The 55,911-nt window shown below is 61.0% G+C and carries 51 protein-coding genes and 2 tRNA genes (2 of these 53 cut by a window edge); 23 read left to right on the top strand and 30 right to left on the bottom strand.

What is annotated here, in order from left to right; all coding sequences use genetic code 11:
- Both ptsI and crr read left to right on the top strand, forming a co-directional pair.
- Positions 1–297, top strand: the end of a protein-coding gene (gene ptsI, locus ACB034_RS04220) for a phosphoenolpyruvate-protein phosphotransferase PtsI (protein ID WP_042027718.1). Its footprint begins 1,431 nt before the window's first position; the window shows 297 of its 1,728 coding nt (coding positions 1,432–1,728); the start codon falls outside the window, past its left edge; it ends in the stop codon at positions 295–297.
- 43 nt (positions 298–340) lie between these two features.
- A complete protein-coding gene (crr, locus tag ACB034_RS04215; RefSeq protein WP_026456550.1) occupies positions 341–850 on the top strand; it encodes a PTS glucose transporter subunit IIA in 510 nt (169 codons plus the stop codon).
- Between the two features lie 456 nt (positions 851–1,306).
- Here crr and mscK read toward each other — a convergent pair whose 3' ends face one another.
- Complete coding sequence (gene mscK, locus ACB034_RS04210) at positions 1,307–4,630, bottom strand: mechanosensitive channel MscK (RefSeq protein WP_342012941.1); 3,324 nt, start codon at positions 4,628–4,630, stop codon at positions 1,307–1,309.
- 148 nt (positions 4,631–4,778) lie between these two features.
- Positions 4,779–6,191, bottom strand: coding sequence for a pyruvate kinase PykF (gene pykF / locus ACB034_RS04205; RefSeq protein ID WP_042027715.1), 1,413 nt, complete (start codon positions 6,189–6,191; stop codon positions 4,779–4,781).
- Positions 6,192–6,908: 717 nt separating this feature from the next.
- On the opposite strand from pykF, the gene ACB034_RS04200 reads away from it, so the two are divergent.
- Positions 6,909–7,673, top strand: coding sequence for a class III extradiol ring-cleavage dioxygenase (locus ACB034_RS04200; protein ID WP_371172171.1), 765 nt, complete (start codon positions 6,909–6,911; stop codon positions 7,671–7,673).
- A 92-nt stretch (positions 7,674–7,765) separates the two neighbouring features.
- Here the strand turns inward: ACB034_RS04200 and ACB034_RS04195 are convergent, their stop codons facing one another.
- From ACB034_RS04195 to ACB034_RS04185, 3 genes are all read right to left on the bottom strand, one after another.
- Positions 7,766–11,518 (bottom strand): AAA family ATPase, encoded by a 3,753-nt coding sequence (locus tag ACB034_RS04195; RefSeq protein WP_371172170.1) that lies wholly within the window; start codon positions 11,516–11,518, stop codon positions 7,766–7,768.
- Entirely contained in the window at positions 11,515–12,741 is a 1,227-nt protein-coding gene (locus tag ACB034_RS04190) for an exonuclease SbcCD subunit D C-terminal domain-containing protein (protein WP_371172169.1), read from the bottom strand. Before ACB034_RS04190 ends, ACB034_RS04195 begins: the two co-directional genes overlap by 4 nt.
- Before the next feature lie 103 nt (positions 12,742–12,844).
- Entirely contained in the window at positions 12,845–13,273 is a 429-nt protein-coding gene (locus ACB034_RS04185; protein WP_026456882.1) for a GNAT family N-acetyltransferase, read from the bottom strand.
- Between the two features lie 179 nt (positions 13,274–13,452).
- Here ACB034_RS04185 and rdgC point away from each other — a divergent pair, with 179 nt between their 5' ends.
- Positions 13,453–14,364 (top strand): recombination-associated protein RdgC, encoded by a 912-nt coding sequence (gene rdgC, locus ACB034_RS04180; RefSeq protein WP_026456883.1) that lies wholly within the window; start codon positions 13,453–13,455, stop codon positions 14,362–14,364.
- 172 nt (positions 14,365–14,536) lie between these two features.
- Positions 14,537–16,318, top strand: a complete 1,782-nt coding sequence (locus ACB034_RS04175) for a gamma-glutamyltransferase family protein (protein WP_371172168.1) — start codon at positions 14,537–14,539, stop codon at positions 16,316–16,318.
- A gap of 198 nt (positions 16,319–16,516) precedes the next feature.
- Here ACB034_RS04175 and ACB034_RS04170 read toward each other — a convergent pair whose 3' ends face one another.
- Both ACB034_RS04170 and ACB034_RS04165 read right to left on the bottom strand, forming a co-directional pair.
- The gene (locus ACB034_RS04170; RefSeq protein WP_371172167.1) at positions 16,517–16,987 is read right to left on the bottom strand and encodes an FKBP-type peptidyl-prolyl cis-trans isomerase; all 471 of its coding nucleotides are present in this window, start codon (positions 16,985–16,987) and stop codon (positions 16,517–16,519) included.
- 142 nt (positions 16,988–17,129) lie between these two features.
- Positions 17,130–18,278: a sodium:phosphate symporter gene (locus tag ACB034_RS04165; RefSeq protein ID WP_042027705.1), complete on the bottom strand. Its 1,149-nt coding sequence runs from the start codon at positions 18,276–18,278 to the stop codon at positions 17,130–17,132.
- A gap of 290 nt (positions 18,279–18,568) precedes the next feature.
- Here ACB034_RS04165 and ACB034_RS04160 point away from each other — a divergent pair, with 290 nt between their 5' ends.
- The gene (locus ACB034_RS04160; protein WP_124239869.1) at positions 18,569–18,901 is read left to right on the top strand and encodes a hypothetical protein; all 333 of its coding nucleotides are present in this window, start codon (positions 18,569–18,571) and stop codon (positions 18,899–18,901) included.
- A 207-nt stretch (positions 18,902–19,108) separates the two neighbouring features.
- Positions 19,109–19,663: a hypothetical protein gene (locus tag ACB034_RS04155; RefSeq protein ID WP_371172166.1), complete on the top strand. Its 555-nt coding sequence runs from the start codon at positions 19,109–19,111 to the stop codon at positions 19,661–19,663.
- 91 nt (positions 19,664–19,754) lie between these two features.
- Here the strand turns inward: ACB034_RS04155 and ACB034_RS04150 are convergent, their stop codons facing one another.
- On the bottom strand, positions 19,755–21,104 hold the full coding sequence (locus tag ACB034_RS04150) for an APC family permease (RefSeq protein WP_042027699.1): 1,350 nt from the start codon (positions 21,102–21,104) through the stop codon (positions 19,755–19,757).
- A 35-nt stretch (positions 21,105–21,139) separates the two neighbouring features.
- Between ACB034_RS04150 and ACB034_RS04145 the strand changes: the two genes are divergently transcribed.
- Positions 21,140–21,412, top strand: coding sequence for a hypothetical protein (locus ACB034_RS04145; RefSeq protein ID WP_371172165.1), 273 nt, complete (start codon positions 21,140–21,142; stop codon positions 21,410–21,412).
- 455 nt (positions 21,413–21,867) lie between these two features.
- On the opposite strand, the gene ACB034_RS04140 is transcribed toward ACB034_RS04145, so the two are convergent.
- The 3 genes from ACB034_RS04140 to ACB034_RS04130 form a co-directional block, all read right to left on the bottom strand.
- Positions 21,868–23,217: an APC family permease gene (locus ACB034_RS04140; protein WP_026457272.1), complete on the bottom strand. Its 1,350-nt coding sequence runs from the start codon at positions 23,215–23,217 to the stop codon at positions 21,868–21,870.
- Between the two features lie 366 nt (positions 23,218–23,583).
- Complete coding sequence (gene gabT, locus ACB034_RS04135) at positions 23,584–24,879, bottom strand: 4-aminobutyrate--2-oxoglutarate transaminase (RefSeq protein WP_371172164.1); 1,296 nt, start codon at positions 24,877–24,879, stop codon at positions 23,584–23,586.
- A 204-nt stretch (positions 24,880–25,083) separates the two neighbouring features.
- The gene (locus ACB034_RS04130; protein ID WP_371172163.1) at positions 25,084–26,547 is read right to left on the bottom strand and encodes an NAD-dependent succinate-semialdehyde dehydrogenase; all 1,464 of its coding nucleotides are present in this window, start codon (positions 26,545–26,547) and stop codon (positions 25,084–25,086) included.
- Between the two features lie 353 nt (positions 26,548–26,900).
- On the opposite strand from ACB034_RS04130, the gene puuR reads away from it, so the two are divergent.
- Positions 26,901–27,458 (top strand): HTH-type transcriptional regulator PuuR, encoded by a 558-nt coding sequence (gene puuR, locus ACB034_RS04125; protein ID WP_042072978.1) that lies wholly within the window; start codon positions 26,901–26,903, stop codon positions 27,456–27,458.
- A gap of 50 nt (positions 27,459–27,508) precedes the next feature.
- A complete protein-coding gene (locus tag ACB034_RS04120) occupies positions 27,509–28,786 on the top strand; it encodes an NAD(P)/FAD-dependent oxidoreductase (RefSeq protein WP_371172162.1) in 1,278 nt (425 codons plus the stop codon).
- A 139-nt stretch (positions 28,787–28,925) separates the two neighbouring features.
- Here the strand turns inward: ACB034_RS04120 and ACB034_RS04115 are convergent, their stop codons facing one another.
- The 5 genes from ACB034_RS04115 to ACB034_RS04095 all read right to left on the bottom strand — a co-directional run bounded on the left by ACB034_RS04115 (position 28,926) and on the right by ACB034_RS04095 (position 33,344).
- A complete protein-coding gene (locus ACB034_RS04115) occupies positions 28,926–30,122 on the bottom strand; it encodes a transporter (protein ID WP_371172161.1) in 1,197 nt (398 codons plus the stop codon).
- Between the two features lie 59 nt (positions 30,123–30,181).
- Positions 30,182–30,841, bottom strand: a complete 660-nt coding sequence (locus ACB034_RS04110) for a hypothetical protein (RefSeq protein WP_371172160.1) — start codon at positions 30,839–30,841, stop codon at positions 30,182–30,184.
- Positions 30,842–30,848: 7 nt separating this feature from the next.
- Positions 30,849–31,526, bottom strand: coding sequence for a C39 family peptidase (locus ACB034_RS04105; protein WP_268856366.1), 678 nt, complete (start codon positions 31,524–31,526; stop codon positions 30,849–30,851).
- A 54-nt stretch (positions 31,527–31,580) separates the two neighbouring features.
- Positions 31,581–32,678 (bottom strand): hypothetical protein, encoded by a 1,098-nt coding sequence (locus ACB034_RS04100; protein ID WP_342017271.1) that lies wholly within the window; start codon positions 32,676–32,678, stop codon positions 31,581–31,583.
- Positions 32,679–32,765: 87 nt separating this feature from the next.
- Positions 32,766–33,344 (bottom strand): hypothetical protein, encoded by a 579-nt coding sequence (locus ACB034_RS04095; protein ID WP_234924542.1) that lies wholly within the window; start codon positions 33,342–33,344, stop codon positions 32,766–32,768.
- Positions 33,345–33,710: 366 nt separating this feature from the next.
- Here ACB034_RS04095 and ACB034_RS04090 point away from each other — a divergent pair, with 366 nt between their 5' ends.
- Positions 33,711–35,018 carry a sigma 54-interacting transcriptional regulator gene (locus ACB034_RS04090; protein ID WP_371172159.1) on the top strand — a complete coding sequence of 436 codons (1,308 nt, stop codon included), beginning with the start codon at positions 33,711–33,713 and terminating at the stop codon, positions 35,016–35,018.
- A gap of 160 nt (positions 35,019–35,178) precedes the next feature.
- On the opposite strand, the gene ACB034_RS04085 is transcribed toward ACB034_RS04090, so the two are convergent.
- The 6 genes from ACB034_RS04085 to ACB034_RS04060 form a co-directional block, all read right to left on the bottom strand.
- Positions 35,179–35,523 (bottom strand): hypothetical protein, encoded by a 345-nt coding sequence (locus ACB034_RS04085; protein ID WP_124238226.1) that lies wholly within the window; start codon positions 35,521–35,523, stop codon positions 35,179–35,181.
- A 95-nt stretch (positions 35,524–35,618) separates the two neighbouring features.
- Positions 35,619–36,047: an N-acetyltransferase gene (locus ACB034_RS04080; RefSeq protein WP_371172158.1), complete on the bottom strand. Its 429-nt coding sequence runs from the start codon at positions 36,045–36,047 to the stop codon at positions 35,619–35,621.
- Between the two features lie 98 nt (positions 36,048–36,145).
- Positions 36,146–36,427 carry a putative quinol monooxygenase gene (locus ACB034_RS04075; RefSeq protein WP_371172157.1) on the bottom strand — a complete coding sequence of 94 codons (282 nt, stop codon included), beginning with the start codon at positions 36,425–36,427 and terminating at the stop codon, positions 36,146–36,148.
- Positions 36,428–37,147: 720 nt separating this feature from the next.
- A complete protein-coding gene (locus tag ACB034_RS04070) occupies positions 37,148–37,636 on the bottom strand; it encodes a TIGR00645 family protein (protein ID WP_371172156.1) in 489 nt (162 codons plus the stop codon).
- Between the two features lie 180 nt (positions 37,637–37,816).
- The gene (locus ACB034_RS04065; RefSeq protein WP_371172155.1) at positions 37,817–39,202 is read right to left on the bottom strand and encodes an ATP-binding protein; all 1,386 of its coding nucleotides are present in this window, start codon (positions 39,200–39,202) and stop codon (positions 37,817–37,819) included.
- Positions 39,202–39,876 carry a response regulator gene (locus ACB034_RS04060; protein ID WP_042028195.1) on the bottom strand — a complete coding sequence of 225 codons (675 nt, stop codon included), beginning with the start codon at positions 39,874–39,876 and terminating at the stop codon, positions 39,202–39,204. Before ACB034_RS04060 ends, ACB034_RS04065 begins: the two co-directional genes overlap by 1 nt.
- A 399-nt stretch (positions 39,877–40,275) precedes the next feature.
- On the opposite strand from ACB034_RS04060, the gene ACB034_RS04055 reads away from it, so the two are divergent.
- Positions 40,276–40,755: a polymer-forming cytoskeletal protein gene (locus tag ACB034_RS04055; RefSeq protein ID WP_224212236.1), complete on the top strand. Its 480-nt coding sequence runs from the start codon at positions 40,276–40,278 to the stop codon at positions 40,753–40,755.
- 63 nt (positions 40,756–40,818) lie between these two features.
- Here ACB034_RS04055 and ACB034_RS04050 read toward each other — a convergent pair whose 3' ends face one another.
- Together ACB034_RS04050 and tsaA are read right to left on the bottom strand one after the other, a co-directional pair.
- Positions 40,819–41,367, bottom strand: a complete 549-nt coding sequence (locus ACB034_RS04050) for a cytochrome b (RefSeq protein WP_371172154.1) — start codon at positions 41,365–41,367, stop codon at positions 40,819–40,821.
- Positions 41,368–41,578: 211 nt separating this feature from the next.
- The gene (gene tsaA / locus ACB034_RS04045; protein ID WP_042072960.1) at positions 41,579–42,283 is read right to left on the bottom strand and encodes a tRNA (N6-threonylcarbamoyladenosine(37)-N6)-methyltransferase TrmO; all 705 of its coding nucleotides are present in this window, start codon (positions 42,281–42,283) and stop codon (positions 41,579–41,581) included.
- A gap of 269 nt (positions 42,284–42,552) precedes the next feature.
- Here tsaA and ACB034_RS04040 point away from each other — a divergent pair, with 269 nt between their 5' ends.
- Positions 42,553–43,539, top strand: coding sequence for an NAD-dependent epimerase/dehydratase family protein (locus ACB034_RS04040; RefSeq protein WP_042072957.1), 987 nt, complete (start codon positions 42,553–42,555; stop codon positions 43,537–43,539).
- Between the two features lie 93 nt (positions 43,540–43,632).
- On the opposite strand, the gene ACB034_RS04035 is transcribed toward ACB034_RS04040, so the two are convergent.
- The 4 genes from ACB034_RS04035 to cydD form a co-directional block, all read right to left on the bottom strand.
- The gene (locus tag ACB034_RS04035; RefSeq protein ID WP_042027672.1) at positions 43,633–44,022 is read right to left on the bottom strand and encodes a DUF488 domain-containing protein; all 390 of its coding nucleotides are present in this window, start codon (positions 44,020–44,022) and stop codon (positions 43,633–43,635) included.
- Between the two features lie 3 nt (positions 44,023–44,025).
- Positions 44,026–44,394 carry an Rcs stress response system protein RcsF gene (gene rcsF, locus ACB034_RS04030; RefSeq protein ID WP_026456265.1) on the bottom strand — a complete coding sequence of 123 codons (369 nt, stop codon included), beginning with the start codon at positions 44,392–44,394 and terminating at the stop codon, positions 44,026–44,028.
- Positions 44,395–44,491: 97 nt separating this feature from the next.
- Positions 44,492–46,237, bottom strand: a complete 1,746-nt coding sequence (gene cydC / locus ACB034_RS04025; protein ID WP_042072956.1) for a cysteine/glutathione ABC transporter ATP-binding protein/permease CydC — start codon at positions 46,235–46,237, stop codon at positions 44,492–44,494.
- A complete protein-coding gene (gene cydD / locus ACB034_RS04020; RefSeq protein ID WP_371143597.1) occupies positions 46,230–47,999 on the bottom strand; it encodes a cysteine/glutathione ABC transporter permease/ATP-binding protein CydD in 1,770 nt (589 codons plus the stop codon). The genes cydC and cydD overlap by 8 nt, the downstream gene beginning before the upstream one ends.
- A gap of 201 nt (positions 48,000–48,200) precedes the next feature.
- Between cydD and ACB034_RS04015 the strand changes: the two genes are divergently transcribed.
- A tRNA-Gly gene (locus ACB034_RS04015) sits at positions 48,201–48,274 on the top strand.
- Positions 48,275–48,366: 92 nt separating this feature from the next.
- Positions 48,367–48,441: transfer RNA gene (locus tag ACB034_RS04010), tRNA-Gly, on the top strand.
- A gap of 191 nt (positions 48,442–48,632) precedes the next feature.
- On the opposite strand, the gene arcA is transcribed toward ACB034_RS04010, so the two are convergent.
- The gene (gene arcA, locus ACB034_RS04005; protein WP_026456262.1) at positions 48,633–49,352 is read right to left on the bottom strand and encodes a two-component system response regulator ArcA; all 720 of its coding nucleotides are present in this window, start codon (positions 49,350–49,352) and stop codon (positions 48,633–48,635) included.
- A 397-nt stretch (positions 49,353–49,749) separates the two neighbouring features.
- On the opposite strand from arcA, the gene ACB034_RS04000 reads away from it, so the two are divergent.
- Positions 49,750–50,151 (top strand): DUF3293 domain-containing protein, encoded by a 402-nt coding sequence (locus ACB034_RS04000; protein WP_371172361.1) that lies wholly within the window; start codon positions 49,750–49,752, stop codon positions 50,149–50,151.
- A 39-nt stretch (positions 50,152–50,190) separates the two neighbouring features.
- Positions 50,191–50,670, top strand: coding sequence for a putative 4-hydroxy-4-methyl-2-oxoglutarate aldolase (locus ACB034_RS03995; protein ID WP_371172153.1), 480 nt, complete (start codon positions 50,191–50,193; stop codon positions 50,668–50,670).
- A 3-nt stretch (positions 50,671–50,673) separates the two neighbouring features.
- Here ACB034_RS03995 and ACB034_RS03990 read toward each other — a convergent pair whose 3' ends face one another.
- A complete protein-coding gene (locus tag ACB034_RS03990; RefSeq protein WP_268856355.1) occupies positions 50,674–51,153 on the bottom strand; it encodes a hypothetical protein in 480 nt (159 codons plus the stop codon).
- Positions 51,154–51,311: 158 nt separating this feature from the next.
- Here ACB034_RS03990 and ACB034_RS03985 point away from each other — a divergent pair, with 158 nt between their 5' ends.
- The 6 genes from ACB034_RS03985 to arsC form a co-directional block, all read left to right on the top strand.
- Positions 51,312–51,707 carry an META domain-containing protein gene (locus ACB034_RS03985; protein ID WP_042027662.1) on the top strand — a complete coding sequence of 132 codons (396 nt, stop codon included), beginning with the start codon at positions 51,312–51,314 and terminating at the stop codon, positions 51,705–51,707.
- A 183-nt stretch (positions 51,708–51,890) separates the two neighbouring features.
- Positions 51,891–52,259 carry a helix-turn-helix transcriptional regulator gene (locus ACB034_RS03980; RefSeq protein ID WP_042027661.1) on the top strand — a complete coding sequence of 123 codons (369 nt, stop codon included), beginning with the start codon at positions 51,891–51,893 and terminating at the stop codon, positions 52,257–52,259.
- A 4-nt stretch (positions 52,260–52,263) separates the two neighbouring features.
- Complete coding sequence (arsD, locus tag ACB034_RS03975) at positions 52,264–52,632, top strand: arsenite efflux transporter metallochaperone ArsD (protein ID WP_371172152.1); 369 nt, start codon at positions 52,264–52,266, stop codon at positions 52,630–52,632.
- A gap of 46 nt (positions 52,633–52,678) precedes the next feature.
- Complete coding sequence (arsA, locus tag ACB034_RS03970) at positions 52,679–54,442, top strand: arsenical pump-driving ATPase (protein ID WP_371172151.1); 1,764 nt, start codon at positions 52,679–52,681, stop codon at positions 54,440–54,442.
- Between the two features lie 101 nt (positions 54,443–54,543).
- Positions 54,544–55,608, top strand: a complete 1,065-nt coding sequence (gene arsB / locus ACB034_RS03965) for an ACR3 family arsenite efflux transporter (protein WP_371172150.1) — start codon at positions 54,544–54,546, stop codon at positions 55,606–55,608.
- 63 nt (positions 55,609–55,671) lie between these two features.
- Positions 55,672–55,911, top strand: partial view of a glutaredoxin-dependent arsenate reductase gene (arsC, locus tag ACB034_RS03960; protein ID WP_371172149.1) — the 5' portion only. Its footprint extends 186 nt past the window's final position; 240 of the gene's 426 nt are visible here — the first part of the coding sequence; its start codon is at positions 55,672–55,674; the stop codon falls past the right edge of the window.

Here is a 55,911-nt window from a genome sequence, read left to right as displayed (position 1 = left end):
TCACCCTCCGTCCTGACCCTGATCAAGATGGTTATCGATGCGTCCCACGCCGAAGGCAAGTGGACCGGTATGTGTGGTGAACTGGCTGGTGACGAGCGTGCCACCCTGCTGCTGCTGGGTATGGGTCTGGATGAGTTCTCCATGAGCGCCATCTCTGTACCGCGTATCAAGAAGCTTATCCGCAACACCAACTTCGAAGATGTGAAGGCGATGGCTGACCAAGCACTGAGCTTCGCCACTGCCGCAGAAATCGAAGCCTGTGTAGATAACTTTATTAAGCAGAAGGCAGTCTGCTAAGATCGGCTGCAAACAGCGACAAATCATCTCTAGGAGCTTTACTATGGGTCTGTTTGATAAACTGAAGAAACTGGTTTCCGACGATAGCTCTGATACCGGTGGCATCGAAATCTTTGCTCCGCTGTCAGGCGAAATCGTGCCGATCGAAGATGTGCCCGATGTTGTCTTCGCTGAGAAAATTGTGGGTGACGGTATCGCCATCAAGCCGGCTGGCAACAAGATGGTTGCTCCGTGCGACGGTACCATCGGCAAGATTTTCGAGACCAACCATGCGTTCTCTCTGGAATCCGACTCTGGTATCGAGCTGTTCGTTCACTTCGGTATCGACACCGTTGAGCTGAAAGGTGAAGGCTTCACCCGTATCGCTCAGGAAGGTCAACAGGTCAAGCGTGGCGACACCATCATCGAGTTCGATCTGGCCGTTCTGGAAGCGAAAGCCAAATCTACCCTGACTCCGGTGGTCATCTCCAACATGGACGAGATCAAAGAGCTGGTGAAGATGACTGGTGCCGTTGTTGTGGGTGAGACCCCGGTTATCCGCATCAAGAAATAATGCAGCGCTGGCCTGTGCCAGTTACTGCAGCAAAAAACCGAAGCCTTGTGCTTCGGTTTTTTTATGGCCGCTGTTCTATGGTGCAAGCCGCTTTCAGCACAGGAGAAGTGCGTTATTTCATCAGCCCGGTCATGAGTGCGAAACAGGAGGTCGCACTGATAACTGTTCTACGTTCTACGTTCTACGTTCTACGTTCTACGTGAGCGCTCAGCGGCCTATGGTCTACGGTTGGCAACGGCCATCATATCCATAAGCGGCTGGAAGGCGTAGGCACCCTGATAGGGTGAGCAGAAGGCTAGCAAGGGAGGCGGTGCATCTGGCTGGCTCATATGGGTTGTCTCCTTGCGCAGAACACTGGGAAGGGGTCTTGTCGTGGCCCTCCTCTGCCTTAGCAGGCATAAAAAAGCCGCTCACAGGGTGAGCGGCTTTTGTCATCGGCACGGCCGGCAAGAATTATCAGGCTGGCTGCTGGCCGGGCTCTGCAGGCGGCAGGCTGGAGTGGGACTCCAGCTTCTGCTCCTCTCCCTGCATGTTCTTGATGTAGACATCCATCTGGTTGAAGGCGATCTCGATGCCGTTCTCGCGGAACAGGGCATCGATCTTGCGGTTCAGCTCGTCAATGGCCGGGTTGCGATCACCCAGTTCGCTCACGAAGAAGCGCAGCTCGTGATCCAGAGTGCTGGCGCCAAAGGTGAGGAAGAAGACGATGGGTTCCGGATCCTTGAGCACCCGGCTGTTCTCCATGGCCGCCTGCATCAGCAGGGTACGGGTCAGCTCGAGATCGGAGCCATAGGCCACCCCGACCCTTACGATGACGCGGGTAATGGTGTCGCTCAGGGACCAGTTGATCAGCCGTTCGGTCATTAACTGCTGGTTGGGGATGATCACTTCCTTGCGGTCGAAGTCGGTCAGGGTGGTAGCACGAATGCGGATCCTGGAGACGGTGCCGGAGAAGCTGCCGATGGTGACGGTGTCACCGATCCGTACCGGACGCTCGAACAGGATGATGATGCCGGAGACGAAGTTGGAGAGGATCTCCTTCATGCCAAAACCGATACCGACTGACAGGCCACCCGCTACCCACTGCAGCTTGTCCCACTGGACGCCCATCATGGAGAGAGCGGTCAGCGAGCCGACCCCGATCAGCACATAGTTGAGCATGGTGGTGATGGCGTAAGCGGTGCCCTGGGCTAGGTTCAGCTTGGAGAGCACCAGCACCTCCAGCAGACCCGGCAGGTTGCGGGCCAGCGACCAGGCTCCCCCCAGCAGGAGGAAACCGATCAGCACGTCGCTCAGGCTTATGGGGAAGAGCACTGCATTGGCGCCAGTCCCTTCACTGCGATGCCACAACACCATGCTGTCGAGGTAGGCGAAGACCGCCACCAGATCGGACCAGAGCCAGTAGAAGGCGACGCCAAAGATCAGTAGCAGCACGGTGCGAGTCAGACGCAGGGACTGCTGGCTGACCTCTTCCAGATCCATGGGCTGCTCTTCGATGGATTCTCCCCCTTCCGCATCCTCCTGGGCCTTGTGCTCCCGCTTGGCCACGGCACGGCGGTAGGCCAGGCGGCGGGCCGCCAGCTCGAGGCCACGCAGGGCGGTGCGATAGACCAGGCTCCAGAGGATGAGCATGTAGAAGGATTCGATCAGGCGACCGGTCAGTTTCAATGCCGTGTAGTAGTAGCCCAGACCGACCAGTATGATCAGGGCCACGGGGGCCAGCGCCAGAGCCATAGCGACGATGGACTTCTGCATGCTCGTCTCGCCCTTCATGCGGGCGCGGGAGATGGGGAAGACCAGATAGGCGGTCAGGCCCAGTAGCGCCAGAGTGAGCGCCTGGCCGATCACGTCGTTGCCAAGGGTGGAGGGTTCAACTACCGCCTTGGTCGACAGCATGATGAGGGGCAGCAGCGGCAGCCATAGATAGTGCATGCTGTTGCGCTTGGCCTGCAGCTCGGCTTTCGGTATGCGGAAGTGGCTTTCGGCGATGCCGCCCGGACGCATCACGGAGAGGTAGACGCTGAACACCAGATAACCCAGTGCGAGGTTCAGGGTGATCTGGAAGATAAGCTTGGGAGTGAGCAGACCACAGTAGGTCAGCAGCAGGCCGATGGCGAGGATGAACAGGCTGCCCGGCAGGCGCTCCAGCACGGTATATAAGAGGGCCGCCGGGGTATGCCACTGGCTGTCCTGGCGGAAGCGGCCCAGATCCTTGGCGATCTTCTTCTGGCGCTCGATCAGGGTCGGGCGCTTCCAGATCAGCAGACCGGCGACCAGCATCAGGGGAAGGGAAAGCAGCGAGATGGGCAGCACCATTTCCCCCCAACCCTTCCAGTCAGGTTTCAGCACCCAGTCGGAGGCCTGTTTGAAGGCCTGGGCCGGCCAGCTGATGAACCACTTGCCGTCGATGGGCTTGTTGCTGCTTACCCAGAAGATATGTTGCTGCAAGGTAAACTCGACCGAGGCATAGACCCGGCTCAGCTGCTGCTGGGTCAGCTGCAGGCTGATGGCATTGGTGAGCTGGCTGTCGAGCTGGCGGTTGAGCTGATCCAGCAGATTGATGCGGGTATCGAGCAGCTTGGAGAGGCTGGCCCTGTCTTCGGCAGTGACGGGATCAGGGCTCTGGGCGATGAGGTTGTCCAGATACTGGTTCTTCTGGAACAGCTGGTCGCGTTGCTGGCTCAGCTCGAACTGGGCCAGATGCAGGTCGGCAATCTGCTCTTCCAGGTTCTTGACGGCGACGGTCGGTGCCGCCTCCAGCTGCTGGTAGAGCTGATAGAGAATGCGCGAGAGCAGCAGATTGCCCTTGAGCATCTGCACCTGTTCATTGAGGTTGCGTTCGGTCTGGGTGCCGCGCTCCAGCCAGCTCTTGGCCTGCAGATTCTTCTGCACCAGCGAGTTGAGGTTGGTGGTGGCGCTGATCAGTTGCTGGCTGAGCTGGTGGTTGATCTCCTGCTCTCTTTGTACCAGCGGACTGTCTTCGGTGGCCACCAACTCGCCAGTCTGCTCGGCGGTTTTCTCGGTGTCACCCAGGCGCTTGGCGCTGCTCTGCTCCTGCAGCAGTTGCAGCTTTTGCTCTTCGCTGGCGAGACGGGCGCTCTGGTAGTCGCGCTGCTTGATCGCGAGATCCTGCATGCTGGTACGGTTGTCCAGCTCCTTCTGCAGATTGGCCAGCTGCAACTCGAGCAGTGCCAGCTCGGTATTGAGCTTCATCTTCTCGGCACTGCTGACACCCTCGCCGGTATTGAGGCGGCTGCGGATCTCCTGGCTGCGCAGGTAGACCCGGCTCATGCTGGTCTGGGCGCGCTCCGGCAGGGTCTGCAGATTGGTGAGCTGGCTGGCGATGGCACCGAGGGCTTCCTGGGCGTTTTGCATGTTCGCCAGCACATCGGGCTGGCGGCTCTCCAGCTCGTTCAGACTCATGCTGGCGTATTCGCTCTTGATCTGCTCCGCACTCTTGCCCTCGTTCAGGGCGTTGAGTTTGGCGCCGATGTCGCGGATCTCGGCCGGAAGTGCCCGGATCCGCTGAGCCTGGGCCTTGGCCTTCGCCTCTTCCTTGTCGATGCTGTCGAGCAGGCTGAGGGTGTCGGTCAGAAATTTCTGATCGGCTTGTTGCGAGACGGTGAGGGTCTCGGATTTACCCAGGCTGTCCAGGGCACGCTGGACGCTGGCGCGCTGGGGAACCTCTTGTGCCATGGCCTGCGCAGTGCAGAGGCTGGCGAGTAGACAGAGCAGCGGCAACAGGGTGGCCGAGGCTCTTTTCAATCGTATTGAGAGCATAAAACTTCCGGGTTATTACTCGATGTACGGGGGATATCCCGCTTAAATTAAAACCGCGTGGATTCTATCATCGGGTTTGTCAGGGAAGCAGGGGGAGGGATAAAAAAAACGGCGCCCGCAGGCGCCGTTTTCAGCAGTTCGGTACGGATTACAGTACGTGAACAGAAGCGGTGTTGGTGGTGCCGCTCGGTACCAGAGCACCGGAAACCATGACAACCACGTCACCCTTCTGACCCATGCCGCTCTCCAGCGCCACTTCTTTACCGATGCGATAGAAATCGTCGGTAGAGGCGATGCTGTCAACCACGTGAGTCATGACACCCTTGGTCAGTACCAGCTGGGCAGCAGTCTTCTTGTTGGTGGTGATGGCCAGGATCCAGGCTTTCGGGAAGTACTTGCGGATGGCCTTGGCGGATTTGCCGCCTTCGGTGGCAACCACGATCAGCGGGGCATCCAGCTTCTCGGTGGTCTCTACCGCACCCTTGCACACGGCTTCGGTGATGCGCAGCTTGTTGCTGTCGTTGGACGCAGACAGGTTGGACGGCATCACGGCATCGGTACGCTCGCAGATGGTGGCCATGATGGTCACGGCTTCCAGCGGGTATTTACCCTTGGCGGATTCACCGGACAGCATGACCGCATCGGTACCGTCCAGGATGGCGTTGGCCACGTCGCCGGCTTCGGCGCGGGTCGGACGCGGGTTCTTGATCATGGAGTCCAGCATCTGGGTCGCAGTGATGACCACTTTGCGGGCCTTGTTGCACTTGGCGATGATCATCTTCTGGGCGAAGATCACCTCTTCAACCGGGATCTCTACACCCATGTCGCCGCGAGCGACCATGATGCCGTCGGAGACAGCCAGGATGTCGTCGAAGTTGTCCAGGCCTTCCTGGTTTTCGATCTTGGAGATGATCTGGATGTTCTCGCCACCGTGGGCCTTCAGGTGCTCACGGATTTCCAGTACGTCTTCTTTCTTGCGGATGAAAGAAGCAGCAACGAAATCAACACCCTGCTCGCAACCGAAGATCAGGTCGCGCTTGTCTTTCTCGGCCAGGGCCGGCAGCTTGATGGAGACGCCCGGCAGGTTGACGCCCTTGTTCTCGCCCAGGTCACCGTTGTTCAGCACTTTACAGACAACTTCGCGCTCGGTGATTTCGATGACGTCCAGACCGATCAGGCCATCGTCAACCAGGATGCGGTTGCCGACGCGCAGGTCGTTGGCGAAACCCGGATAGGTCACGGCGACCTTGTCCTTGTTGCCAACCACGGTCTGGTCGGTGGTGAAGGTGAAGGTCTGGCCGGCGACCAAGGCGACATCGTTGCCACCTTCCAGCTTCATGGTGCGGATTTCGGGACCCTTGGTGTCCAGCAGGATGGCGGCTTGCTTGCCGGTTTCGGCCATCACGGCACGCAGGTTGCTGATACGGGTACCGTGCTCTTCGTAGTCACCGTGGGAGAAGTTCAGGCGCATGACGTTCATGCCGGCATCCAGCATCTTGGCCAGCATTTCTTTGGATTCGGTCTTGGGACCGATGGTGCAGACAATTTTGGTCTTTTTCATGTCAGTCTTCATGGTTAAGGAGTTTCCGCCGAGCAATATACACCAGTTTTTGGATTCTTTTTATGATCCAGAAACAACGTTTTGACTAGATAACGTTTTCTTTTCAGGGATAACGTTTTCCTGATTGTCACTTTTCAGGGTATACACCTACTGGTCTGAGCTGACAGGGGACAAGTGTTTCCATCTGTGTCTTGGCGGCCGATTCAGGAGCAAATGTTGTAAAATGACAACTTGCTCAGTGTCACCGTCCTGTCACCCGCATGGGCAAGAATGTTAGTTCATTCGTCGGCATCTGAAGGGTTTCAGGATGAAAAACAGTGGATGGGCGGGGCCCGGGCTGTTTCTGCTGGGGGCCAGCTTGCTGGTGATGCCAACGCGCTTTTGGCCAGACAATCAAGGCTGGCTAAGCGGAGTGCCACGGCACGAAAGTGCGCTGACACTGGGCTGGCGGGAATGGCAGGATCAGCAAGTGGCCACCAGGCTGGCCAGCCGTCTCCTAGTTGCGGGGGAGAGGGGTACCGATAAACGAAATGCTCACTTGCCCGCAGAGCGGCAAGAGTGAAGCAGGGTTTTAGCTCTCGATGATTATCAATAATTGGTAAACAGTGCTTATCCATTTCACCTGATTGTTAACCTGAAAGGGTGGGCAGATAATGTACTCCAACGGCGTTATTCCTTGTGAATGGCGCCACCCGATACCTTGTTGGAGTGACTGTCATGTCCCTTGCCCCTGTCTGGTTTATCTCCCACGGCGCCCCGGATCTGGTGCTGCGGGATCGCCCCGCCACTCGTTTCCTGAGCACCCTGCGACTGGAGGGGCTCAAGGGGCTGGTGGTCATCTCCGCCCACTGGTTCAGCCGCGAGCTGGAGCTCAACGTCGAGCCGGCTCCGGCCCTGATGTACGATTTCTACGGCTTCCCCGAGCCGCTCTACCATATGCGCTGGCCCGCCAGCAGCCCGACCTGGCTGCAGCAGGCAGTGGGTGACGAGCTGGCGGTGGCCGGATGGCAGGTCAGTACCGTGCGGCGGGAGCTGGACCACGGGGTCTGGTCACCCATGTCGCTGATCGACCCGGACAGCGAGATCCCGTTGGTGCAGATATCCATCCCCGTGAACTTCACCCCGGCGCAGCTGTGGCAGCTCGGGGAAGCGCTGGGCCGGCTGCGCGAGCAGGGGATCGGCATCCTTGCCTCCGGCGCCATCACCCACAACCTGAGGGTGCTCGGACCGGATCACTCCGCCACGGCCCCCTGGGCCCGGGAGTTTGTCCGCTGGCTCGAGCAGATGATGGCGCAAGGGGACAAGCAGGCGCTGCTCGACTATCGCCGGCTGGCCCCCGGGGCGGTGGAGTCCCATCCCCACGACGATCACCTGCGCCCCCTGTTTGTGGCGCTGGGTGCCGCCAGTGGGGCGAGCCCTGTCCGGCTGCACGAAAGCTGGGATCTGGGCAGTCTCTATATGGGGGCTTACCGCTTCGACTAAGGCGCTCGCTGTGGGCATGAACGACAAGGCCCCGCCATTGGCGGGGTCTTTTGCTATGCAATCCCGGTACCGATGGGACCAAGCGGTGCCAGTCAGGGCACGATCACCCGGCTTTCTCCGCCGCCGAGAGCCTCGACTCTCACCTGCACCCCGATCCGCTCCACCAGGGTCTGTACATGGGAGATGACCCCGATCTGGCGACCGGCCGCCTGCAGGGAGTCGAGGCTGGCCAGCGCCAGATCCAGGCTGTCCGGATCCAGGGTGCCGAACCCCTCGTCGATGAAGAGCGACTCGACCTGGGTCTGGCGCGACGACAGGCTGGAGAGGGCCAGCGCCAGGGCCAGCGACACCAGGAAGCTCTCGCCACCGGAGAGGGAGTCCACCGAGCGCACCTCGTCCCCCATGTCGAGATCCACCACCTGGAGTGCGAGATCGGTGCCGGGCACCCGCTCCAGCCGGTAGCGGGGGGAGAGCTCGCCGAGCTGGGCGTTGGCCTCCAGCAGGAGGCGCTCAAGCGTGAGGCTCTGGGCGAAGGTGCGGAACTTGGCACCGTTGGCCTGGCCGATGAGATCGCACAGTTGCTGCCAGTGATCCGCCACCGCCTGCTGGCTCGCCAACTCCTCTTGCAGGCTGCCCGCCTTGAGGGCGGCGGCCTCCGCCTGGGCCAGGGTGCTGCGGCACTCGAACAGCTGCTCGTCGAGGGTGCGACACTGGTTCTCCTGCGCTGCCAGCCGCTCGCCGAGTGCCTGCTCGGAGAGGGAGGCCAGCTCGGGGTGATGTTCCTGATAACGCTCCCGCTTGCTCTGCTCCTGTGCCAGCGCTCGTTGCCGTTCGGTGAGGCGGGTACGGGCCTCGGCCAGGGCATCGTCCAGTGACTGCAGGGCGGCGCGGCGGGCCTTGAGCTCCTCCTGGCCGATAGCCAGCAGACGGCGCAGATCATATTCGGCGATGCCGAGGGTAGTGGCGTGAGCGGCCCAGCGTCCCAACACCTCGCGTTTGCGGCGGCTGCTCACCTGCTTTTCCTGCTCCACATGGGCGAGGCGGGTCTTGAGCTCGGTCAGTCGCTCCCGCAGGGTGCGCCCGGCGCCGGCTACTTCGTCGAGCTGGCTGGCGGCCAGCTGCAACCGCGCCTGCCAGCGAGCCTCGACCTGGGGGATCCCTTCACCTTCCAGGCAGGCCGCACGGCTCGCCAGCAATCCCTGGCGCTGCTGTTCGTGCTCCTTATAGTCACGCTCCAGCTTGTGCAGCCGCTCGCGCTGGGTCTGCAGGCGGGCCTCCTGGGCACTCAGGGTCGGGGTGAGGCTGGCAATCTCGCCGGCCAGTCGCTCCCACTCGCTCTGGCCGTGCAGATAGGCCTCGCAGGTCTGCTGCCACTCGCGCCACTGCTGACTGCCTAGCCACTGGCGCCAGGGTTGGCCCCCCATCTGCTCGTCGAGCCGGTTGGCCCCCTGTTCGAGGCGCAGGCGCAGGGTGCTCTCCTGCTCGCCCATCGCCTTCACCTCCCCTTCCCAGGCGATGCGCTGGCGGTCGGCCTCCTGCCACTGCTGATCAAATTGTTGATGGCGGGTGGCCAGCTGGCTGAGTTGCTGGCGGATGCCCTGCAACTGCTGCTGCCCCTGCTGGGCCTGACGCAGGGTCTGCTGGCTCTGGGCCAGCCCCTCTTCCAGCGCCTGGCCACGACCGAGTAGGGTGTCCAGCAGGTGCTCCCATTCGGCAGGGCTCTGGCGCAGTGGCAAGGGGTGGCCGAGCAGCGCCTCCCCACCGAGCTGTTGCCAGTGCTGGGTCAGCTGCTCGGATCTCGCCGCCAGCTCGGGCAGATGCTGGCGACGCACCGCGAGCTGGCGGGTCAGCTCCTGGCGCTCCCCTTCGCCCTGCATGTGCTGGTGATTGAGCCGTTCCCACTCCAGCTCCAGGCTGCGAGCTCGCTCCGCCAGCTGACCCAGGATCCCTGCCACCTGGGGCTGACTCTGGCTGTAGGGGTGCTCCTCGGCGCCGCAAAGGGGGCAGGGGGTGCCATCGCTCAGCACGTGGCGATACTGCTCGAAGCTCGCCACGGCGCGGGCCTGCTCCAGGGCGTGGCGCGCCTCGTCACGTTGCACCGCCAGCCGCTCCAGGGCGGGGGCCAGCTCCTGGCCCTGGCTGGCGAGCCGGGTCAGAGCTTGTTCCTGCTGGGCTATCTCTTGTTGCAGGCGATCGTGCTGCTCGCCGTGGTTGCGGCCATAGTTGGCGAGATCCAGCAGCTGGCGCAGCTGGCCCAGCTGTTCTGTCTGCAATTGCCACTGCTCCTGCGCCTTGGCAAGGCGGCTCTCCCACTGCTCCTCCTGCAGATCGTCCTGCAATTTTTGCAGCCGCTCCTGCTCCTGGCGCCAGTAGTCACGCTCCTGCCGGCCTTGCTCCAGCTGGTGTTGCAACTGCTGCAGCGCACGCACCTTGTGCTCGCGCAGGGTCAGCAATTGTTGCAGCTTGTCGGCATCCTCGGCCCAATCCTGCATCGCGGTGAGCAGGGGTTGCCACTGGCGAGCCTGGGGAGCCAGCTCCCTGTGCTCTTCGAGCCAGGCGCCCCACTGCTGATACTGGCTCTTGAGGGCGGCTACCTGTTGGCTCAGCTCCTGCCAGCTCTGCTCCAGGGTGAGCTGCACCTCGCGCTCCTGGCTTCCCTCCTGCTGGATCTTCTGCAACTGCTGCTGTTTTTCCAGCAGCCGGGTGTCGAGCTCCTGCGCTCGCTTGAGCTCGGGTTGCAGGGCGCCCCACTCCCGCTCGGCAGCAATCTTGTCCGCCAGCAACTGCTGCTCATGGAGCGCATTTTGTCTGGCCTGCTCCTCGAGGCGGTCCAGCTCCGGCCCAAGCTCGGCGATCACCTTCTCCTGCTGCTGCACCTCCAGGGTGAGGCGCGCCAGCTCATCGTGATCGGCGCGGGCCACCTGGGCCTGCTCGGCCCGGGCAAACTCCTCCCGCTCGGGGGCCGCAGCATCGTGAGCCTGCCGGGCAGCGCTCAGTGCCTCTTCCCCTTCGCGGCACCCCTGCAACTGGGCTGCGATGCGGCCATCCAACTCCCGCAGATCCTGCATCAGCTGGCGCTGCTGTTGTTCGTGCTTGAGGGTGGTGGAGAGGGTGAGCTGGCGAGCGATCCACGCTTCACGGGTCGCCTCGTCCATCAGCGCCACGTCGCCGAGGCGCTGCGCGATGGCGGCGAGCTTCTGCTGCTCTTCCCGCGCCCGTTCATAGGTCTGGATGGAGATGGCGGAGTAGAGCTCGGTGCCCGTCATCCGCTCTAGCAGGGCGGAGCGTTCGTTGGCATCGGATTTGAGGAAGGCGGCAAACTCCCCCTGGGGCAGGATCACCGCACGGCGAAACTGCTCCCAGGAGAGCCCCACCAGCTCGTCGATGCGCTCTTGCAATTCCCGTTTGCTGCCAGAGAAAACCTGGCCCGACTCGACGTCGGTCAGGCTGCGCTCCTGGGCCTGAAAGCGCCCCTCAGCCCGGTTACGGGCCCGGCGCACCGCCCAGCGGGCCAGCCAGGTGCGACCGTCACAGCCGCGAAACTGCACCTCGGCAAAGCCGCTGGCGTGGCCGCGGCTGAGGATGCCGCGCACGTCGTTGGCCTTGAGCTTCTCCTCGTCGTCCGCGCGGCCCACCTCGGCCACGTTCTTGCGGTTGGCGACAAAGCGCGGCATCTCGTCATAGAGCGCCAGACAGATGGCGTCGAGCAAGGTGCTCTTGCCCGCCCCCGTGTTGCCCGTGATGGCGAACAGTCCGGTGGCGCCGAGGGCCCCTTTGGTAAAGTCGATGGTGAAGGGGCCGGTCAAACTGGCCAGATTTTCACCTGACAGGGATAAAATTTTCATGCGCCGGCCTCCTTCACCTGCTCCAGGATCTCTTCAAACGAGGCAACCAGCCCGACCTCGGGCTCACCTTCAAACTGGCGTTGATAACAGAGACGAAACACCTCGGTGGGGGAGAGTTCGTCCAGCCTGCGCCGCTCACGGCCATCGGCCAGCCCCTGTCCCGACCCCTGATACTGGGTGTTGATACGGGCGAGGCGCACCGGCTTGCCCGCCAGCGCCGCCAGAATGCGCTCGCGGATACGGGCCTCGGGTTTGGGCAGCAGCAGTCGCACCTCGAGGAAGGGTTGCGCCTCCTGCGGGCGATCCGGCAACTCAAGCGCGTCGATGGCGGCCAGGGCCTCGTCAAGGGAGCCCAGTGGCAGGCGGATCATCTCGACGCTGCGGGGCACCGGGATAGGCTCTACCGCTGTGAGCTGGCCGGCTTCCAGTGTCACCTCTAGTACCTGATGGCGGTAGCCGGTCTCGGTCAGCGACAGGGGCAGCGGCGAGCCGCTGTAGTGAACGCCTTCAGCCGGGCGCTGGGCCAGATGCAGGTGGCCCAGCGCCGTGTAGTCGGCGCCAGCGAAGATGTCGGCGGGCAGGGCGTGCTGGTTGCCGCCAAGCACCCGTCGCTCCGACAATTCCGAGAGCTGGCCCGCCGCCAGATAGGCATGGCCCATGGCGATCAGGGCTTGATCCTGCTCGCAGCGCTTGCGCCCCTCGGCGAGCACTTCTGCATAAATCTGACGCACCCCCTCAATGAGTCTGTCCTGCCCCTCGGCCAGCGGTTCGACCCGCAGATCGCTGCTGCGCAGAAACGGCACGGCGGCGCACCAGGCGGCCACCTTGCCTTCGTTGTCGTGCAGCGGCACCAGCAGGCGATCGGTCTCAAGCTGGCCATCCTTGTCCCGGCTGATGCTGCCCACCAGATGGAGATCGAAGGCCCGCAGCAGTTCGTGGGGGGCATCGAGCTTGGAAGGGGAGTCGTGGTTGCCCCCGATCAGCACCATGTCGAGGTTGGGCATCTCGGCCCGCAGCCGCGCCAGAAAGCGGTAGAGCTGCTGCCAGGCGCTGGCGGGGGGATTGGCGGTATCGAACAGATCGCCTGCGACCAGCAGGGCGTCTATCTGGCGTGCCTTGAGGGTGTCGGTCAGCCAGTCGAGGAAGACATCGTGTTCAAAACGGCGGTCATGGCCATGGAGTTGATGGCCAAGGTGCCAGTCGGCGGTATGGAGGATTTTCATGAGAAAGCAACCCGGATCCTGGGACGGTGCTAACGGCACCCGATGGAGACAAGATGAGGATCCCTCTCGCTTTTTTCAAGGGAAACTGGCCGCCAGCTTGGCGTCAAGCGGGTATGCAGCGCATCCGGTATTGCGGGTGGCCGGTAAAGGGATCGGACTCCTCGCCCTCGATCATGAAGCCGTGACGGCGATAGAAGCGCACCGCCGGCTCGTTTTCCACGAACACCCTGGCATACAGCGAAGCCCCCTGGCGTTTGGCCTCCTGCAACAGGGCATGACCCACGCCGCGCCCTTGCCGGTCGGGGCGTACGAACAGGGCCGCCAGGTAGTCATCCACCAGCGCGATAAAGCCAAGCAAGTCGCCGCGCTCCTCAAACACCCAGATGCGGGCACGATCCAGATAGCGGGAACGCAACTCCTCCTGGGCCTGCCACCAGCAGGAGGCATCGACGAAATCGTGTGCTTGCAGGGAGGCCAGCAGCCAGATTTCGACGATCTCTTCCATGTCTTTCGGGCTACTCGGCCGCAACATGCTTTGATCCTTGTTAACAATTCAAACATTCGCAGTCTAGGGGAGTTTGCCGATCGAGTCGGGGGCGAACATGACTCCCTGTGACGTCGATCGTCCTTTATTTAGCGAGAATGATTGGCTGATCACAAAGCGCCTCTCTAGTACAATGCCCGCCGGACAATCTAGAGACCGAGGACGCCATGTGGTTTAAAAACCTGCAGATTTATCGCTTTACCCGCCCCTTTGACCTGACCGTGGATCAGCTGGAGACTCAGCTTGAGGCCTGCGCCTTCACCCCGTGCGGCAGTCAGGACATGTCCCGTTTCGGGTGGGTCAAGCCTCTTGGCAAATTCGGTTCCACCCTGACCCACAGCGCCTCCGGTCACATCCTCATCTGTGCCCGCAAGGAGGAGAAAATGCTGCCGGGTACCGTGGTCAAGGAGATGCTGGCGGAGAAGGTAGAGGCGATCGAGTTCGAGCAGGGCCGGGCCCTCAAGAAGAAAGAGAAGGAAGCGCTCAAGGAGGAGATCCTCCACACCCTGTTGCCGCGCGCCTTCAGCCGCACCAGCCAGACCTTCGCCTGGATCAACCCTGCCGACAACCTGATGGTGGTGGATGCGGGCTCCGCCAAGAAGGCGGACGATCTGCTGGCCCTCTTGCGCAAGTCCATCGGTTCCCTGCCGGTGGTGCCGGTGGCCCTGAAGAACCCGCCCGAGATCACCATGACCGAGTGGCTGAACGAAGGCAATCTGCCGGCCTCCTTCACCCTGGAGGATGAAGCCGAGCTGCGCAGCGCCATGGAGCACGGCGGTATCATCCGCTGCAAGCAGCAGGATCTGATGACCGACGAGATCAAGAACCACCTGGCCAACGACAAGCTGGTGACCAAGCTGGCTCTCAACTGGGGCGAGACCATCAGCTTCGTGCTGGGGGACGATCTCTCCATCAAGCGCCTCAAGTTCAGCGAAGAGCTGCGCGAGCAGAATGACGACATCACCAGCGAGGATCCGGCAGCCCGTCTGGATGCCGATTTCGCCCTGGTGACCGCAGAGCTGGCCCAGTTCATCCCGGCGCTGTTTGCCGCCATGGGCGGGGAAGAGCAGTCCATCTGATGCACTCCTTGTCAGCAAGAACCGCCTGCGGGCGGTTTTTTTATGGCCGCATGAGTCGGTTCAATCTGTTGATAAATGAGTAAAATATTGATTTGGCTAGGTAACTTGAGTCATCAGCGCCAATCGTGACATAGTCGTCCTTTATGGTCATAAAACAGACAAGGAGAGTGTCATGTTGCGCAACCCCCTGGGGCTAGCCATCGCCCTTGCCCTGCTGGCCGGCTGTACCAGCGAACCGGGCTTTCACTATGCTGCGCCACCCCAGACCCTGATCGCGCCGGAGGCGGCCAGCGGCTGGCAGGAGAAACAGGGTTGGCAGGGCCGTGACTTCATGGTGGCTGCCGCCAATCCGCTGGCGGTGGATGCGGGCTACCAGATCATCAAGGCGGGTGGCAGCGCCGTGGACGCCGCCATCGCGGTGCAATTGGTATTGACCCTGGTGGAGCCGCAATCCTCCGGCATCGGTGGCGGCTCCCTGCTGCTGGTGTGGGATGGCCAACGGGTCAGCGCGGTGGATGGCCGGGAGACGGCCCCCGCTGCGGCCACGGATCAGCTGTTCATGAAAGATGGTCAGCCGATGGCCTTCTACGATGGCGTGGTGGGCGGCCGCTCAGTCGGGGCACCCGGCACTGTGCGCGCCCTGGCGCTGGCCCACGAGCGTTATGGCAAGCTGCCCTGGGCAAGTCTGTTCACGCCGGCCATCACCCTGGCGGAGCAGGGGTTTGTGATAAGCCCGCGCCTGGTCACCCAGCTGGCAAAAGATCCCTATCTCGCCAAAGACCCACAGGCGCGCGCCTACTTCTACCAGCCTGATGGCAGCCCCAAGCCGGCGGGCACACGGCTGACCAACCCGGCGCTGGCCAAAGTTCTGAAAACGCTGGCAGATCAGGGGGCTGATGCCTTCTATCAGGGGCCGCTGGCCGATGCCATGGTGGCCAAGGTGCGCGGTCATGCCACCAATCCCGGAGTGCTCAGCGCCGCCGATCTGGCCAGCTACCGGGCCCGGGTGAGTGACGGCCTCTGCTTTGACTATCGCCAGAGCAAGGTGTGCGGCTTCCCGACCCCCTCGTCGGGCACCATCGCGCTTGGCCAGATCTTCGGCATGCTGGAGAGTCGCAATATGGCGGCCCTCACACCCGTCACCACCCCGGCAGGGGGGCTTGCCGCCTCGGCTGACGCCATCCATCTCTACAGCGAGGCGGCGCGCCTCGCTTTCGCCGATCGCAACCGGTATGTGGCCGACAGCCGTTTCGTATCGGTACCGCTGGCCGGCCTGCTCGATAAAGGCTATCTGGCTGAGCGTGGGCGGCTTATCGGCGAACGCTCCATGGGGATAGCTCAACCGGGCTCGCCGCCACAGGCGCTGGCCATGGGCCGCGATGCCACCCCCGAGCTGCCGTCGACCAGCCACATCTCCATCGTCGACCCGAGCGGCATGGCGATCTCTATGACCAGTTCCATCGAGGATGGCTTCGGCTCGCGCCAGATGGTCAACGGCTATCTGCTCAACAACCAGCTCACCGACTTCTCCTTCACCTCGGTGGATGCTGCCGGCCTGCCGGTGGCCAACCGGGTGGAGCCCGGCAAGCGGCCGCGCTCCTCCATGTCGCCCCTGCTGGTGTTTGACAAGGCAAGCGGCGAGCTGGAGATGAGTCTGGGCTCCCCGGGTGGTTCGGCCATCATCAACTATGTGGGCAAGACGCTGCTGGGGACCCAGGATTGGGGCCTCAATCTGCAACAGGCCATCAACCTGCCCAACTTTGGCAGCCGCAACGGTCCTACCGAGCTGGAGGCGGGACGCACCCCGGATGCCGTGGTTGAGGGGCTGAAGGCGAGGGGGCACGAGGTGGTGCTCAATGAGCAGACTTCTGGCCTGCAGGGGGTAGAGCGCAACAAAGAGGGATGGTTTGGCGCCGCCGATCCGCGCCGCGAGGGGATCGCCAAGGGGGAGTGAGGTGTTCCCGTCGCAGCCGTTCCATCACAACAAGGCCAGCATGATGCTGGCCTTGTTGTTGGTGCGTGACGGGCTCGAAGAATGCGTTACTGGATGCCTGGCAGCTCCACGTCGAAGATCAGGACAGAATTGCTCAGTGGGATCTTGCCGGTGATGTGATTGCTACGGGCCAGCTTGTTATCGGTCCCGGAAGAGGCGTCACTGGATGCCCAGTAGCTCCACGTCGAAAATGAGTACCGAGCCGGGCGGGATCTTGCCAGCAGCGCGATCGCCATAGGCCAGGTTGGCGGGAATGTAGAAGCGGGTCTTTTCCCCTTCCACCATCAGCTGTACCCCTTCGGTCCAGCCCGGGATCACCTGGTTGAGGCCAAATTCGATGGGTTCGCCACGGACCACCGAGCTGTCAAATACGGTGCCATCCAGCAGTTTTCCCTCGTAGTGCACCTTCACCTTGCTGGTGGCGGTGGGGTGAACCGTGCCGCTGCCCTTGGTGAGCACCTCATACTGCAGGCCGGAGGCGGTGGTGGTCACCAGCGGGTTTTCCTTGTTGCCGGCGAGGAACTCGGCGCCGATGCGCACGTTTTCCGCGGCCAGCTTCTTGTTGTTGCTGCTGGTGTAGAAGTAGTAGGCGACACCGGCAACCAGCAGCGCGATCAGGATGAATTTCATCGATTTTCCCTTGTGAGAACGAGAGCGGCATCTTATCCCAGCCGTGGCGTCAGGGCGAGTCGGGGCGGGGCAGGATGTGACAGAACAGGCAAATGAGAAGGGGGAGGAGCCAGGCTCCTCCCCCTCGTTTTCATGATGAGCGTTACTTGGCGGCCACCATCATCAGGGCGGGCAGGGCGAAGAAGAGACCTGCCACGTAACCCAGTGCCAGCAGCTTGTTCTCGCTGCCAACCCGGGCCAGCCACTCGGCGGCGCGCACCGGCAGGTCGCGCAGGGCCGGGATGCCGTAGATGAAGATGACGGCGAAGACATTGAACAGCACGTGAACCAGGGCGATGGTCAGGGCCAGCTGGGCACCGGCGCCGCTGATGGCGGTGGCAGCCAGCAGGGCCGTGATGGTGGTACCGATATTGGCGCCCAGGGTGAAGGGATAGAGCTGACGGGTGCTGAACACGCCGCCGCCGGCCAGCGGGATCATCAGGCTGGTGGTGGTGGAGGAGGACTGCACCATGATGGTCACCAGGGCACCGGAGGCGATGCCGCTCATGGGGCCACGGCCCAGCGCCTTGTGCAGCACCTCTTTGGCGCGGCCGACCAGCACCTGTTGCAATACCTTGCCCAGATAGGTCACGCAGCCCAGGATCAGCAGGATGCCGATGATGATGGTGGCGATGGAGGCACCCTTGCCCGGCAGGAAGGCGACGGCGCTGTCGATCAGCTGCTGGGCCGGGGCGGTCAGCGGCTTCATGAAATCCATCCCCTTCATCGACATGTCGGCGGAACCGGTGAAGAAGGTAGCCAGGGTCTCGGCGCTCTTTTGCAGCAGGCCGAACATCAGCTCCAGGGGCAGGAAGATGGCCACGGCCATGAGATTGAAGAAGTCATGGACGGTGGCGGCGGCGAAGGCGCGGCGAAATTCCGCCCGATCCCGGATATGACCCAGGGAGACGATGGTGTTGGTGATGGTGGTGCCGAGGTTGGCGCCCATGACCATGGGAATGGCCATGCTGATGGGCAGGCCGCCAGCCACCAGGCCGACGATAACGGAGGTCACAGTGCTGGAGGATTGCACCAGGGCAGTGGCCAGAATGCCGAGCAGCAGGGCGACGAAGGGGTTGTTGGCAAACGCGAAGATCTGGGCGGCACCCTCGGCACCGCCGGAGAAGCCTTTGAAACCATGAGAAACGGCGCCGACGGCGACCAGGATCAGATAGACCAGTACGATAACACTCATCCAGTTGAACAGGGCGCGGGTCGCGGTCTGCTGCGGCAAGGAGTCATTGTGTTGCATAAAGCCTCTTGGGACGGTCGTTCCGTCTTGGGTAGTTGATGACAGGCGCATTTAAGCAAGGCTCCATGACAGAAATATGACAAAGTGACACTTTTATGATGGTTTGATGACATGGCCCTGTGCGCTGGTTGACCACTCGGGGAGATCTTTTTTGGCGAAATCGGTCAGAAACTGTCGGCTCCTTTTCCTGAGCATGATGATGAAGGGCTCCGTTCGTATTCGTGCTTGTGCTTGGCTGCCAGCGTTATATGCTGGCTGTTGTTCCTTCCATCAAAGAGAGTGGTGCTGTCATGCGTGCATGGATACTGTGTGTTTCCCTGGGGTTGCTGTCTGCCGGCGTGCAGGCCGAGTGCAATCTCGAAAAAGCGGCCAAAAACGAAGCCCTCAACGCGACCCTGGGGGTCAAGGGACGCTGTGATACCGACAAGCTGGTGGAGCAGAAGACCAAGGACGCCAAGAAAGAAGTGAAAGAGGTGAAGAAGAACACCGCCGAGGCGATCGACAACAAGACAGATGGCCTCAAGGAGACGCGCGACGATATCAAGCAGACCAGCAAGGACGTGAAGAAGGTGGTGAAGGATCCGGTCAAGTCGGCCGCCACCGCCGTGGTCAACAAGGGCTAAGGCTGGGAGCCGCCAGCGGTACGCCGTGCAGCGCAAGAAAGGGAGCCAATGGCTCCCTTTTTGTTTGGCAGGTCGTCGGCGCGTTAAAAACTGACGGAGAAAGCGCGCTCAGAGGAGCCTAAAGAGCATAAAGGAGCTATTCGGTGCCAAGGCCGGGCCTGGGAGGGTACACTGCGGCGTCATGTTATTAGCAATGGTGAGTCTGTCATGAAACATTGGTCCCTTCTCCTCCTGCCTCTGGCGCTGGCCTCCCTGCCGTCCCAGGCCAATCTTCTTTCCTCCGGTTGCAGCGCCAAGGATATGGCGATAGGTTCCGCGGTCAACAGCGCGACCGGCGTCAACAGCCGCTGCTCGGCGGCCAGCACCAAACAGCGGGTCGAGAACGCTATAGACAATCCGGGGGATTACGCCAAGCGCAAGGCTGCCGAGGCGACCGGGGTCGATGAAGCCTACAACAAGGCGCGCAACACCAAGCAGCGGGTCGAGAATGCGGTAGAGAACCCAGGGGATTACGCCAAGCGCAAGGCGGCCGAGGCGGTCGGGGTCGATGAAGCCTACAACAGGGCGCGTAACACCAAGCAGCGGGTCGAGAATGCGGTAGAGAACCCGGGGGATTACGCCAGGCGCAAGGCGGCCGAGGCGACCGGGATGGATGAGGCCTACCACAAGGCACGCAACGCCAAGGATCGGGTCGATAACGTGGTGGATGATCCGCTCAAGGCGGCGGGCAAGGCGGCGCTGCGCCACACGGGTACATACTGACGGATAAGAGGCAGGGGAGCGCCGTCCCCCTGGCCAGCGCATTAAAAAGGGGAGCCAGTGGCTCCCCTTTTGCTATCCGGTATCCGCGCCATTATTGAGCGTCGGTCGCCTCTTCGTACTGGCGGAACGGGATGCGGAACACCGCCAGACGCAGGAACAGATAGGTGACGCCGAGGCCAGCCCAGATCAGGCCCAGCTCCAGGGAGCTTTGCTCCAGGTTGATCCACAGGGCGCCGATGGTGGCGGCGCCAAGCAGCGGCAGCAGCAGGTAGATCAGGTGATCTTTCAGGCTCTTGTTGCGTTTCTCGCGGACCCAGAACTGGCCGATGACCGACAGGTTGACGAAGGTGAAGGCTACCAGGGCACCGAAGTTCACCAGCGCCAGCGCCATGTCCAGATCGAACGACACCGCGGAGAGGGCCAGGGCGCCCACCAGCAGTACGTTGATGGCCGGGGTGCGGTATTTGGGGTGAATGTAGCCAAACACCCGCTCCGGGATCATGCGATCGCGGCCCATCACGTAGAGGATGCGGGAGACACCGGCGTGGGCCGCCATGCCGGAGGCCAGTACGGCGACCGTGGTGCACACCAGCACTATGCTCTGGAACAGGGTGCCGCCCACGTAGAGAGCGATCTCGGGCAGCACGGCGTCCGGCTCCTTGAAGCGGGCCAGATCCGGGAAATAGAGCTGCAGGCAGTAGGAGACCACTACGAAGATGACGCCACCGATGAGGGCGGTCAGCACGATCGCCTTGGGGATCACCTTGCCGGCGTTCGGGGTCTCTTCCGAGAGGGAGCTCAGGCCATCGAAGCCCAGGAAGGAGAAGCAGAGGATGGTGGCACCGGTAAAGAGTGGCACCATGCTGGCGCTCTCGAAGTGGAACGGCCGGCTGCTCATCAGGGTGGCGGCACCCTCGCCATGGTAGAGGCCCCAGCCCATCAGGCCAATGAAGACGACGATGATGGCGAGCTGGATAAAGACGATGGCGCCGTTGAAGTTAGCCACCAGGTTGATGCCGCGCAGGTTGAGGAAGGTCATCACGGTCACCAGGCCGAAGATGAAGATCCAGGGATCGACACCCGGGAACATGGCGGTCAGGTAGATCTTGGCCAGCAGGATGTTGATCATCGGCATGAACATGTAGTCGAGCAGGGATGACCAGCCGACCATGAAACCGACGTAGGGGTTGAACACCTTCTGGGCATAAGTGTAGGCAGAGCCCGCGGAGGGGAACTTGCGCACCAGGTGGCCATAGCTGAGGGCAGTCAGCAGGATGCCGCCCAGCGCCAGCAGGTAGGCGGTGGCGACCCGGCCTTCGGTGATGTCACCGACGATGGCGAAGGTGTCGAATACGGCCATGGGGGTCAGATAGGCGAGACCCATTACGATAACCTGAGTCAGGGTCAGGGTCTTGAGCAGCTTGGCGCCTTGAGATGCCATTACGCTTTCTCCTCAATCAGTGCCGGAGCACATGCTTGCAACGCGCACAGGGAGACGAAAAATTCGCAGACCTGTACATCAAGGGCGCCGGGGAGGCGCATACCGGTGTTGGCCGGCAGGAAAGCATTGAAACGCCCCATTTTTTTCCTCTTAACGTCGGGAGATTGTTGGCAATCTCGGTATCACTTCCGGAAGGTTTCCGGCCTCTGTGGTTGGTTTGGTGTTCTGCCCAAAAGAAAGAACCGATGTTGCAAGGAACATCGGCTCTTCAATTGGCCGCGTATTTTGCATTCGTGGCCCCCTCGTGACAAGCAATAATGGGCGCCGGATCGCATTTTTTTGCACTCTGCTTTGACAGGTAAGCGATCACTCTCCCCATGCCGCCCTCATGGTGCTTCTTCCCCCGTTTTTCAGGTCACGCTGGATGAAGGAGCCTCGCTCTCATCCAGTACGGAATCTCGCCATTTCGCCGCTACAGGGCGCATTGACACAGGAAGAGGCGCACGGGCCGGGTGGCGTCTTCAGGTTGGCTGGCAAGGGGATCTGTCTGGTACATGGCTCCCGCTCTGGCGACCAGCACAAGGGCGGAGAGAGGCGCGAATAAATGGTCACTTTATCCGGGTGAACACCGCTTCTGGTCATGCGTGCTGGGGGCAAGCCAGGGGATTGAGTACATAGGGGTTCTTTATCAGGCTTTCAATCAGGCATGAAAAAAGGAGCCTAAAGGCTCCTTTTGATTCAGTACATTCATGTTCGCACAGACTTACTGGGCCACCTCGACCTTGTCGGCGGTGTGCAGCGGAATGCGGAACACCACCAGACGCAGGAACAGGTAGAGGGCACCGAGCGCCGCCCAGATCAGCCCCAGCTCGAAGGAGGAGGGCTCGAGGTTGAGCCACAGTACCCCGATGCAGGCGGCGCCGCACAGGGGCATCACCAGGAACAGCAGGTGATCCTTCAGGGTCTTGTTGCGACCGAGCTTCACATAGAAGTGGGCAATGACCGCCAGGTTGACGAAGGTGAAGGCCACCAGGGCGCCGAAGTTGATCAGGGCCAGGGCGATCTCCAGATCAAACGACACGGCGGAGAGGGCCAGGGTGCCCACCAGCAGCACGTTGAGCGCCGGAGTCTGCCACTTCGGATGAATATAGGAGAAGAAGCGCGCAGGCAGGGCGCGATCCCGACCCATCACGTAGAGCAGGCGCGACACGCCGGCGTGGGAGGCCAGCCCCGAGGCCAGCACTGCCACTGTCGTGCACACCAGCACCACAGCCTGGAACAGCTTGCCACCCACGTAGAGGGCAATCTCGGGCAGGACCGCATCCGGTTGCTGGAAGCGGGAGATGTCCGGGAAGAACAGCTGCAGGAAGTAGGAGGTGGTGACGAACAGCACGCCGCCGATCAGCGCGGTCAGCACGATGGCGCGGGGGATCACCCGATCCGCGTCCGGGGTCTCTTCCGACAGGGTGCTGATGGCATCAAAACCCAGGAACGACAGACACAGGATGGAGGCGCCGGTCAGCAGGGGGTTGATGTGCATCTGCTCGGAGAAGAAGGGACGGCTGCTGGCCACGGTTCCCAACCCTTCACCGTTGTAGACACCCCAGGCGATGAGGCCGATGAAGACGGCGATGATGCTGAACTGCATCATGACGATCAGGCTGTTGAAGTTGGCCACCAGCTTGATGCCGCGCAGGTTGAGGGCCGTCATCACGGCGGCCAGACCGAAGATGTAGGTCCAGGGCTCCACGTTCGGGAACAGGGCCTCCAGATAGATCTTGGCCAGCAGCATGTTGATCATCGGCATGAACATGTAGTCGAGCAGGGAGGTCCAGCCCACCATGAAGCCCACATAGGGGTGAAACACCTTCTGGGCATAGGTATAGGCGGAACCGGCCGACGGGAACTTGCGTACCAGATGGCCATAGCTCAGGGCGGTGAACAGCATGCCCATCAGGGCAAACAGATAGGCCGTCGGCACATGGCCGTCAGTGATCTCGGTGACGATGCCGAAGGTGTCGAACACTGCCATGGGAGTGAGGTAAGCCAGGCCCATGACCACGACCTGCCAGAGTTTCAGGGTCTTTTTCAGACCAACCGCCGGGGTTGTCATCATGCCTGTTCCTCACGCAGTGCCGGGGTGGCACGGTCCATCAACGAAACCGGGAGAGTGGCCCGGGGATCAAGGGCGCCAGGGTGGCGCGCACCGGCCAGGGCCGGCAGGAAAGCATTGACATGCCCCATGTTGTTCCTCACTAAGACTTGGTGTCGGGAGATTGCTGCCAATCTCGCTATCTTTTCCGGGGGTGATCCGGCCTCGTTTATGGGTTTGTTCACTGTGAAAAAAGTACCGATGCCGCTGGGCTGCACCGGTACTTTCAGTGGCCGCGCATTGTGCATTTGCAGGGCCCCCTTGACAAGCGATAAAAGGGGCAAAATTGCATTTATTTGCACTGGTGAGCGGTCACTTTCATGCTGGTCAGTCCAGCATGGCCTCCAGTGACTTTTCAAGGATTTGCAGCCCTTCGTCAATCACGGACGCAGGGGCGGTCAGGGGGGCGAGAAAACGGATGACATTTGCGCGCACACCGCATGACAACAGGACCAGACCGCGCCTGCCCGCCTCGGCCACCAGACGCTTGGTGAGGTCGGGATCCGGCTGGGTGGCATCGCGCTGCTTCACCAGCTCCATGGCCACCATGGCGCCGGGGCCGCGAATTTGACCTATGCAGTCAAAACGCTCGGCTATGCGTTGCAGTCCTGCCTTGATCTGCTCGCCCTGGGCCTGGGCCTTCTGGTTGAGCTGCTCCTCTTCGATCACCTCCAGGACCGCCAGGGCGGCGGCGCAGGCGATGGGGGAGCCGGCATAAGTGCCGCCCAGACCACCCGGCTTGGCCGCGTTCATGATGTCGGCCTTGCCTACAACGGCTGAGAGGGGGAAGCCGCCGGCCAGGCTCTTGGCCAGGGTCATGATGTCCGGCTCGATGCCTGCATACTCGGTGGCGAAGGTCTTGCCGGTGCGGCAGAAACCGCTCTGGATCTCGTCGCAGATCAGCAGGATGCCGTGCTGATCGCAGATACGGCGCAGGCTCTGCATGAAGCGGGGGGAGGCGGGATAGAAGCCACCCTCGCCCTGAACCGGTTCGAGGATGATGGCGGCCACCCGGCTCGGTTCGATGTCGGCGCTGAAGCAGAGGTCGAGGGCCTGCAGGGCATCCTCTTCACTCACTCCCAGATAGTCGGCGGGGAAGGGGATGTGGTAGACCTCGCCCGGGAAGGGGCCGAAGCCGGTCTTGTAGGGAACCACCTTGCCGGTCAGGGCCATGCCCATCATGGTGCGGCCGTGGAAGCCCCCCTTGAAGGCGATGGTGCCGCTGCGGCCGGTGTGGGCGCGGGCTATCTTGATGGCGTTCTCCACTGCCTCGGCGCCGGTGGAGAGAAACAGAGTGCGCTTCGGTGTGGAGCCGGGCACCAGGGCATTCAACTTTTCCGCCAGCTCGATATAGCCGGGGTAGGGGGTGACCTGGAAACAGGTGTGGCTGAATTTCTCCAGTTGGGCCTGCACCGCCGCCACCACTTTCGGGTGGTTGTGGCCGGTGTTGAGCACGGCGATGCCGGAGGCGAAATCGATGTAACGGTTGCCCTCGATGTCCCACAGCTCGGCATTCTGCGCCTTGTCGATAAAGACCGGCAGCAGGGTACCGACGCCGTTTACCACGGCAGCTTCACGGCGGGCCTGCCAGGCCTGGTTTGACTGGTTGTCTGAATGACTCATTTTTCCTCCCTGCGGGGGCGTTTGCCCCCTCTCTTGAGTGTTGGCGAGGCTCCCGGGCGGGAGCACTCACTTCGTCCTTGAATAGTGTGGTGGCAAGCCTTGGCAGGCTGGCCAGACCTCGCCCATGCCCTTCCCATGGGGGGGAGGGCTGGGTTTGCTCCTTCCCTTGTGAAGGGAAGGTCGGTGGGGTGATCGTTATCCTGCCTAGCGGATGGCGCCAAAGCAGAGGTATTTGGTCTCGAGGTACTCCTCCAGCCCCTCGGCCGCCCCTTCGCGGCCCAGACCCGACTCCTTGATGCCGCCAAAGGGGGCCAGTTCGGTGGAGATGATCCCCTCGTTGATGCCCACCATGCCGTATTCGAGCCGCTCGGCAACTCGCCACACCCGGGCGATGTCGCGGCCATAGAAGTAGGCGGCCAGGCCATAGGGGGTGTCGTTGGCCAGCGCAATGGCCTGCTCTTCGCTGTCAAAGCGCACCAGCGGTGCCACCGGCCCGAAGATCTCCTCCTGCAGGATGGGGTTGTCCCCCTTCACCTCGCCGAGGATGGTGGGCTGATAGAAGAGCGGGCCGGCGGGGTGGGCCTCGCCCCCCAGCAGCACCCTGGCGCCGGCGTCCCGGGCCTGGTTGACCAGCTCGGCCACCTTGCTGGCGGCGGCGGGGTTGATGAGGGGGCCAATCTGGGTGCCCTCGCTCATGCCATCCCCCACCTTGAAGGCTTTGACGGCGGCGGTCAGTTTCTCGGCGAAGGCGTCGTAGACGCTCGATTGCACCAGGATGCGGTTGGCGCAGACGCAGGTCTGGCCCGCATTGCGATATTTGGAGGCCAGCGCCCCTGCCACGGCGGCATCAAGATCCGCGTCGTCAAAGACAATGAAGGGGGCGTTGCCGCCAAGTTCCAGCGACACCCGCTTCATGGTGTCGGCGCATTGGCGCATCAACAGCTTGCCGATGCGGGTCGAGCCGGTGAACGAGAGCTTGCGTACCACAGGGTTCTGGCACAGCTCGTCACCCACCGCCGCCGCCTGATGGGAGGTGATGATGTTGATGACGCCCGCCGGGATGCCCGCCTCTTCGGCCAGTGCCGCCAGAGCGAGGGCGCACAGGGGGGTCTCGGCGGCAGGCTTGATGACGATGGTGCAACCGGCGGCCAGCGCCGGACCCGCCTTGCGGGTGATCATGGCGATGGGGAAGTTCCACGGGGTGATGGCGGCGACCACCCCCACCGGCTGCTTGATGGTGGCCAGACGGCGATCGCCGCTAAAGCCCGGGATGGTGCGGCCATAGGCGCGTTTGCCCTCCTCACTGAACCACTGGATGAAGCTGGCGCCGTAGGCAACTTCCCCCTTGGCTTCGGCCAGCGGCTTGCCCTGCTCGCAGGTCATGATGCGGGCCAGCTCGTCGGCGTGGGCCGTGATGGCGGCAAACCAGGCGTAGAGTTTGTTGCTGCGCTCCTTGGCGGTCAGGGCGGCCCAGGCCGGTTGGGCGGCCTTGGCGGCCTCGATGGCGCGGCGGGTGTCCTCGGCATTCATGTCGGGCACCTGGGTAATCACGGCACCGCTGGCCGGATTGGTGACCTCGAAGGTGCGGCCGCTGGCGGCATCGCACCAGTGACCATCTATATAGGCGCGGGATTTGATCAAGCTGCTGTTGGGTGTAGTTCCTGACATGGGAAGCCTCGAGTGTGGATCCGGGCAGCAGGGGGCCGGTTACCCGACCCTCCCTGTGGTGCTGCCGTATAAAATAATAAGCACAGGGAGAACATAAAGTGAGCCGAAATGTTTTTCAAGTGTTAAATATATTTGAATTATTGGTGTTTGGCATGCTAGAAAATGGGCTGTGACGCACGGTCTATCCCATATGGTGCCACAGAATGGTATCAAGGGTGTGCAAAATAATGAACGCTCGCGCTGTGTAACATAGCAAACAGCCGGGGGATGATTGGTCCGCTATTTTAACCAGCGGCGACAGGGAGGTTGATCATGTACCAAAGAGGCAAGAGCGAAGATACCCGGGGACTGCCATGAGCGGATTGCCATACCAGAGCATGGGGGAGCGGCTGGCGGCGGTGCGCCATCAGCTGGGGCTCTCCCAGCGGCGAGCCGCCGAGCTGAGCGGCCTGACCCACGGCGCCATCTGCATGATAGAGCAGGACAAGGTGAGCCCGTCGGTGGCCTCCCTGCAAAAGCTGCTCACCGTCTATGGCTTGCCACTGTCGCGCTTCTTCGCCGAAGAGGAGCAGAGCGTGCCGAGCGTGGTGATCAAGGCCGAGCAGCTGATCGAGCTGGGCAGCCAGGGGGTCTCCATGAAGCTGGTGCACAACGGCAACAACCGCCGCCAGCTCGGCTTCATGCTGGAGACCTATCCCCCCGGCACCGACACCGGTGGCCAGGTCAAGCACCAGGGGGAAGAGGTCGGCACGGTGCTGGAGGGGTCGGTGACCCTGACGGTGGCAGGACAGAGTTATCAGCTGGAAGCGGGCGACAGCTATGTGATCGACACGGGCGAGCCCCACAGCTTCAGCAATCCGTCGGGGCAGACATGCCGCATTGTCAGCGCGCATACCCCGGCAAATTTCTAGTGACAGGCGATGCCTCGCTAGGGAAAAGAACCGGTAAGGAAACAGGGATCATGACCGAGCATGTAAACAGTTACTACGCAGCCAGCGCCAATCAACATGCGCCTTTTGCCACTCTGACCGAGCAACTGGAGTGCGATGTCTGCGTCATCGGGGCGGGTTATACCGGCCTCTCCAGTGCGCTCCACCTGGTAGAGAAGGGATACAAGGTAGTGGTGCTGGAGGCGGCCCGGGTCGGCTTTGGCGCCAGCGGTCGCAACGGCGGCCAGATCGTCAACTCCTACAGCCGCGACATCGACACCATAGAAGCGAACTGCCCGCCGGATCAGGCCAGGCTGCTCGGTTCCATGCTGTTTGAAGGGGGCAAGATCATCCGCGATCGCATCAAGCGCTACAACATCCAGTGCGATCTGCAGGAAGGGGGGGTGTTCGCCGCCGAGACCGAGAAACAGCTGCACGAGCTCAAGGCCCAACAGGCCCGCTGGCAGAAGTGGGGCAACGACAAGCTGGAGCTGCTCGATGCCAAGGGGGTGCGCGAGGTGGTGGCGAGCGATCGCTACGTCGGCGCTCTGCTCGACAAGAGCGGCGGCCATATCCACCCCCTCAACCTGGCGCTGGGGGAGGCGGAGGCGATCCGCATGCAGGGGGGGCTTATTTTCGAACAATCCGCCGTCACCAGCATCACGCCGGGCCAGCCTGCGCTGGTGAAGACCGCCAAGGGGGCGGTCAAGGCGCGCTTCGTGATGGTGGCCGGCAACGCCTACCTCGGCAACCTGGTGCCCGAGCTCGCCGGCAAGAGCATGCCCTGTGGTACCCAGGTGGTCACCACCGAAGTGCTGGGGGAGGAGCGGGCCCGTTCACTGCTGCCGCAAAACTACTGCGTGGAAGACTGCAACTACCTGCTCGACTACTACCGCACCAGCGCCGATCACCGGCTCATCTATGGCGGCGGTGTGGTTTACGGGGCGCGGGATCCGGCGGATATCGAGCGGCTGATCATCCCCAAGATGCGCAAAACCTTCCCCCAGCTTGCCGACGTCAAGGTGGAGTACACCTGGACCGGCAACTTCCTGCTGACTCTGTCGCGCCTGCCGCAGTTTGGTCGTATCGGCCCCAACATCTACTACATGCAGGGCTACAGCGGCCACGGCGTCACCTGTACCCATCTGGCGGGCAAGCTGCTCTCCGAGGTGTTGAGCGGTCAGGCGGAGCGCTTCGATGCGTTTGCCAAACTGCCCCACTACCCCTTCCCGGGGGGCCGCATGTTCCGCATTCCCTTCACCGCCGCCGGCGCTGCCTGGTACACCTTGCGCGATCGCCTGGGGGTGTAAGCGGCCCAGCGGGAGGCGATGCAAGGGCAAGGCTCTATCGTCAGCCCGGAATCACCCGAGGGAGGCATCATGCCTCCCTCGCTTTTTGTCTGCCAAATGTTTGCCAAACCCAACACCGGTTGCCTCCCCCGTGCTTTGGCTAGAAGCGGTAAGGGAAGCGGATCCCGATACTGTAGTCGGGGGCATCCGTGGTCAGCCCTGCCGACCAGTTGACCACCATGGAGAGCCGGTCGGTGATGGCCCATGTCGAACCCATGCCAAAGCTCGCCGCGTTGGCGTCCGAGCCGATGACCTTCTCCATCCCGAATCCTTCCACCCCCTGTTCGGACTCGCGGGTGATGCGCTGGTTGATGTTGAAGGAGAGGCTGAAGCGCTCGTTCAGGGCGAACGCGACCCCGAGCCCGTATTCAAACCAGTCACCCAGCTGGACGCTGCCCGGTTGCTGCCCCGGTTGATAGGAGATGTCGTCAAAATCCTCCTTGAGGCTGTGGCCATAGTTGATGTTGGCGAACAGGATGGCGGGATCCAGGGTCCTGACCAGCGAGAAACCGGTCGACAGCTGCCAGAGCCCGTTGCCGGTGGCGAGCTCCTTCGGGGTCATCAGGTTGCCCGATGCCGAGGTGTCGAGCTCGATGCCGTAAGGATCCTTGCCGGTCGGTGCCTTGACCCTGACATTCCACACCAGATCCGGCCACTCCTCGTCTTCGGCCATGACCCGGTAGTAGACGGCGAGGCTGAGATCGCCGAGCCCCCCGTCGTTGACGCTCTGCTCCTCGAAACTGCGGCTGGAGTTATCCTTGCCGGTGCTCTGGTAGTTGCTGCTGCGAAACAGGTAGGGAATGGCGAGCTCCAGCTGCCAGCGATCGTTGAGGGTGTAGCGGGTCACCAGATCGGCGCTGATCTGATCGGAGCGCACCCTGTCCAGATTGATCTCGCCAAGAAAGATGGCATCCAGCGCGAGAAAGCCGCGCAGGGCGAGATCCTTGCGGTTGTAGTGCTGGTAGGAGAGGCCGAGGTCGAAAGTCAGGGCGCGATCGAAGACGTTGTGCTGCTCCAGCAGCAGATCTTCGGTGCTGCGACCGGGCTCCGGGCTGCGACGGTCCGGTTCCTGCGGTGCCCTGGCCGGTGTCACGGCAGCCGTGCCGGTGCCCGTCGCGGTTACTCCGCTGCTCTTGACGGCTTCCAGCCTGGCCTGCAGCTGGTGGAGCGCCTGATTTTGCTGGATCAGCTGCTGGCGCAACTGATCCAGCTGTTGTTGCAACGCCTCTTCTTCTGCGGTGGCACCCCAGCATGTCAGCGGGGTCAACATCATCAACAGCAGGGGGGACTGTTTCATGGGAGCGGATCCTTGTTGTCGTTTATCGTCCTTTTTTCGTGCCGTCAGGGGAGCAGAGGCTAGCGGGAGAACCAGATCCTCGTCTGGTTGAAGGTCTGCAAGCCATCCCCCCTGACCCGATTGAGTTGCAGCAGGCCGCGACTGAAGTCCGTGCCCCGCAGGCTCTGCTCCAGCCGGACGCTGCCATCCGGGGTGCTGAACTGCAGGCCCGCGTAGTTGCCCGAGACGCTGTAACTGGCGGTGCCGAGCACGCCCTGCTGCTGATAATGGCCGGCGGAGACAAGCTCGCCTGCCATTTCGAGAGGCGTCGTCCCTATGCCTGTGAGGTTCACCGAGCTGTTGCCGCGCCCTTCCAGCTGCATCACCTGCACCAGGCCCGCCCCCTGCACAGGGGCGCTGGCAGGAGCCGTGGCGACCGCGCTGGCCCCCCCCTTGATGCGAATATCCAGCCTGGGGGTGTGCTGCTCCACGCTCAGCGCCAGGTTCATGGCCGCCGTCTGTCGGGACTGGGCCGTGGTCAGGGTGGAGATGAACTCGATGCCAAAATAATGGATGCCGTGAGCGCTGACATAACGCCCCCGCAAGCCGGCCAGCTCGCTATCGGACATCTGTGGGGCAAACTGATCCGACAGTTGTGCCAGGGGATCGGATGTCGCCAGCAGCGGGAGGGGCAAGGCCCCCAGGCTGCAGACGAGGTAGAGGGCGGGTCGGGTGTTCATGGTGACCTCACATTAGCTCTTTGTGCTGGAAGCCAAAGTCCAGCAGGGATGTTGCATTGACCGGGGCGAACAGCCCGCCTCTGCCTCTGGCCGAGAACGGAGGGGAGGGGTTGGCCAGGGGAGCGTCCGGGCGATAGCCTGCACCGATCACGGCCAGCAGGATCCCGTTCCAGCTTTCCTTGAACTCCCTGAACGAGATGATGCGGTTGCCAAGGGCAGGGTCTGCCAGATAGACACGGTCACGACGGTCGATGGCGCGCAGCACGGCGAAGTGCTGATAGCCGCGAATGTTGAGCAGCACTATGGTCGGCACCCTTACCTGGCGCAGCTTGGTATCGCTCAGGCGGTAACCCCGGGCACGCATCCCCAGCATCTGCACGTACTGCTTCATGTCCAGCATGGAAAAGCCGTAGCGTTTGACCTGCGCCGGATCGGCCATGGCCATCATGCCGTCCATCACCCAGCGTTCATTGGTCGCCTGGCCATAGGCATGGCGCAGTATGGTGGCCACCGCCGCCGCGCCACAGCTGAAGTCGGTATGCTGGCGCTCGAGATTGGCATAGCGGCGCTCCTGGATGCTCTGTACCGGTTTGGCAAGCCCCCCCAGCGCCGGGAGATGCTCTCCCATCGGCAGGGTCGCCGACCAGACGACGGGGCTGAACAGCAACGGCAATAGCCAGCGCATTGACACCTCCTTGTGGGCAAAAAATGGGGGGCACACAGGCCCCCCAAGGGTGGATCACTTGGCAAATCCGGCTGCCAGCGAGAGGTTGTTCGCTTGCAGATTGTTGGTGCCAGACGCGACGTTCACCCCGATATTGCCCACGGCACCATTGAAGGAGCCGCCGTCTATGGTGGCATGGTTGAAGGTTTCACGGGCGGTGTAGGTGTTGACCACAGGGATGTAGCCGGTCACCGAGCCGTGCAGTGTCATATCACCCTCTTCCTTGAACTCGAACTTGGAGTCCTTACTGCCGTCGTTGTCCAGATTGTCGTAGTCGATGTGACCCCAGAGGCTGCCGCCGTTGGGGTGATCACGATCCTGCCAGATCTCCGGATAGACGTTGTTGGACTGCTTGCTCGTCCCCTCGTAATTACCCTTGGCATCGAGCTTGAGGTGAACCGGGGCGTTCTCCACCGTTCTGGTGGCGTTCAGGCTCTTGTTCTCGGTCAGGTTCTTGGACACATGCTGGCTGTTGGCCACGGTGGCCACCGCCATGGCGCCGGTGGATACCGAGGCGGCCAGGTTGTTGGCCTGCACGTTGCCGGAGCCGGAGGCCACGTTGGCGTTGATATTGCCTGCGGCATTTTTGAAGGCGCCACCACCGACACTCGCCCTGTTCTGGTGCCCCTGGTTGCTGGCCCAGTTCATGCTGGCGCTCTGGCTGGAGAAGATCTCGGCATCCGAAGAGCCACCCGCGCTGCCGTGAGGGTGGCCACCGCCCATGACAAACTCGGCATCGACCTGGTCATAGGCGGCCAGGGAGACGCTGTTGCCCTGCACGTTGGAGTCACCGGCCGCCACGTTGGCGCCGATGTTGCCGGATGCCCCCTGGAACGAGCCATCAATCTTGCTTGCGTTCTCCGTTCTGCTGTTGGCCGTGCCTATCATGGTGCTGGATTGCTGGTTGTCCACGACGGCCATGCCGAGCTTGTTGACGTTGACAAAGCCGCCGACCATCACCTTGCCTTCGTACTTCACATCGACCTCAGCCTTGACCTTCTTGGTCAAGGTTGCCCCCGTCTCATCCTTGTCACCGCGGTACTCGGCGGATGCGGTGCCGGACATCGCCATGATGACAGCGGCGGCTAATGAGCTGTAAATAAGTCCACGCATATTGAGTCTCTCCATTGAACTTTCTGGGGAAGATCCGCCCATCGGCAGGTGCTGCGCCCCCGGACTTCGCTTCCTGTCCCTGCGGCATCAGGGTGATGCCGTTACTGCGCCCGCCAAGGGCAGGGCAACCATGTTGACGGCCTGGTTGCCCTGTCCCGTGACCTGGTTCACCTGAATGACCCCTTTACTGCCGCTCAGGGCGTTGTCATCCAGATAGATGCTGGTTGTCATGCTTGCGGGGAGCTTGCCCGGGGAGGGGCTGGCGATACTGTTGCCCAGATTCACGTCGGTCACGACGCTTATCCCGGCGTCGCCCAGTGACAATGCGAAGCCATTGAGTTGCTGGTTGGCTTCACCCGCTGCCTGGTTGATGCTCAAAAGCCCCTGGTTCTGGCCAAGTGCCGCGCCATGGATAGCGACGCTCTGGTGACCGCCCGGGGTGACGCTGGATTGATTCTGTTGGCTGAACTGAATAACGGCCGGACCCGAGAGGGAAATAGATGCGAGGTTGCCTTGTTGGTTGTGATTGCCAGCAACCATATTGACGCCCAGGTTGCCACGAATATTGCCAAGCGCTTGCGACCCCAAATCAACACGATTCTCCGCTTGTGATGAGTTCATCAATTGGAGGAGTGAAAGGATCGCCACGACAATATATTTCATCATGCTATCTCTATTGTTTGTCACCTGGGGTTTACAGATATAGCAATGGAGGTGCCAAAATTTAACCTATTGATTTAAATGATTTTTGTGTTTTCAGGTTGCGCCGTTTTGTCTCAAATTTGAGACTGCATTTTTATGTCATCCATCAAGGTGTTGTTTATCAATGAATTTATTTTTCTCAGCCTAAGACTGGCTTGTCTCAATATTGCTGCGCATCAGTCAATTAGGCGGGATGGTTTATAGTTATCGTCACCTGATGTGCTCGAATTAAGCTCTTTGATAATGAGAATTTCTATCAAAATAAAAACATGAACCTTGCGGGGCCAGGATTGGCACGCTTATAAGAAGCTCGAACAAGGAGGTTTCCATATGACAGCAACGGCATTATTGCTCATCAATTCATGTGCCGTACTGGAGAGTCTGCTGGTCAAAAGCGAGTGGCGGGTGGAGCAGGCAAGTTCACTGGCGATGGCAGAGAGAAAGTTGCAGGAGAAGGATTATCCCCTGGTACTGGTGGCCATCGAGCCTGATCAGCACGAGGCATTGTCGGCCTTGATCACGCAGCACGCGAGCAGCCTGTGGATTGGCCTGATCCAGCGTGATGCCCTCGCCAGTGAGGAGATGCGCAATTTGCTGGCCGCCTGCTTCCATGATTTTCACACCTTTCCCCTCGAGCGGATACGGCTCTCCCACAGCCTGGGCCATGCCCTCGGCATGGCCCAGCTGATCAGGCGCTATCGCCCGAAAATAGCGGAACAACCGCGCTTCATTCAGGGGGAAAGTGCCCCCATTCGTCAGCTGCGTGAACAGATCCAGCGCTTGCAGCACTGTCGCCTGCCGGTGCTGGTGACCGGGCCCAGCGGCACCGGCAAGGAGCTGGTCGCCAGGGAGCTGCACTACAGCGCGTTTGGGGAAGATAGTCCCTTCGTGGCCGTCAACTGTGGCGCCATGCCCCACCAGCTGATCCAGTCCGAGCTGTTCGGTCACGTCAAGGGGGCCTTCACCGGGGCCCAGAGTCGCAAGATAGGCAGGATAGAAGCGGCCGATGGCGGCACCCTGTTCCTCGACGAGATAGGCGAGCTGCCGCTCGAAGATCAGGCGACCTTGCTGCGTTTCTTGCAGGAAGAGAGCATAGAGGCGGTGGGCAGCCATGTATCCCGCAGCGTCGATGTGAGGGTCATTGCCGCAACCAACATAGACGTAGAGCAGGCGGTGGCCAACGGCTCGTTTCGCATGGACCTTTACTATCGGCTCAATGTGGTGCGCCTGCGCACACCCGCGCTGCGTGAGCGAGCCGAAGACATCCAGCTGCTGGCGGACGAGGTCCTGGCCGAGGCGCGGGGCAATCGCATGATAAGTTTCACCCGCAAGGCGCGCCAGGCCATGCAGTCTTACGACTGGCCAGGCAATGTCAGGGAGCTGCGCAACCGGGTACAGCGGGCCGCCGTCATGTGTTCGGGCCCCTTTATCGATGCCCAGGATATGGAGCTGATCCACAGGGACTCCCAGCTGCTGAACATGAACAACTCCCTCAAGGCCGTGCGTGAAGCAGCAGAACGCCAGGCGCTGCAACGAACCTTGACCCGTTTCCCGGATCAGCTGGAAGAGGTGGCGCGCCAGCTCGATATCTCCCGTGCGACCCTCTACCGCCTGCTGGACAAGCACGATTTGCTGTGAGCTGGCGCCCCGTCAGGGTGGCGTGAAGGAAGTGGTCTATACCAGCGGGAGTATGGGCGGCGGTGTTGCAACCCGTCCGTGGCTTGTCCGGAAGATGCCAGAAACAACAAGGCCACCCAATGGTGGCCTTGTCATGAGTGCGTATTTGGTAATTTTTACATTACTGCGAGTATGAGACCTTACCTGTATCACTTATATGAATAACATTTTTTTGTTTTAGCTTTGCAATAATATCTTGTTTGTCCTTTTCAGAAATTCCGCCTTGGAATTGAAACATCGCGCTAATGGAATTGGATAAAGACGTGAGCTTGCTTGGTTTTAACTTTAATAATCGTTCGGTAACATAATCAGTTTGATCATGACCATTTGATTCAGAAGTAATTCGTGGGGCGGGGTATTCATCCTCTTCTTGTTTTCGTCCTAATTGAAGTAAAAGTTGAGCAAGTCGAAACTTGTCTCTATAACTGAGTTGTTCACAAACCTTGGCTATCTCTTCATATGACATTGTTACGTTCCTTGTGTTGCCATTAATAGCTATTTTATAGCTAATATCAATTGTTTCGACTCAATATTATGAGCTGTGTATTAAGTTTCTCCTACTCAATATCTTTGCCAGTACATCGGGATGGTAGAACGCCCACTATGCTCACACACTTGGTGTGCCCCACCGATAAAACCGCTGCGGACATAGAAGCGCCGCGCTGCATCATTCTCTGCATACACCCTCAAATCGAGGCGCTCATATCGTCTTTTGAGGTGCTCAATCAGTTGGCGACCCAGCCCCTGTGACTGCTTGTCCGGGGTAATAAAGAGGGCTGCGAGTGCTCCCTGGTGATAGGAGACAAACCCCAGGAGCTGGCCACCTTCCTCATAGACCCAGCTTTCGCTGGCGGGCAGATAGATATCCCGCATTGCCGTCCGCTGTGCATACCAGAAAGAGGCGGGGATAAAGTGGTGAGCCCGTATGGATGCCTGATACCAGAGCTCTACCATGGCATCCAAATCGGCAGTAGATAATGGACGGATCATGGTTTCCTCAATAGTTAAAAATGGAGATGGAGTTGACTCGATGAGTCAAGCGTCATGGGGCGTTCGTGGACAGATGATGACTTTCTCGTAGCTGAAAATCATTCAGCTATCGTCACCGTATAATGGCGCTCTACGTTGGCCGTAATCTCTCCCCAATACGAGGATTTGACTCTGGTTTGGTGCGCTTGAAAGGCGAGCTTATCGACAAACTCTTCATAGACATCGAATCGACATGGATTAGCGCTATCTTGAATTACCTCAAAGACAAGGCAACCGGGCTCAGTGCGAGTCAGTTGGATATGTTTGGCAAGCTCATCTTTAACCTGAGCTAAATCTGATGGAGGAACAATAATACATCCCTTTAGTATCACCTTGCTCACGGCTTCCCTCAAACAGAGATATTTTAATGTTGATAATAAACAGGGTAAATAACTGACATTTAAAAATAAAAACGAGAATAAAACAAGTATATAATATGTGCTATTTTATTATGGCAGTAGATGTCTAATGTTTTTTAATTCTTCAATGTATATGTCTAAATGTTTCTTTGATAAGGCAATTGGGTATCCAGCACATGATGATACTAGAATGTCGTGATGATTAACCATAAATAGCCCTTCACTCTTTAAATAATTTCTATAATCATCAGCAGAAAAACTCTCCAATGTATGAACATCTACTGTCTCTACCAATTGATTTATTATTTGAGTTTTCTTCATAATAAAGAGATCTTATAGGTATAAAGGATGCATATTTTTCAAGGTTTAACATTTGTCATCACGGATTACTCACTACGGTCAAGCTACCGCCCCTGAGTTACAGCTCCCACACTGCTGTTATGAACCAATATGCTTCGGACAAAATCGGCAAGAAGGCGCATGGCGAGCCTTCGGATGCGTTGCTTTGTCGAGCGACCATGATACCGAATGAAGCCTTTTCTGGAAGAGGCAATGGGCAATAATCAGTCGTGGATCAATAAATTAAACACGGGCTGGGTTGCTGCCTGAATGGGTCGGTGGGGAGTCTGGATGCGGTGAAAGGGGGAAGAGTAAAAACACTGCGGCCACCCGAAGGTGGCCGCAGTGTATGAAGGTTGTGCCTTATTTGCGGGTCAGCTTGTCCAGATAGCCCATGGCAAAGGCGGAGACGACAAAGGTGATATGGATCAACAGGTACCATTTGATCTTGTCGTTGGGGATATTCTCGGCATTCATAAACACCTTGAGCAGGTGAATGGACGAGATAGCGACGATGGAGGCGGCCACCTTGTTCTTGAGAGAACCGGCATCGAGCTTGCCGAGCCACACCAGCTTGTCGCTCTCATTCCCCACGTCGAGGCGCGAGACGAAGTTCTCATAGCCGGAAAACATCACCATCACGATGAGCCCCCCCACTAGGGTGATATCGATCAGTGACAGGGTGACCAGCACCAGATCCACCTCTTTCATTGCGAAGATATTCGGCAGGATATGGATGATCTCCTGAAAGAACTTCAGGCCCAGCGCCAGCAGGATAAGGCTGAGCCCCAGGTAGATGGGGGCCATGATCCAGCGCGATGCGTACATCAATCTTTCAAACATGTTTTCCATGGTGTGATAGCAAGTCCATCAAAGGGTTAACAGACAAAAACGCCTCTAGCTTAACCGAGATGGGGCGCATCACAAGTATCTGAATGAAAACGGTGGGGGATTTGTGCGGTGGGCACACGACAGGCGCGACCCGCATTGCAGGAGGGGAAAGCAAGGGCCCTGTGGCAGGGCCCCTGAGGGTCAGGGCAGGGTCAGGGTAAAGCGGGCACCGCCAAGGGGCGATTCATCCACCCGGATCTGGCCGCCGTAGCTGTGGACTATCTCGGTCACGACCGCGAGGCCAATGCCTTGCCCCGGGGAGCTGTCGGCCCGCACGCCGCGCTGGAAGATCTGCTCCGATTTGGCTGCCTCTATGCCGGGGCCGTCATCTTCCACTTCGATGCGCAGCTGCTCGGCCTGACGGTGCACCGTCACATGCACCTCGCTGATGGCGAACTTGCAGGCATTGTCGAGCAGGTTGCCCATCAGCTCCATCAGATCCCCCTGCTCACCGTGAAACAGGGCGTCGTCATCGAAGTGAAACTGGGTCTGCAGCTTCTTGTGGCGATAGACCTTGGTCAGGCTGGCCAGCAGTTTCTCGATAAGGGGCACCGGCTCAGTGCCTTTGCTGGCGAGGCGCTGGCGGCCGGTGACGGCGCGCCTGAGCTGGTACTGGACCATCTGATCCATGGTGAGGATCTGCTCGTTGATGTTGTCGTGGATGTCGCGCCCGAGCTTGCTCTCCCGGGTGGTCATCTGGATCAGCGCCAGCCGGGTTTTCAGGCTGTGGGCGAGATCGTTGAGGGCGTGCTGGTAACGCTGGGTCTGCTGCCGCTCGTTCTCCAGCAACTGGTTGATGGAGTCGGTAAGGGGCGCCAGTTCCCGCTCGACATCGCTGGAGAGGGCGTCGAGCTTGCCGGCCCGGATCTCGTCGAGCTGGCGGGCGATGGCGCGCAGGGAGCTGAGGCTCCAGAAGGTGGTGAGCACCAGCATGCCCGCGAGCAGCATATAGGCCAGCAGCGCCTGGCGCGCGGTCTGGCTGAGGTAGGCGAGCGCCTGGGCGTGGTAGCGCTTGGCGGAATCTATCATCACCACGTAGTAGGCGGTGGTGCCGGTACCGGGGTTGCGAACAAAACGCAGGCTGTAGACGAAGTAGCTCTCGCCGTTTTGTATGGTGTGCTTCTTGAAGAAGTAGTCGAGATCCATCCCCCCCAGGTACTTCATCAGATCCCCGCAGATGGTCTGCTTGGTCTTGATCACTTCGGGCAGATGCAGGCTGGACCACACCAGGGCGCCGTCGGCACGGCAGATCAGAGTGTCGAGGTTGCGATCCCCGGCATTGCGGGAGAGGTGGCCAAGATCGGCGGATTTGTTCTGGGAGGGCTCGGTGGAGGAGAAGAGCTTGGCCAGGTTCTCCTGCATCCGGGCGCTCGCCTTCTGGCTCAGCTCCTCAACATGGGCAAGGTAGAGGGCATACACAGCAAAGCTCATGATGAGGGCGATCACCAGCAGCGAGCTGAGCAGCAGCTTGATGTGCAGGGAGCGGCGCAGCAGCTGCACGGGGCGCAGCAACAGGGGGAGCCGCATCAGTTGCACGACAGGTTGAAAATGTAGCCCTGGCGACGGATGGTGGAGATGGGTTGAATCGTCCCTTCCGGATCCAGCTTCTTGCGCAGCCGGCTCACCATCACCTCTATGGTATTGGGGTCCCCTTCGCCGTCGCCGTAGAGCTGATCGAGCAGCTGCTGCTTGGAAACCACCTGACGGGCATTGCGCATCAGGTATTCCAGAATGAGGTACTCGAAGCTGGTGAGTACCGCCACTTCGCCGGCGATGGTCAGCTCCTTGCGGGAGAGATCCAGCTCGTAATCACCGGCCTTCACCCGTGGGGAGATAAACCCGGCGCTGCGGCGCAGCAGGGCGTTGAGGCGGGCCAGCAGCTCGTCTTTCTGGAACGGCTTGACCAAATAGTCATCGGCGCCCGCTTCCAGCCCCTCGACCTTGTCCTGCCAGTTGCCACGAGCGGTCAGGATCAGGATGGGGAAGGGGATCTGTTGTTCGCGCATCTGGCGGATCAGCTGCAGGCCGTCCATGTCCGGCAGGCCGAGATCGATGATGGCCACATCAATGGGATAGTCAGCGGCGTAGTGCAGCGCAATACCAGCCTGATCCGTGCTGTAAACCTGATTGTCGGCCTCGGTCAGCAGGGAGGAGAGGTGGTGATTGAGCAGCTTGTCATCTTCGACCAACAAAATTTTCATGATATGGGCGGTCATAGGAGGTCCAGGCTGCCAATTAGAAAGGGTTAGTCATGCAGAGTCAATCCGTATCCTAATGCGCCCCGCCTGTATCGGGACTGAATCAGCCCGACTTCAGACTTTTTGTCAACTGGTCGTTTAAACCGGACATGATGCTATTGATGGCATCCAGTCCGGTATCTTGCCGGCGGTTCATGCAGCAAGAGAGGGTGATGGATGAAAGATCAGCCCCGAAGATGGCGCGCCTGCCTGCAAGGCAGGGAGCGTAGCGACCTTCTTTATATCGTCTGGTTCTGCTGGGGAGCGGCCCTGCTGCTCTATGTGCTGGGGTCGGATAATTACTTATGGCCGGTGGCGCCCATGCCGCTGGTTTTGCTCATTTGGTTGATGGAGAGAGTCAGGATGTTTGGACGAAAACGTGCGAGTCAGTCCGGTGACAGCGCGCCGGCGGGCACTACCGTGATCGCGGCGGGAGCCCGCTTCAAGGGAGATCTGCTGCTTGACGGTGACCTGGAGGTGCAGGGGCACGTCAACGGCACCATCGAAATTGGCAAGGGGGTGCTGCGCATCATGCAGGGAGGCTTTGTCGAAGGGGAGGTGAGTGCACCCAGGGTCGTCATCAACGGCCTGCTGGACGGCACCTGCAGCTCGCAAGAGGTGGAGATCCTGGAAAATGGCCGGATGCAGGGCGTATTCAAGGGAGGCACCCTCTCCATCTGCAAGGGAGGCAATTTTATTGGCCACTCCCAACCGGCGGAGAGAGCGACCATCGAGCCGCCAAATAACCCGCTGCCCGATAGCAAGAGCGGCAAGCCCAAGGCAAAAGAGCAGGCCCGGGGAGCCGGGGATAAAGTGGCCGAGACGCTTGTCGCGCAGGCTTGAACCAATTTGCCAGAAAGAGAGAGGGGGCCTTGTTGGCCCCCTCTTTCGTCTGTGCTGATGATGTCAGTCGCGCTGCTGCGGCAGCATCATGGTCAGGGTGTTGTCCTTGCGCACATGGTGGTGATAGAGGGTCGCCGCCGCATGCAGGGCGATCAGGGCATAGCCGATATTGCCCAGGGTCTCGTGTATCTCCTTGAACCACTTCTTGAGTTCGGGATCCGGGGCGACCAGCGCCGGGAGCGTCATGCCGAAGAAGAGGACGGGTTTGCCGCCGGCGCTCAGCAGCAGCCAGCCAAACAGCGGAGTGAGGATGATAAAGCCGTAGAGCGCGATGGGCGCCAGCTTGGCCAGCAGGCTCAGCATGGGTGGCAACTCGGGCACGATGCGGGGCGTCGGACTGATGGCGCGCAGAAAGAGGCGGACCCACACCAAGGCGAAGATGAGCAGCCCCAGCATGAAGTGCCACTGTTTCATCAGGTCCCGTCCCGGATCTCCCTTGGGGAAGATGTCACGAAATTCGATCAGGGCGTAGACGGCGATCATCAGCAACAGGGTCAGCCAGTGCAGCCCGATATTGAGGGCGCCGTAGCGTTGTTCGGTATTCATCAGCATGATTGGTTTCCTTCAGTGAGAGCGTCACATCCGTGTGGCATAGCCGGGCGCGAGGTCGGGCCGGTTCCATGGGCGGCAAACGGCGGGTGGGTACTGCAGCCGTGGGCGGCCGGGGAGAGGGTAGCACCTGACCACACCGTTTGCAGGGCCATTAGGCGCCCGGGTGCGTGAAATGTTCGTGAAACCGGGCACTGATGGGGCCCTGTCAGCCTCAGGCGGCTTCGATGGCCAGCACCTGACAAACGGGTTCGCTGATGCTAAAGCGCACGTTGCAGTCAAATAGCCGCACCCCGTACACCTTGTCATCCGGCTTACCCTGCTTGTAGGCGGGGCGCGGATCCTGAGCCAGCACCTCGCTCACCAGCTGGCGCAGCTCGGGATGGGCCTTGAGCCAGGGTTGCAACTGCTGCTCCGCCTCTGGCGTGAAGCTCACGCAAAGAGGCGGGGTGGGGGCATCCGGGGCGAAACCGCCACGGGCATCCGGCAGGCTGTCGGCATAGGGGATGTAGGGCTTGATGTCGACGATGGGGGTGCCATCGAGCAAGTCCACCGCCCCCAGCTCCAGCCACAGCTTGCCGCGCGAGCGGCCAACCCCGTGCAACTCGACCACGGAGAGGCCGAGGGGGTTGGGGCGGAAGGTGGAGCGGGTGGCAAACACCCCGACCCGCTCGTTGCCGCCGAGGCGCGGCGGGCGCACCGTCGGGTGCCAGCCCTGATCCATGGTCTGGTGAAACACGAAGCTGAGCCACAGGTGGGAGAACTGCTCGATGCCGCGCAGCACGTCCGGCTGATCATAGGGGGGCTGCAGCTCGAGGCGGGCGCGGGCCGATTTGACCAGACCGGGCTGGCGCGGGATGGCGAACTTCTCCTTGTAGGGAGAGCGGATGATACCCAGGGTGTCGATTTCGAACTTCATGGCGGATCCTGACTGAAAACCCCGGCAATTTAGCACAACCGGCCCCAAAACGCAGGCATGACCCGATAGCATCCCTGCGCGTCTGCTGCCGTGATCCCCGTCCCATCCCGGCGCTGCGCAGGCTGTGTCTGGCTGCCAAGTTGCGTAGGGTAGGGGCAGACAAGGAGCCGGCAGGATGGCGGCGCGGTCAGTTTGCGCAACATCAGCCGCAGAGGATGAACAGATCGGTGGGGAGACGGGAGCGCCTGTGCCGATCAGGAGGGACATGGATGAAATTGCTGATCATCGGCGGCACCGGGTTTCTCGGCCGCCATCTCACCGCGCTGGCACTGGACTGGGGGCACGAGGTGACCCTGTTCAATCGCGGCCACTACCAGCATCCGGACTGGCGGGATCTGGTTCAGCTCACCGGCGATCGGGACCGGGATTTGAGTGCGCTGCAAGGGGATGGTCTCTACTGGGATCTTGTCATCGACACCTGCTGCTATCACCCGGAGCAGGCAGCGCGCCTCTCGGCGGCACTGCTCGGTCGCTGCGAGCGGCTGATCTTTATCTCCACCATCAGTGTCTATCGCGACTTTGCCCAACCAGAGATGGATGAGTCGGCGCCCCTGCACGAGATCAGCGAGGATGAATTCCCCACCGACTATGGCCCGCTCAAGGTATTGTGCGAAGCCGAATATCGCGCTCGCTGGGGGGCACGACTCTGCATCCTGCGCCCCGGTGTGCTGTGCGGCCCCTTTGATCCCACTGGGCGCATGGCCTGGTGGGTAAAACGGGTGCAGCAGGGGGGGGCCTGGCTGCTGCCGGGGGATGGTCAGGATCGACTGCAATATCTCGACGTGCGCGACTGCGCCGAGTTTGTCCTGCGGGCCGCCGAGCGCCAGTTGGGGGGAGTCTTCAACCTGGTCAAGCCCGGCATCACGCTGGCGGACTGGGTGGAGCGGCTGGCCGCGAGACTGATACCGGCCAAGGTGCTACAGCCCGAGTGGATGCCCTGGCAAGAGATGCTGGCGGCCGGGGTTGAGCCCTGGCAGAGCTATCCCACGCTTTTGCCCAACGGGCTGGCTGAGTATGCCGGCTATGGCCGCATCAGCGCCGAGGCGGCCATCGTGCAGGGGCTCAACTTCCGTCCGCTGGAGGAGACCGCCATCGATCTGGCCCATTGGCTCGCCGACAATGGGGCTGTGCCTTTGGACGGGATGACGACAGCAGAGGAGGCGGCGCTGCGCCAGCGCCTCAGCGTGACGCAATAGCGCTTGCCATGAAACCGGACCCATGCAAAAGAGGGCATCCTGCGGGATGCCCTCTTTATTTTGGGATGCTGATGATGGTGCCCAGGAGCTTGCTTATGGGCGCAAGCTGGCGCCAGCGGCGACCAGCAGCTCCTTCAAGATGGTGCGATGGCAGCGGGACTCCTGCTCGCAGTAGCAGCCCACCGACAGGTTGGTGGTGTGGGAGAGGGCGGCCAGGAGCGCCAGATCGTGTCTGGCGGCGGGCGTTGCCATCTCGGCCTTGTACTGCTTGCAAAACGCCGCCCACTGGGCCTGTGTCTCGGCGCCCTGGCCCAGCTTCATGGTCTCGCTGCTGGGGGCAAGGTTGGGGAACCAGACGTCATACCAGTTCTGGCTGGCAAACTTGTCTTTGGGCACCCCGCGAGGGGGGCGGCGCACGGTACCCACCCGCAACCCCTCATCAGGGAGGCGGGGAGTGCCGAGGCGGACGATAGCCAGCGCCATGGCTTACTCCTCGGCGACTTTCAGTGCCTGGCCGTAGCAGATCACCTGCTTCAGGCAGCCCGGGGTGTCGCTGAATTCGGCGCACTTGTCGATGGTCACGCCATTGCCACCCATGTCGGCGGCGTGGCGGCGGGCCTGGGTACGGGCATCGCCAGCATTGGGCTGCGGCTGGTTGGTATCGGCCTGGCAGGACTCCCCCTCGACGGTGCCAAGGTAGAGATAGTTGAGGTCGGCCAGCTCGTTTTGTTCGTAAATACGAACACCGCCCGGCTTGAAATAGTCGTCGAAGTTCTCTTTATCCAGATTGCTGTTGAAGGCGTAGTTGGCACAGCCGGAGGCAATCAGGGGCATCATCAGGATCAGGCGTTTCATATCAGCATCTTGTCGAATAAGGAGAGGACATTATAGGGGCCAGTCGTCGGTGGCGACCAGCCCCCTCTCGCGCCATGGCGTCAGGGTGTGACCCCGGTCAGACCGGCGCCAGCCGCTGGTGCAGGCTGCGGTAGTAATCGTCGGCCAGCAGGGCCTGATGGGGGGCACACAGGCGGATCTGGCCCTCTTCCATCAGGGCGATCCTGTCCATCCGCTCCAGCCCCAGCAGGCGGTGGGAGATGAGCAGCAGGGTGCGATCCGCCCCCAGCTCGAACAGCAGCGCCATGATCTCCCGCTCGGTCTGGCTGTCGAGCCCTTCGGTCGGCTCGTCCAGCAACCAGAGCGGGGCGTCGTGCAGCAGGGCGCGGGCGATGCCGATGCGGCGCCGCTCACCGCCGGAGAGCGGTCGGCCGCCATCCCCGAGCCAGGCATTGAGGCCGGTATCGCTCAGATCTTCATCATCCTCCAGCAGGTTGCCAAGGCCTACCCGGTTCAGTACCTCGACCAGCTGTTCGTCGCTCGCGTCGGGGGCGGCGAGCTTGAGGTTGCCGCGCAGGGTATCGGCAAACAGGTGCACCCGCTGGCTCACCACCGAGATGGAGGCGCGCAGCGCCCCTTCGCTGTAAGCGGTCAGCGGCTTGCCATCAAGCAGGATCTTGCCCGCCTGCGGGCTCCATTCGCGGGTCAGCAGCCCCATCAGGGTGGACTTGCCGCAGCCGGTCTGGCCCAGCAGCGCCAGCTTCTCGCCAGCGTGCAGTTGCAGGGTGCAGCCACGCAGCACCGGATGGGGGTTGCCGGGGTAGCCGAAATAGAGGTCGTTGATCTGCAGGGCGCCCTGGGGAGCGTGACGCTCCTCCTCCCCCCACTCGGGAGCCTTGGCCTCCTGCAGGACCTCGTTGAGGCGGCGGGCCGAGGTGAGGCTGGTGGAGAGGTGCTGGAAGGCGCCGGCCAGCGGCATCAGGGCCTCGAAGCTCGCCAGGGTGGCAAACACCATCAGCGCCGTGATGGGATCCGGCGTCGCTCCTGCCACGCCATGGCCTGCCAGCCACAGCATCAGGGTCAGGGTCCAGCCGCTGAGCAGCTGCACCGAGGCGTTGGCCAGTCCGCTCACCCTGGCCATGCGGGCCTGGGCGCGCAGCAGGGCCTGTTCTGCCTGTTGCAGCTCGCCAAGGGCCTTGGGGGCGGCGGCGAACATCTGCAGCTCGGCCTGACCGTCCAGATAGTCCACCATGCGGGTGCGCAGACTCGATTTTTCGGCGATCAGCGCCTGCCCGGGTTTGCGGCCGAGGAAGTAGAACACCAGCGGCAGGGCGATCATGCCAAACAGCAGGATAGCGCCCAGAGTGAGGGCCAGCTCGCTGTCAAAAAAGGAGAGGAAGAGCACCAGGCCGGCGCTGCTGAGCAGGGCCGCCCCTATGGGGGTGAGCAGGCGCAGGTAGACGTGGTCCATCGCATCGATGTCGGCCACCAGGCGGTTGAGCAGATCTGCCTGGCGAAACCCGGCCAGGGCGCCGGTGGCAAGGGGCGAGAGCTTTTGCCAGAACCAGACTCGCAGCCGGGTCAGTACCCGGAAGGTGGCATCGTGGCTGACTACCCGCTCACCCCAGCGTCCGGCGGTGCGGATGATGGAGAAGAAGCGCACCCCGCCTGCCGGCGTCATGTAGTTGAAGTGATCGCGGGTGGCGGCCGCCATCCCCGCCACGGCGGCGGCGGAGAGGAACCAGCCGGAGAGTGACAAGAGCCCCATCCCGGCCGCCAGGGTCACCAGTGCCAGCAGCAGACCGATGGATAGGCTGAGCCAGTGCTGGCGGTAGAGGCGCAGAAACGGCAAGAGATCAGTCATCGAGAGAACCCTCGTTACGTTGGGACAGCAGGCGGGCAAAGGGCCCCTGCGCGGTACTGAGTTGCTGGAAGCTGCCTTCTTCCACCAGCTTGCCGCGCTCCAGCACCAGGATCTTGTCCATCTTGGTGAGCTGATCGAGGCGGTGGGTGATCATCAACAGGGTCTGATCGGCCATGGCCTGCTCCAGCGTGGTCATGATGGCGCGCTCGGAGTGGCGATCCAGGCTGGCGGTGGGTTCATCCAGCACCATCAGCTGGGTGGATTTGAGCAGGGTACGGGCCAGCGCCAGGCGCTGGGCCTGACCGACGGAGAGGCCACCTGCCTGATCCCCCACCGGATAGTCGAGCCCCTTCTCCATGGCAAATTCCCACGCCTGGGCCCGTTTCAGGGCATCTTCCAGCTCGGCGTCGCTGGCCGATGGCTTGGCCAGCAACAGGTTGTCCCGCAAGGAGGCGTGGAACAGCTGGGGGTTCTGGGAGAGCCAGCCCAGCTGCAGGCGCCACTGGCTCATGTCGAGGGTAGCCAGCTCCTGACCGTTGACCTTGAGCTCGCCTCGATAGGGGGCAAAGCCGAGCAGGGCGTTGACCAGCGAGCTCTTGCCTGCGCCGCTGACACCGATAAGGGAGGTGCGTGAACCCGCTTCCAGGGTGAAGTCGAGGGGGCCGACCAGCACCTTGCCCTCGGCGCTCAACACCTCGAGGGCGCGTGCTTCCACCCGGATGGGGCTGTCTGCTTGAAAAGGCGCGTTGCCAGAGGCCGGTTCACTCACCTCGGCCTCGAGAAATTCCAGCAACTGTTCGGCGGCGCCGATGGCCTGCGCCTTGGCGTGATAGTGGGCGCCGAGCTCGCGCAGGGGCGCGTAGAACTCGGGGGCGAGGAACAGTACGAACAGGCCGGTAAAGAGGGTCACCTTGCTGCCATAGTGGCCGAAGTTCAGGTGATCGATATAGGAGAAGCCAAAGTAGACGGCTACCAGAGCCACCGAGAGGGCGGCAAAGAACTCCAGCACGGCGGTGCTGAGAAACGCCAGGCGCAGCACTTCCATGGTGCGCTCGCGAAAATCTTCCGAGGCATCGCGAATGGCTTCCCCTTCCGCCTGGGTGCGCATGAAGAGTTGCAGGGTGCGCAAGCCCTTGAGGCGATCGAGGAAGTGGCCGGAGAGACGGGCCAGTGCCTGGAAGTTGCGGCGGTTGGCATCGGCGGCGCCGACCCCCACCAGGATCATGAAGACCGGAATAAGCGGCGCCGTACCCAGCAGAATAAGGCCCGCGGCCCAGTTGACCGGGAACACGGCCACCAGGATCACTAAAGGTATAAAGACGGCGATGGCCATCTGCGGCAGATAGCGGGAGAAGAAATCCTGCATGTTTTCAATCTGTTCCAGCAGCAAGCTGGCCCAGCTGCCGGCCGGGCGGCGCTGGATATAGGCAGGGCCGAGCCGGCCGAGGCGGGTGAGCACCAGCTCGCGGATGGTCTGGCGCACCGCGCTGCCCGCCTGAAAACTGGTCACTTCGCGGCCATAGGCCAGCACTGCCTTGCCGAGGGTCACCAGCAGCAGGGTAATAAAGAGCGGGATGGATTGCTCCGGAGTCGACCCTTCGATGATGAAGCCATGCAGCAGGGTCGCCAGCAGCCAGGCCTGCGCCACCATCAGCACGCCCTGGCCCAGGCCAAATGCGATGGAGAGGCCGATCCAGCGGCGACCGTGACTCGATTGCTTGCGCAACCAGCCATAGAGACGTTTTTGCGTTTTTTTATCCATTACCACCATCCTCGCGTCGAGTGGCGCAAGACTATCCTTGCCGTTTGGCCTTGGCAACCTTGTAAATTATCTGTGTTCTAAATGTTTGGCTGAAAAAGCAACCGCCTGTTCAATCCTTGTCCGAACAGATTGATTTATTGAAAAAATTGACAGCGGTAGCATTGCGCTCGGCGGCAAAATGCATATAGTAAGAGCCCTGACGCGGGTGTAGTTCAATGGTAGAACGGTAGCTTCCCAAGCTGCATACGTGGGTTCGATTCCCATCACCCGCTCCAAATTCCAGATGGCAGCCAAGGCTGTTGTCACCCAAGCCAACAGGCTGTCTGTTGTGGGTATTCCCTCACACCAGAACGAGTTTTGATGCCAAGCGGGCATCGTATAATGGCTATTACCTCAGCCTTCCAAGCTGATGATGCGGGTTCGATTCCCGCTGCCCGCTCCAGCTTCCAGTCAAAAGCCCACTCCTGCGAGTGGGCTTTTTGCTTTCTCTCCCATTGCTTCCAGACTTCACTACCTGCCTTTTGGTCAGGGTGAACTATTTCCACTGATTGCTAGGTGGCGAAGGGATGAAATCCGTAGCGAAGAAATGAAAAAGGCGCCGGGGCGCCTTTTCAAGATGCGGTGTAAAGAGCCTTATTCCTGCTCCAGCTCGCCACAGAAGCGGTAGCCTTCGCCATGGATGGTGGCGATGATCTCCGGGGTGTCGCCCACGCTCTCGAAGTGCTTGCGAATGCGGCGGATGGTCACGTCCACGGTACGGTCGTGGGGCTTGAGCTCGCGGCCGGTCATCTTCTTGAGCAGCTCGGCACGAGTCTGGATCTGGCCCGGGTTTTCGCAGAAGTGCAGCATGGCGCGGAACTCGGAGCGCGGCAGCTTGAACATGTCGCCGGTGGGGCTGACCAGAGCACGGCTGTTGATGTCCAGCGCCCAGCCGTTGAACAGGTAACGCTCGACCAGCTTCTTCTCTTCGCCGCCAGCGGCCACATTCATGGTGCGGCTTAGCAGGTTGCGGGCACGGATGGTCAGCTCGCGCGGGTTGAACGGCTTGGTGATATAGTCGTCGGCACCGATCTCCAGACCCAGGATCTTGTCCACTTCGTTGTCGCGGCCAGTCAGGAACATCAGGGCGATGTTGTCGTTTTCACGCAGTTCACGGGCCAGCAACAGGCCATTCTTGCCCGGCAGGTTGATGTCCATGATCACCAGATTGATGGTGTGGGAAGTGAGGGCTTGGTGCATCTCGTCGCCATTGTTGGCCTCGAGCACGACATAACCTTCAGCCTCAAAGATGCTTTTCAGGGTGTTACGGGTGACCAGTTCGTCTTCGACGATCAGAATGTGTGGTGTTTGCATGAAAATTCCCAGATTCTTATCAGTTAATTATCTTAAATTTAACACTCTTTGGCGTATCAAGCCGAATTCCTGACTGATCCTGAAAATTAATTACGTCATCCTGGGTATGAGAGTCAGGTCGGAATATCGCGAATTTGGCATCAGCATTGGCAAACATCCCTGTGCCACATTTTGGCTCCCAACAAATCTGATAGAGAGAAGCCCGGAAAGGTCATCCATGACGGAAAGTTGCGGTATTTTATCAGTTAACAGGAGCATAACAACACTCTTTGCTGTCAGATAGCAACTTTTTAACTCTGTTTTGATATAGGTCAAACCCCAAGTTCACAGCATGATACTTGGCCTGATAACGATTTTTACCCCTATTAAATGTAATGGAATGTAACATGTGATTGACATGATTTTGTGGGAAAACTACAAGAAAATCCGCTTTATTGCGCCATTTGAGCCGCCTCCCTGGCCTGCTTTTGCCATCATCACCGCCTGGAATCCGGCCAGTCAGCCGGTGAGTGAACGACGCAACCTGCGCCGTGAAAGGGCCTTGTGGCGGCAACTGGAAGGGGAGAGCGTAGCCGGCCCCTTATGGGGCTCTTCCTCTGATGAGCAGTGGCGCGAGTCATCGCTGGCGGTGGCGTTGCCGCTGGCGCGGGCCTGCGAGCTGGCGGTCCGTTTCGGCCAGAATGCCTTCTACTGGGTAGAGGAAGGGCAGCTTTGGCTGGTACCGGTATTGATTGAAAACACAGCAGTTTGTTTGGGCAATATTGAATCCTACTGGATTGCCAGAACGCTAATCCGATGAAAGAATGAACACCTTCATGCATCTGAAAGGAATCAAATCATGCTGGATCTACTGCCCGACCTCTGCGATCAGCACGGTGATGTGCTGCAAGTGGCCGACCCTGTGTTTCAGGATTTTGGCGGCAAGGATATCTTCTACGGCCGCGCCGTTACCCTCTCCTGTTACGAAGACAACAGCCTGGTGCGAGAGCTGGTGACGCGCCCTGGCCAGGGGCAGGTGATAGTGATCGACGGTGGTGGCTCCCTGCGCCGCGCCCTGCTTGGGGATCAGTTGGCCATCAAGGCGGTGGAGCAGGGGTGGGAAGGCATTTTGATCCATGGTGCCGCGCGGGATGTGGGCACCCTGGCTACCCTGGCGCTCGGGGTCAAGGCGCTGGCGGCCTGTCCTGTCAAGACCGAGAAGCGGGGACAGGGGGAACTCGGCGCCGTGGTCAGTTTTGCCGGTGTGACCATTCATGAAGGGGATTATGTCTACGCGGATCGCAACGGCGTGGTAGTGAGTGCCACACCGCTGCTTTGATGATCAGAAGGTAAAGCCGACTCCCAAAGTAAGTGCCTGCTCGGCCGTAAAGGCGCCAATGCCATAGTTGGCGGTGAGGGAGAGTCTGGGGGTCAGCAGCAGGCTGGAGTTGAGTTCCAGCAGGGTGCTCTCTTGGTCGAGTGCCAAGTGGGTGATCTGGCTGCCAATATGGATGGAGGGGGAGATCTGGTAGCGCACCCCCGAGCTCATGTTGAAGCCGGATTGGCGGTTCTGATCCGCTACTGCCGGGCCGGCCTCCATGAAAACAGTCATATCGTCCATCACCGGGTACTGATAGCCGCTGTTGACCAGCCAGAGATCAAAACTGTCGCTGTGATGAGCTTGCTGATTGAGCAGTACCCCGGAGTAGCTCTTCATGTAAAGCGCGGGGTCCGACTCCTGCTTGAAGAGATCCCAGTCGGCGGCCTGAACGGCCATGCTGGCGCAGGATGCAAGCAGCGTGATGATGAGCGATCTGACCATTCGTTTCCCCTCCATGGGTCCGGAACTGGATCCAAGCATGGCACATGCCAGCTGTTAGTAAAGGGGACTCGGATCACAATAAATTTCGTTGGCCTGAGTCCCATACCGTGGTAAACAGGCGGTCGAATTGATGGTTCTAATCATTAAGAGGTGAATTCATGAGCAAGAAGCTGATATTACTGGCCGCTCTGGCCCTGGGAGGCTGCGCCGTGGCAACGGGTTCCAACATGGCTCAACTGCAGGCATCCGATTGGCAGTTGCAAGGTGCAACCGGCGATACCTTCACTTTGCATGTTGCAGACGGCAAGGTGGCGGGCAAGGGCGCCTGCAACCGCTTTTTTGGCGCCATCACCAAGCAGGGTGACGGTGTCTTGGCGCTGGGCCCCATGGGGGCTACCCGCATGATGTGCATCGGGGATCAGATGGGCAAGGAGATGGAGTACCTGCAGACTCTGGAGAAGGTTGCCAGCTACACCATCAACGGCAACCAGCTGACCCTGAGCGATGCCAACAAGGCGGAGCTGCTGACCTTCAACGCCGTGCCGGCCAAGTAACGACGCCGGTTTTTCGGTCGTGGCAACGCCCTCCTTTTGGAGGGCGTTGCTGTTTCTGGCATATCTCGTCGCAACTGGGCCGCCTTGTTTCCGCGATGAGAGTCTTGTTTGGTTGTGTCGGCAAATTGATCATTTCAATAGTTCTTGTATAGTTGAAATGAAGATTGCAGCCGAGGGTTCAAGATGAACAGAGAAGTGGCCACCAAGGTATTCGAATCGCTCGCATCCGGTATCCGGCTCGATGTGTGGCGCCTGCTGGTCAAGGCCGGGCTGGAGGGAAAGGTGGCCGGAGAACTGGCCAGCGAGCTCGACATCGCCCCCAACACCTTGTCGTTTCATCTCAAGGCGATGCTCAATGCTGGCCTCTTGTCGGTGGAGCAGGAGGGGCGTTTTCTGCGCTACCGCGCCAATATTCCCCTGATGCTGGATCTTATCGGCTATCTCACCGAGGAGTGCTGCGCCGGCCACCCGGAGGCGTGCGGCGTGATGCGCGCCGAGTCCACTTGCTCCCCCCATGTTCTGCCCGCGCAGCCTTGCTGCAACAAGGAGTAATGCCATGTCAGTCATCCAGGTTTTCGACCCAGCGCTCTGCTGTGCCAGCGGTGTCTGTGGCAGCGAGGTCGATCAGGCCTTGGTTACCTTTGCCGCCGATCTGGCCTGGGCCAGGGAGCAGGGCGTTGCCATCGAGCGTTTCAATCTGGCCCAGCAGCCGATGCAGTTCGCCGAGACCCCGGCGGTCTGCGCCTTCCTGACCCACGCCGGGGAGGAAGGGTTGCCGTTGGTGCTGGTGGATGGTCAGGTGGTACTGACCGGCCGTTATCCGAGCCGCAGCGAGCTGGCCCGCTATGCCGGGCTGCCCGCGCCGCAGGCCACCATCAAGGGCATAGTGAAAGGTGGCTGCCGTCCTGGCAGTGGTTGCTGTTAAGTCCGGAGAGTTCCGGAACCATGCCCTTGAGCCGACAGGAGAGTCTATGTACCAGTTTCTAAGCAGTCCGCCGCCGTTTCTCTTTTTCACCGGCAAGGGCGGGGTGGGCAAGACCTCGCTGGCTTGCGCCAGTGCGGTCGCCCTGTGCGATGTCGGCAAGCGGGTGCTGCTGGTGAGCACGGATCCCGCCTCCAACGTGGGGCAGGTGTTTGCCACCGGGATCGGCAATCGCATCACCGCCATCGCCGCTGTGCCCGGTTTGTCGGCGCTGGAGATAGATCCCCCGGCGGCGGCCAAAGCCTATCGGGAGCGGATCGTCGGCCCGGTGCGCGGCAAGTTGCCCGAGCGCGTGGTGCGCAGCATAGAGGAGCAGCTCTCCGGCGCCTGCACCACCGAGATCGCCGCCTTTGACGAGTTCACCGCCCTGCTGACCGACCCGGCGCTGCTGGCCGAGTACGACCATATTGTCTTCGACACAGCCCCCACCGGCCATACCATCCGCCTGCTTCAACTGCCGGGTGCCTGGAGCGAATTTCTGGCGCAGGGCAAGGGGGATGCCTCCTGCCTGGGCCCGCTGGCGGGGCTGGAGAAACAGCGCAGCCAGTATGCCGAGGCCGTCGCGGCGCTGGCCGACGACGCTCGCACCCGGCTGGTGCTGGTGGCACGCGCCCAGCATTCCACCCTGCGGGAAGTGGCCCGTACCCATGAGGAGCTGGCGGCCATCGGCCTGGCAAACCAGCAGTTGGTGATCAACGGCCTCTTCCCCGAAGACGCTATTGCCGGTGACTCGTTAGCAATGGCGCTCTGGCAGCGCGAGCAGCAGGCCCTCGCCGACATGCCGCAGGGGATAAAGGGGCTGGCCCGGGATCAGGTGCCGTTGCTGGCCACCAACCTGGTGGGGCTCGACAGTTTGCGCCAGCTGCTGCAACCACAGGATGCTGGTGAGCAGGCACCACTGGCAACGTCAGCCCATCAGCCAGTCCAGCCTGAGTTGAGTTCGCTGGTGGACGAACTGGCTGCCGACGGTCACGGCCTCATCATGCTGATGGGCAAGGGCGGGGTGGGCAAAACTACCCTGGCCGCTGCAGTAGCGGTGGAGCTAGCAAGCCGCGGCCTGCCGGTTCACCTCACCACCTCCGATCCCGCCGCGCACCTCGGCGAGACGCTGGCAGGCAGCCTGCCCCATCTCGAGGTGAGCCGCATCGACCCCCGCGCCGAAACCGAGCGTTACCGCACCCAGGTGCTGGCCACCAAGGGGGCTGCGCTGGACGAGCAAGGGCGGGCGCTGCTGGAGGAGGACTTGCGCTCCCCCTGTACCGAGGAGATCGCCGTGTTTCAGGCCTTCTCGCGCATTATCCGCGAGGCTGGCAAGCGCTTCGTGGTGATGGATACCGCCCCCACCGGCCACACCCTGCTGCTGCTCGACGCCACCGGCGCCTACCACAGGGAGATCGCTCGTCAGATGGGAAACAAGGGGCTGCACTTCACCACCCCCATGATGCAGCTACAGGATCCCAAACAGACCAAGGTGCTGATCGTCACCCTGCCTGAGCCTACCCCGGTGCAGGAGGCGGCCAATCTGCAGGCCGATCTGCGCCGCGCCGGCATCGAGCCCTGGGCCTGGCTTATCAACCACAGCCTGCAGCAGAGCGAGGTGAGATCCCCTCTGTTGTTGCGGCGGGCCGAGGGGCAACAGCCCCATATCGAGGCGGTCGAGCGGCAGCACGCCAGCCGCTTTGCCGTAGTGCCGCTCTTGGCCGAGGAGCCGGTGGGGGCGGATGCCCTGCGCCGCCTCTGCCAGCACCACTGAACAGTCAGCATCACTGAACAAGGGCCCCGGCCGCGTGGCCGGGGCTGATGAACATTTGTCGTTAACGAAAGAGATGCGGGATGACCGCATCGGGAGCCCTCATGTCTGCAACCTGTGATGCCAAGAGCCAACCGGCGATTGGCTTTTTTGAACGTTACCTCACCGCCTGGGTGGCCCTCTGCATTCTGGTGGGAATTGGGCTAGGGCAGGGCTTGCCGGAGCTCTTCAAGGCCATCGGCGCCATGGAGGTGGCCAAGGTCAACCTGCCGGTGGGACTGCTTATCTGGGTGATGATCATCCCTATGCTGCTCAAGATCGACTTCGGTGCCCTGCATCAGGTGAAGGGGCACCTCAAGGGGATTGGGGTCACGCTCTTCATCAACTGGCTGGTCAAACCCTTCTCCATGGCCTTCCTCGGCTGGCTCTTCATTCGGGTGCTGTTTGCCGACTGGCTGCCGGCGGATCAGCTCGACAGTTACGTGGCGGGGCTGATCCTGCTGGCGGCGGCCCCCTGCACCGCCATGGTGTTTGTCTGGAGTCGTCTCACCAACGGCGATCCCTACTTTACCCTGTCGCAGGTGGCGGTGAACGATCTCATCATGGTGTTTGCCTTCGCCCCGCTGGTGGCGCTGCTGCTCGGGGTCTCTAGCATAGTGGTGCCCTGGGATACCCTGCTCACCTCTGTGGTGCTCTATATCGTTATCCCAGTGATCATCGCCCAGCTGCTGCGCAAGGCCTTGCTGCAAAAGGGGCAGGCCCATTTTGACGGCGTCATGACCCGCATCCAGCCCTGGTCGGTGGCAGCCCTGTTGCTCACTCTGGTGCTGCTGTTTGCCTTTCAGGGCAACGCCATCATGGAGCAGCCGCTGGTCATCGCCCTGTTGGCGGTGCCGATCCTGATCCAGGTGCTGTTCAACTCGGGGCTCGCTTACTGGCTCAACCGCAAGGTGGGGGAGAAGCACTCGGTGGCCTGTCCCTCCGCCCTGATCGGCGCCTCCAACTTCTTCGAGCTGGCGGTGGCCGCCGCCATCAGCCTGTTCGGCTTTCACTCCGGCGCAGCGCTCGCCACCGTGGTCGGGGTGCTGATCGAGGTGCCGGTCATGCTGCTGGTGGTACGCATCGTCAACGCCAGCAAACCCTGGTACGAAGCGGGGCTAAGCCGTTAACAGATGGCCGCCAACCCTTTTTATCTACTGTTTTTATTCACTTAAGCCATGAGAGACATGCCAATGAGTGCAATCACCATCTATCACAATCCGGAATGTGGCACCTCCCGCAACACCCTCGAGCTTATTCGCAACAGCGGCGTCGAGCCGACCGTCATCCACTATCTGGAGACGCCCCCCTCACGTGATGAGCTGGTGGCGCTGATCGCCGCCATGGGGATGCCGGTGCGTGAACTGCTGCGCAAGAACGTGTCCCCTTACGAGGAGCTCGGGCTGGCGGAAGATCGCTTCAGCGATGACGAT

The organism is Aeromonas sp. S18(2024), assembly GCF_041402525.1.
Classification (GTDB): domain Bacteria; phylum Pseudomonadota; class Gammaproteobacteria; order Enterobacterales; family Aeromonadaceae; genus Aeromonas; species Aeromonas enteropelogenes.
Note: the sequence above shows the minus strand (reverse complement) of the source record. Positions and strands in the feature narration are given on the sequence as shown.

Coding starts and splice junctions, on each gene's coding strand:
- ACB034_RS04175 (WP_371172168.1), top strand. CDS start 14,537: ATGTTGCGCAACCCCCTGGGGCTAGCCATCGCCCTTGCCCTGCTGGCC.
- ACB034_RS04165 (WP_042027705.1), bottom strand. CDS start 18,278: ATGCAACACAATGACTCCTTGCCGCAGCAGACCGCGACCCGCGCCCTG.
- arsA (WP_371172151.1), top strand. CDS start 52,679: ATGTACCAGTTTCTAAGCAGTCCGCCGCCGTTTCTCTTTTTCACCGGC.
- ACB034_RS04110 (WP_371172160.1), bottom strand. CDS start 30,841: ATGAACACCCGACCCGCCCTCTACCTCGTCTGCAGCCTGGGGGCCTTG.
- ACB034_RS04130 (WP_371172163.1), bottom strand. CDS start 26,547: ATGTCAGGAACTACACCCAACAGCAGCTTGATCAAATCCCGCGCCTAT.
- puuR (WP_042072978.1), top strand. CDS start 26,901: ATGAGCGGATTGCCATACCAGAGCATGGGGGAGCGGCTGGCGGCGGTG.
- ACB034_RS04195 (WP_371172170.1), bottom strand. CDS start 11,518: ATGAAAATTTTATCCCTGTCAGGTGAAAATCTGGCCAGTTTGACCGGC.
- rcsF (WP_026456265.1), bottom strand. CDS start 44,394: ATGAAACGCCTGATCCTGATGATGCCCCTGATTGCCTCCGGCTGTGCC.
- tsaA (WP_042072960.1), bottom strand. CDS start 42,283: ATGAAGTTCGAAATCGACACCCTGGGTATCATCCGCTCTCCCTACAAG.
- ACB034_RS04060 (WP_042028195.1), bottom strand. CDS start 39,876: ATGAAAATTTTGTTGGTCGAAGATGACAAGCTGCTCAATCACCACCTC.
- ACB034_RS04095 (WP_234924542.1), bottom strand. CDS start 33,344: ATGATGAAATATATTGTCGTGGCGATCCTTTCACTCCTCCAATTGATG.
- ACB034_RS04200 (WP_371172171.1), top strand. CDS start 6,909: ATGTCCCTTGCCCCTGTCTGGTTTATCTCCCACGGCGCCCCGGATCTG.
- ACB034_RS03985 (WP_042027662.1), top strand. CDS start 51,312: ATGAGCAAGAAGCTGATATTACTGGCCGCTCTGGCCCTGGGAGGCTGC.
- mscK (WP_342012941.1), bottom strand. CDS start 4,630: ATGCTCTCAATACGATTGAAAAGAGCCTCGGCCACCCTGTTGCCGCTG.
- ACB034_RS04105 (WP_268856366.1), bottom strand. CDS start 31,526: ATGCGCTGGCTATTGCCGTTGCTGTTCAGCCCCGTCGTCTGGTCGGCG.
- ACB034_RS04185 (WP_026456882.1), bottom strand. CDS start 13,273: ATGTTGCGGCCGAGTAGCCCGAAAGACATGGAAGAGATCGTCGAAATC.
- ACB034_RS04080 (WP_371172158.1), bottom strand. CDS start 36,047: ATGATCCGTCCATTATCTACTGCCGATTTGGATGCCATGGTAGAGCTC.
- ACB034_RS03995 (WP_371172153.1), top strand. CDS start 50,191: ATGCTGGATCTACTGCCCGACCTCTGCGATCAGCACGGTGATGTGCTG.
- arsD (WP_371172152.1), top strand. CDS start 52,264: ATGTCAGTCATCCAGGTTTTCGACCCAGCGCTCTGCTGTGCCAGCGGT.
- cydC (WP_042072956.1), bottom strand. CDS start 46,237: ATGACTGATCTCTTGCCGTTTCTGCGCCTCTACCGCCAGCACTGGCTC.
- pykF (WP_042027715.1), bottom strand. CDS start 6,191: ATGAAAAAGACCAAAATTGTCTGCACCATCGGTCCCAAGACCGAATCC.
- ACB034_RS04170 (WP_371172167.1), bottom strand. CDS start 16,987: ATGAAATTCATCCTGATCGCGCTGCTGGTTGCCGGTGTCGCCTACTAC.
- ACB034_RS04115 (WP_371172161.1), bottom strand. CDS start 30,122: ATGAAACAGTCCCCCCTGCTGTTGATGATGTTGACCCCGCTGACATGC.
- ACB034_RS04065 (WP_371172155.1), bottom strand. CDS start 39,202: ATGCGGCTCCCCCTGTTGCTGCGCCCCGTGCAGCTGCTGCGCCGCTCC.
- ACB034_RS04035 (WP_042027672.1), bottom strand. CDS start 44,022: ATGGCGCTGGCTATCGTCCGCCTCGGCACTCCCCGCCTCCCTGATGAG.
- ACB034_RS04040 (WP_042072957.1), top strand. CDS start 42,553: ATGAAATTGCTGATCATCGGCGGCACCGGGTTTCTCGGCCGCCATCTC.
- ACB034_RS04070 (WP_371172156.1), bottom strand. CDS start 37,636: ATGGAAAACATGTTTGAAAGATTGATGTACGCATCGCGCTGGATCATG.
- ACB034_RS03980 (WP_042027661.1), top strand. CDS start 51,891: ATGAACAGAGAAGTGGCCACCAAGGTATTCGAATCGCTCGCATCCGGT.
- ACB034_RS04140 (WP_026457272.1), bottom strand. CDS start 23,217: ATGACAACCCCGGCGGTTGGTCTGAAAAAGACCCTGAAACTCTGGCAG.
- ACB034_RS04150 (WP_042027699.1), bottom strand. CDS start 21,104: ATGGCATCTCAAGGCGCCAAGCTGCTCAAGACCCTGACCCTGACTCAG.
- gabT (WP_371172164.1), bottom strand. CDS start 24,879: ATGAGTCATTCAGACAACCAGTCAAACCAGGCCTGGCAGGCCCGCCGT.
- ACB034_RS04055 (WP_224212236.1), top strand. CDS start 40,276: ATGTTTGGACGAAAACGTGCGAGTCAGTCCGGTGACAGCGCGCCGGCG.
- ACB034_RS04120 (WP_371172162.1), top strand. CDS start 27,509: ATGACCGAGCATGTAAACAGTTACTACGCAGCCAGCGCCAATCAACAT.
- ACB034_RS04100 (WP_342017271.1), bottom strand. CDS start 32,678: ATGCGTGGACTTATTTACAGCTCATTAGCCGCCGCTGTCATCATGGCG.
- rdgC (WP_026456883.1), top strand. CDS start 13,453: ATGTGGTTTAAAAACCTGCAGATTTATCGCTTTACCCGCCCCTTTGAC.
- ACB034_RS04050 (WP_371172154.1), bottom strand. CDS start 41,367: ATGCTGATGAATACCGAACAACGCTACGGCGCCCTCAATATCGGGCTG.
- ACB034_RS04090 (WP_371172159.1), top strand. CDS start 33,711: ATGACAGCAACGGCATTATTGCTCATCAATTCATGTGCCGTACTGGAG.
- ACB034_RS04190 (WP_371172169.1), bottom strand. CDS start 12,741: ATGAAAATCCTCCATACCGCCGACTGGCACCTTGGCCATCAACTCCAT.
- ACB034_RS03990 (WP_268856355.1), bottom strand. CDS start 51,153: ATGGTCAGATCGCTCATCATCACGCTGCTTGCATCCTGCGCCAGCATG.
- ACB034_RS04160 (WP_124239869.1), top strand. CDS start 18,569: ATGCGTGCATGGATACTGTGTGTTTCCCTGGGGTTGCTGTCTGCCGGC.
- ACB034_RS04085 (WP_124238226.1), bottom strand. CDS start 35,523: ATGTCATATGAAGAGATAGCCAAGGTTTGTGAACAACTCAGTTATAGA.
- arcA (WP_026456262.1), bottom strand. CDS start 49,352: ATGCAAACACCACACATTCTGATCGTCGAAGACGAACTGGTCACCCGT.
- arsB (WP_371172150.1), top strand. CDS start 54,544: ATGTCTGCAACCTGTGATGCCAAGAGCCAACCGGCGATTGGCTTTTTT.
- crr (WP_026456550.1), top strand. CDS start 341: ATGGGTCTGTTTGATAAACTGAAGAAACTGGTTTCCGACGATAGCTCT.
- ACB034_RS04155 (WP_371172166.1), top strand. CDS start 19,109: ATGAAACATTGGTCCCTTCTCCTCCTGCCTCTGGCGCTGGCCTCCCTG.
- ACB034_RS04000 (WP_371172361.1), top strand. CDS start 49,750: ATGATTTTGTGGGAAAACTACAAGAAAATCCGCTTTATTGCGCCATTT.
- cydD (WP_371143597.1), bottom strand. CDS start 47,999: ATGGATAAAAAAACGCAAAAACGTCTCTATGGCTGGTTGCGCAAGCAA.